We start from the raw sequence: 54,191 nt of genomic DNA, 5'->3' as shown, positions 1-54,191 counted from the left end.
CGGCATCCCCGGCGACAAGAAGCTCAAGGACGGCGATATTCTGAACATCGACGTGACCGTCATCGTGGATGGCTGGTTTGGCGACACCTCGCGCATGTATGTGGCCGGCAAACTGCCCCGCAAGGCGGAACGTTTGATCCAGGTGACCCATGATGCGCTGTTCAAAGGTATCGAGATGGTCCGACCGGGCAACACCTTTGGCGATATCGGCCACGCCATCCAGTCCTTTGTCGAGGCACACCGGATGAGCGTGGTTCGGGATTTCTGCGGTCACGGTCTGGGCCAGGTGTTTCACGCGCCGCCGAACGTGCTGCATTATGGCCGCCCGGGCACCGGCGCCAAACTTGAAGAGGGCATGTTCTTCACCATCGAACCGATGGTCAATCTGGGTCGCCCCGAGACCAAGACACTGGCCGATGACTGGACAGCCGTCACCCGCGACAAGTCACTGTCGGCACAATTCGAACATTCGGTGGGCGTGACCGCCACCGGGGTCGAGATTTTCACCCTGTCACCGGGCGGCAAGTTCCACCCGACCTATTCGTCCAATTCGACGGCTTGATCGCGCAACAGTTTCAGCAGCATCGTTTCACGCCCCCACGGGGTGACGGCATCGTGGATGAACACGGATGAGCGCAGCGGTTTGCGCTCGGGTCCTTGGGTGGTCTCTGCATCCTGATTGAGTGCCCAGAACGGGGCGGTCAAGGCGTGGTCCATGAGGGCAATCTAGCACAATCGGTTCAAAAACCCAAAAGTGCAGGCACGTCGGCCATGTCATGGAAAACTTCGGCCCCCAATGCCGCAAGCGCTTTGCCGTCGTCATGAGGCGCGAAGCCAAGGCAGCGCATGCCGGCGCGCGCGGCTGCGGTTACGCCGCTGCCGCTGTCCTCAATCACCACGCACTCATCTGCCTGCATCTGGAAACGGCTGGCTGCGGCCAGAAACAACCCAGGCTCCGGCTTCGAGACACCTAGTGTATGAGCCGAAAATATCGCGTCGGGATGAAATCGATCCCACAACCCGTTTTGGCCAAGGGTGATGCGCATCTTGTCCTCGCTGCCGTTGGAGGCAACGCAGCAAGAAATGTTGGCGGTATCCAAATATGCCAGCAGATCCGGGATGCCTGTGACCAGCGGCACTCCTTGGCGCAGGAGGGTATATTCTTCGGCATAGACTTGTTCGATCCAGTCCTCAGGCAGAATTGCGCCTAGGCTGAGGGCCTTTTCCTTCACACCGGCCATTGATAAGCCGACAAACATATCCATCGACTGTTCAGCCGTCATGGGTAATCCATGCCGTGTCAGATTGTCCGCCATAATCTGGTTCGAGGCAGGTTCGCTATCCACCAAAACACCATCGCAATCGAAAATCACAAGTTTATGCATTGCTTGTTCCCTTTTATCCCGTCTCGGGCGTAACAGCTGGGAGATCAGGTGCAATCGAACCGCGGGCGAAAAACCGCCCTGACTGTTTCAGGTTGAAATAACCTTCCACATCAACGTGATATGGGTATCTCCGTATTTCCGCGCGTCATGCAGTGTGAAGCCCTCGGGGGCCGTCATGGGCGCATTTTCTTCCCAGACGACCAGTGCGCCATCGGCGATCCACCCCCCGACGACCGCGGCGGCAAGCGCCTTTTGGCCCAGCGCCTTGCCATAGGGCGGGTCGAGAAAGATCAGGTCATAAGGATCGCCCGGATTTTCCTGTAACCGGGTCGCATCGCGGCGGATCAGGTCGGTGCGGTCAGCGCTGCGGGTCAGGTCAATGTTCTTCCGGATCAGACCCTGTGCCACACGTCCATCATCTACGAAAGTCACATGCGCCGCGCCGCGCGACAGCGCCTCAAGCCCCAGTGCGCCGGTGCCTGCAAACAGGTCCAACACGCGCAGGCCGTCGAAATCAATCTGATGGGACAGCACGTTGAACAGGCTTTCGCGCACCCGGTCGGTGGTGGGGCGCAGATGCGCGCCCGCGTCGCCCTTGCCGACCGAGGCCAGTGCGCGGCCCCGGAATTCTCCGGCGATGATCCTCACGCTTTCAGAAGCGCTTTGAGGTCGGTTTCAGGGTCGGATGCGGCAGCCGGATCGGCATTCTTGCCCATGTCGATCAGCCGCTTGCCGACCATATAGGCGCGCGGATCGTTCATCGCGTCCACGGCCACCAGTTGCCCGCCCTTGTAGTACCAGAACGAAGTGGTCAGCCCCTCGCCCTTGCGGGTCACCACCTGATCATAGCCGGTATTCAGCCCGGCAATCTGCAGTTTGACGTCGTATTGGTCCGACCAGAACCATGGCTGCGCGACATAGCCCTTGCCCGCGCCCAGCATGTTCTGGGCCACGACCTCGGCCTGATCGATGGCGTTGGGCACGCTTTCCAACCGGATGCGCTGCCCCTTGTAGGGAAACGAGGCGCAATCGCCCGCCGCCCAGATCGACGGATCGGAGGTGCGGCCCTGCGCGTCGGTCCTGATGCCGTTCTCGATCTCCAGCCCTGCCATTTCGGCCAGTTGCGTCGAGGGCGTGATGCCGACGCCAACAACCACGAAATCCACCACCAGCTCGGTCCCGTCACTGAGCACCGCGCCGGTCACGTTGCCGCCTTCGCCGGTGATCCGCTCAAGCCCGACGCCTTCGCGGATATCAACGCCGTGACCACCATGCAGGGCGCGGAAATAATCGCTGGTTTCCGGGGCCGCCACACGCTGCAGGATGCGGTCGGCCATTTCGACCAGTGTCACGCTGACCCCGCGCTTGGCGCAGACGGCCGCCGCCTCAAGCCCGATATAACCGCCGCCGACGATCAGCGCCCGTTTGCCCTGGATCACGGACGGGGCCATGGCATCGACATCGCCCAGATCGCGCACGACATGCACCCCCTGCAGATCGCCGCCGATGGCGGCGGGCAGGCGGCGCGGGTCAGAGCCGGTCGTCAGCGCCAACTGGTCGTACGAGATCACCTCGTCCCCAAGCGTCACGGTCTTGGCATTCGGGTCGATTCCGGTGACACGCTCGCCAAGGCGCAGGGTGATGTTTTGTTCGGCATAAAAACTTTCGGGCCGCAGGAACAACCGTTCCAGCTCCATCTCGCCCAGAAGATAGGCCTTGCTGAGCGGCGGGCGTTGATAGGGCAGGACCGGTTCGGCGCCGATCAGGGTGATTTCGCCGTCAAAACCCTGTTTGCGCAGCATTGCCACAAGGGACGATCCGGCCTGCCCCGCTCCGATCACTACAAAATGGCTCATGATCCTCCCGCCTTGTCGAATTTCCGTGGTCACATCTGGTTGCCCAGCTATATGCCTTTAGGGAACAATCCGTAAATCCATCAGATAGGAAACCGCAAGATGATTTCAGTTGGGGATACGCTTCCGGGCGCAAAACTCATCCATATGACCGACAAGGGGCCGCAGGAAGTCCAGCTTGCCGAAAAGCTGTCGGGGCGCAAGGTGGTGATCGTTGCGGTGCCTGCCGCGTTTTCGGGGCTGTGCGATCAGGTTCATCTGCCTAGCTTCATCCGGACCAAGGCGCAATTCGACGACAGGGGTGTGGATGAAATCATCTGCCTGGCGGTCAACGATCCGTTCGTGATGAAGGCGTGGGGAGAGTCCACCGGCGCGAGTGAAGCCGGGATCACCATGCTGGCCGATGCCGATGGCGGTTTTACCAAGGCGATCGGGATGGATTTCGACGCTCCGGTGGTGGGTCTGTATGGCCGGTCGACCCGCTATGCCATGCTGGTCGAAGATGGAACTGTTCGGGTGCTCAACACCGAATCCGAACACGGTGTCTGCGACCGTACGGCGGGCGAAGGGTTGCTCGAAGCGATCTGAGCGTTGCGGCCCCTGCCAATCGCCGGGGCCAATCTTTGCCTGTTATCTGCAAACCCCTCAAATTGCTTGAGACCGTCCCGAAATGCTCCGATACTCGGGTTAGCGACATCGGGAGCTGAACTCATGAAAACAAAGTTATTTGTCACGGCCATTTTAACCGGCGGGCTTGTAGCCGCCTGCGCGCCCGCGCCCACGCCTCAGGCTCAGGCCGCCCGGCAGCACGAGATCGCCTGCCTGAGCGGAACGCTGGGCGGCGCGCTGATCGGTGGCGCCATCGGCAATCAGTTCGGAGGTGGCTCGGGCAAGACCATCCTGACCGCAGCGGGCGCTGCAGCCGGCGGCGCATCCGGGCAAAGATACTCGTGCTGAGGAGAGATTTGAGATGAAACAGGGATTTGCAGCCTTGGTGGCCCTGATGCTGGCGTCAACCGCGATGGCGGATCAGGTGGCCGAACTCAACGAGGCCGAACTGAACGCGATAGACGCAAACAACGACGGGTTTCTGTCAAAGGATGAGTTCAACGCTTTTGCGGACTATGCCTTTCAGGCGATGGACGAAAACCGCGATGGCACGCTGACGGCAGCGGAAACGCGGCCGCATTTCGAGATCGGGCATTTTTCGGCCATGGACAAGAACGGCGACAACCTGGTGTCCTCGGGCGAGTTTTCGGATCAGATGTCACAGGATTTCCTGTCCGCGGATCAGGATCAGAACGGCAGCCTTGACTGACGGCGACGAGCGGCGGCACGAAAGGTCTCGCCGCCATGTGATTTCGATGTGATCGGGTTCGCCCTATCTGATGGTTTAGAGAAACCAATCAGGGTGCATCATGACATATCGTATTTCAAAAATCGCCGCCGCCGCGCTTGTGGCAATGACGCCGTTGATGGCCAACATGGCTCATGCGGATGCCAAAGGCATCTTGCCGGTCGATGGCAACAAAATCTGTCAGGGCAACCAGTGCCTGCGCGTCGATGCCAACACCGGGCGCATGCAACTGGCCGGGCGCAAGTCGGTCGCCATTCCGGCGGGCATCGACGTCAGCAGCGGCAATGTCACGCAAGCGGAGTTCCGGCAGATGCTGCAGGTCGCAGGCCTTGCATCCGGTTACGGCGCTGGCCGCCGCTGATACTTACAGCAGGGCGTCCATTTTCCGGGCAAGCTTGGCGTCGAGGGAGCTAAGCCCCTCGACATCATGTGTCGACAGAACCACCTCGACCGTTTTGTAGACGTTGCGCCATTCGGGGTGGTGATTCCATTTCTCGGCCCAGATCGCGGCGCGCGTCATCCAGCCGAATGCCTCGACAAAATTGTCGAAGATGAACGTCTTGGTGATCGCGTCGCGATCTTCGGTCATGGTCCAGCCGTTCTTGAACAGCGGATCCAACAGCGGGCCTCGGGCTTCTTTGGACAAAAGTTCGGTCATTGCTGTTCCTCCGGGTTCGACTTCCTGAACGGGCCATAGTCGGTCAGGATCTCGATCTCTTCGCCGACCGCCTCGCTTTCCGCCTCAAGATACCGGTCCACGGCTTTTGCGAAACCGGGATCTGCAATCCAGTGCAGACTGTGCGTCCGGGTCGGCAGATATCCGCGCGCAAGCTTGTGTTCGCCCTGCGCGCCGGCCTCGACCCGTTTCAGCCGATTGGCGATGGCGAAATCGATGGCCCTATAATAGCACAGTTCGAAATGCAGAAAGGGATGATGTTCGGTACAGCCCCAGTAGCGGCCGAACAGGGTGTCGCGGCCAACGAAATTCAGCGCTGCCGCCACGGGGTACCCGTTGCGCTCGGCCAGAACCAAGGCGACATCATCTGTCATCGTGTCTTGCACGTGATCGAAAAAGGTGCGCGTCAGATAGGGCGAACCCCACTTGCGTGACCCGGTATCCTGATAGAAGGTCCAGAAGGCATCCCAGTGCTCTGGGCGCAAATCCGGGCCGGTCAGAGTTCGGATCGTGCCGCCGAATTCGCAGGCCTGTGCGCGCTCCTTGCGGATATTTTTGCGTTTGCGTGACGATAGCGCGGCAAGAAACTCGTCAAAGTCCCCGTAATCGTCATTCAGCCAGTGAAACTGTTGCGACATCCGATGCATGAGCCCCATTTCGGTGCCGGCCTCGGCCTCGGTTTTGGTGCAAAAGGTGACATGCAGGGACGAGACCCGATTTTCGGCGGCCAACTGAACCGCGCCCTGCACCAGCGCCGACATTCCGATCGTGTCGTATCCCGGACGGACAAGGAACCTGCGACCCGTGGCCGGGGTAAACGGCACTGCGATCTGAAGCTTGGGGTAATAGTGACCCCCCGCCCGCTCGTAAGCATGCGCCCAGCTGTGGTCGAAGATGTATTCTCCCTGGCTGTGCGACTTGGCATACATCGGCGCGGCACCGATCATCATGCCGTCGAGATGGGCGGTCAGGTATTGCGGCTGCCAGCCGGTGCCACGCCCGACAGAGCCGCTTTGTTCCAGCGCCAGAAGGAAACGATGCGTAGTGAACGGATCGACCGGGCGGCCGCCATCGGTGGTTTCAGGACAGGCGCAGCTATCCCATTCATGGGCCGCAATCTGGGTCAGTGACCCGAGAACCCGAACTTCGATCTGTGCCTGATCCATAGAACCTCCGCCCCTTTGTTATCTGTGGTCGTGCGGCAGGGGATCAAGCAGGATGTTCGGCCAGGTACCCTTCGAAGGTGATATTGTCGACAACCTTGCGCGCCTCGGCCTCTTGCTCTGTCGAGCGCACCGTCCAGCACAGGATCGGCACGCCCTGAGCCTTCAACTCGGCCACGCGCGCGCGGCTCAGGTCTTCGACCTCGTGGCTGATGAATGATGCGCGTACTCGATCGAAATCCGGGATATCTCGCAAATGGTTGCAGATCTGTTCCGACAGCGGCCAGTCGGCCGGATCATAGGCGCTGGTGACGATGCCGCGGGGAATCCTGGGGGCAAGACGCGCCAGTTCCGCCACGCTGTTGGGGTTGAACGACATCAGCGCCACCGGGCCGTCATAAGTGGCCAGCGCCCGAACCGCCGCCTGTTCCAGCGGGCCGATGCCGGTGCCCATGGCCCCGTCCTGATCCTTGAACTCGATCAGCAGCGGCACCCGCCCCGCGACGATTTCCAGCACTTCGGCCAGTGAAGGGATGCCTTCGCCCTCGGAGTGCAGCAATCGCACGTCTGACGCCTGGGACGCCGTGAGTTGCCGGATCGGGCCGGGCTGACCGGTCAACCGGCGCAGGTCATAGTCGTGAAATACCATCGCCTGACCGTCAGATGTCATCTGCAGGTCGATTTCGATTCCGTATCCGGCCTTGATCGCTGCCCGGATGGCGGCGCGGCTGTTTTCGGGGCGAGCGTTGGTCGAATCATGAAGCGCCCGATGTGCGATCGGGCGCTTGAGAAAATCAGGCGGCAAGGATGGCGTCATCGAATTTCGAAGATTCCTTCGATTTCGACGGCAACACCCAGCGGCAGGGCGGCGGCGCCCACAGCAGAGCGGGAATGACGCCCTGCTTCGCCCAGCGCTTCGCCCAGGAAATCCGAGGCGCCGTTGATCACCTGCGGTTGCGCGGTGAAATCGCCGGTCGAATTCACGAATCCGGTCAGCTTGACCACTCGCACCAGACGCTCGATATCGCCGTCGCAGGCGGCCTTGACCTGCGCCAGCAGGTTGATGGCACAGACCTTGGCTGCTGCTGCCCCGGCCTCGATTTCCATGTCGGCACCCAGCTTTCCGGTGATCAGCCCGTTTTCGTCCTTGGAAATCTGCCCCGATACGTAAAGCAGATTGTCCACCCGCACGAACGGCACATAGTTGGCCGCCGGAGCGGGCGCGTCGGGCAGAGAAACGCCCAGGCTTTCGAGTTTTGCTGCGATGCTCATGAATCGCTTCCTCCAGTTTCCGAGTCCGGCGGACGCTAACCGGGAACATCCAGCACGAAAAGCCCGAAACTCGCCTTCTTGCGGTCCAATTGCGCCAATACCATGCATTGCGCAGCGGGCGATACGCCGAAAACCACCCAATTCCCAAGCAAACGTGACCGACACTTTACGTTCCGCTGTACCGGCGCTAGATGCTTTGATGTTTCAATTCCGTGCCGCGTCCACTATGTGTCACCCAAATTGCGTCGCTCAGGTTGACGACCGTTTGAAAAACCAGTTTTGCCAGGCCTCGCCGTCGTGGAGTACAGAATAACCGTGTTGACCCGCCTGATTTCCAAATTCCCGTTTATTCTCGTGGCGGCAGTCGGTCTGACGGCCTGTGCCAAGGCGCCGGACGAGGCTGCGACGCGCAATGGCATTCATGATCCGTACGAAAATACCAACAGGTCGATTCATGAATTCAACCGGGGTGTCGACAGGTTCTTTTTCCGCCCGGCATCCAAGGGCTATGTCACGATCATACCCGAGCCGATGGTGACCAGCTTCAACTCGTTTGCGGAAAACCTGTCGATGCCGAGCAACGCGGTGGATTTCCTGCTGCAGGGCAAACCCAAGGAATCCGGCATCGCGCTGTTGCGGTTTCTGATCAACTCGACCGTGGGTTTCGCGGGTCTGGCCGACCCTGCCAGCGATTTCAAGATCCCGCGTGTGGACACCGATTTTGGCGAAACCCTGCATGTCTGGGGCTTTGGCGAGGGTGCTTACGTTGAACTGCCGCTTTATGGCCCCTCGACAACGCGGGACGCGGTGGGCGTGGTGGTCAACCTGTTCACCAACCCGATTGATTTCGCGCCGACCCGGCCCGCCGACAATCTTGGGCTATATGCCGAGGTGGTCCGCCGCATGGGGGATCGCGGGCGGTATTCGGACACGGTCGACTCGATCCTGTATGAAAGCGCGGACAGCTATGCGCAGGCGCGCCTGATTTATCTGCAGAACCGCCGCTTCGAACTGGCAACCGACGACGAAGATGCCTATCTGGGCCTTTACACCGATCCCTATTCCGAAATCGGGCCGGACCCGTCGGACCCGACACTGGACCCTTATGAGGACCCCTATGCCGAATAACTGGATGAACCGCCGCGCTTTCCTCACGTCCGCCGTCGCAGGCCTTGGAATGGCCGCAATGCCGCTGCCCGCATTGGCCCTGACCGAAGCGGGGGCAATGCAGTTGGTCAACAGCGTCGTGACCGAAATCAACAGCGTGATCGACTCGGGCAAGTCCGAGCAGGCAATGCTGCGCGATTTCGAGAAGATCTTTGTGCAATATGGCGACGTGCCGATCATGGCGCGCTATGCGCTGGGGGCAGATGCGCGCAGCGCAAGCCCGGCGCAGCTGAAAAAGTTCACCCAGGCGTTTCAGGGCTATATCTCGCGCAAATACGGTCGCCGCTTCCGCGAGTTCATCGGAGGTGAAGTGACGGTCAAGAGCGCCCGCAAGATCAAGGCGGGATACGAGGTGCGCAGCACCGTCAAGCTGCGGGGCGAAGCGCCGTTCGAGGTGACGTTCCTTGTCTCGGACAAATCGGGGCGCGACAAGTTCTTCAACATGTTCATCGAGGGCGTCAACGTTCTGTTGACCGAACGCACCGAAATCGGTGCGATGCTGGATGCGCGCAAGGGCAATCTGGATCAACTGATCCGGGATCTGAATTCCGCCGGATAAGGGCAATCCAATCCGAAAAGCCCGAAACCCCGCGCGCCTGGTCAGGCCGTGATCCGGTTTTCAGACCCTGATCGAAACCATTGCACACAACCCCCAGCCGACCTCGCCCCGAGACGGCCTATCTCGTCGATGAAACCAGTGTGAACGCGTAGGTGCCAACGAGTTTAGTCTGCGAGTCACACAACCAACTCTGACAGTTTCCGGCGCAATCCAAACACCAAATCAGGATTTCGATTGACAGCCGCGCACAAGAAAAACCCGCGCCATTGGCGCGGGCTGCCGAAGTTTCCGGGAGGGAGACATTACCAGTCCATAGGACCTTTTTCGGCGAAGGCGTCGACGAGGAAGTCGATGAAGGCCCGCACTTTCGGCTGCGTGAACCGGCCGGGCGGGTAGACGGCGTAAATCCCCTGCACTTCATCGGGCAGCGAGGGCATGGCATCCTCGACCAGCCCCTGTTTCAGCGCGTCCGAATACAGGTAGCTGGGCAGATAGGCGATCCCCAGCCCCGAAATCGCGGCATTCAATAGCGACTGACCGTCGTTCACACTCAGCCACCCTGCGGTGCGAACCTGCCGTTTTTCTCCCGACGGCGCGGTCAGTTTCCAGACATTGCCTGACGACTGGCTGGAATAATGCAAAAGTTTGTGTTCGTTCAGATCGTCGATCTTGGCGGGGCGGCCATATTGTTCGATATACCTTGGCGACGCGACCATGCGCTTGGTGGTTTCGGTCAGCTTGCGCGCCCGCAGCGTGCTGTCTTCCAGCTCTCCGATCCGAACCGCAACGTCGAACCCTTCCGAGATCAGTTCGACATAGCGGTTGTTCAGCACCATGTTGACGGTGATGTCCGGATAGCTGGCCAGAAAACTCGACAATACCGGCGACAGGTGATTGACACCGAAATCCGTCGCCACGCTGATCCGCAGCAACCCCGAAGGCGCCGACTGCATCGACGTGACCAGCGCATCGGCCTCGCCCGCATCGTTCAGAACCCGGCGGGCGCGGTCATAATAGGCCAGCCCGATTTCCGTCGGCGACACCCGGCGCGTGGTTCTGTTCAACAGCCGCGCGCCCAGCCGCGCTTCCAGGCTTGAGACATGTTTGGAAACAGCCGATTTGGAGATGCCCATTTTCTTGGCGGCATCGGTAAATCCCCCCTGATCCACCACATTGGCAAAAGCTTCCATTTCGGTGAGTCGATCCATACCGCTACCCCAAGTCTTCGTTCTTTCGTTCCGTTCTGACGCCAAATCTGGGCGAGATCAGGGCGACGAAGGGATAATATCGCGAATTTCACACGGATCGTCGTGAATGCGGAAACCCTCGAATTTGACGGATCACATCCGGTTTCACGGAAAATTCAGAACGATTGTGGCTGTTTTGCGGCTGAAACGGTCTATCTGCTGGCTTGTTTTGATTTTGAGCCCAAGAGGTAAACCATGAAGCTCCTTGTTGCGTCCATTTCGGCCGGTCTGATGGCAACTGCGGTACTTGCCGGCGGCGACACGCCGTCAAACCCTGATGCGTCGGTCTATTTCGCGAACCTGTCCGACGGCGATGCTGTAACCTCTCCTGTCACGGTCGTTTTCGGCCTGAACGGCATGGGCGTCGCCCCGGCCGGAACCGAGGCCGACAATACCGGCCACCACCATCTGCTGATCGACCGCCCGCGCTTTGGCGAGGGCGAGGACGGGGCCGAGGAACTGACCTATGGCCTTCCGGTTGATGATCACCATCGCCATTTCGGCGGCGGCCAGACCCAGGTAACCATCGACCTGCCGCCGGGGGACCGCACCCTGCAACTGGTGCTTGGCGACCACTCTCACGTCCCCCACGCCACCCCGATCATGTCCGAGGTCATCACCATCACGGTCAAATAACCGGTAGAATCGCCAGCTTCCCCTGACGCAGGGAATGCCCGGTTCCAAACAACGTATCCGGGCTTTGCCCTGACCTCTCCGGCGCATGGATAAGTGAGGTTCCGCTGTGCCGGGCGGAGCAGTTGTTGAAATTGTCAATCTCGATGCTCGATGTCCGCTTTTTTCAAGTCGTCAACTCATAGGCCCATGACAGTACCAGCTATATGCACCAAAGAGACTAACCACCTTCAAGCATGTTGTGTCGTAGGTAATCGTCTCGATTCTGTCGGGTTTCGTCATGTAACTCCCCAGTCACCAGCCGATAGAACAGCCCTTTCAGTGTGGCATTCAGGGGCCAAATATCACCTATGCTGAAGAACGGTATTGGTTCCGCGCCGTACTTGCCATCAGTGTGAAAGTTGCGCACTCGGTCAGAGTAGTAATCCTCAAAGAATTTTCGCTGGGTGTACGGCACACCATAAATCTCATCCATGTACGCTTGGGCATCATACGAACTAGGGTTTTTGGCCCCCAAGGTTGTCAGTTGCCGCAATATCCTGCTGTAAGCCGCGTCCAATGCAATCGTGCGCGGCGGCAGAGCGTGGAAAAATCCGAAACGGGAACGTCGGTCTGCATGAGCCGCAGCAAACTGCGGACAAAGCCCTGCGTTTGGCGAAGGGGTAAGCCGAACACGACGCGCAGGGTCAGGCAGGTCTCAATTGCCAGATCAGAGTAGTGTCGCTGACCACCACGTTTCCCTGACCTTGGCGCGCACCACCCGGATACCGCATCCTCGCTGAACCAGACCGTATCATCACCACGCTGGCGAAGCGCCTCGTTGTACTCAGGCCAATTCGTGACCCGGTACTTGGCCTTCTCAAATTTATCCCGCCGCGACACATTGAATTTGAAAGGCATCCCGCCATCCCGTCGTTAAACCAAGAAACTGGCTACGCTGATGAAACGATCCGTGCAACACAGTCGTTCGCAAGGAAGTGCCCGGCCATGTTGCCGATCGCCCGCAGGCCGCGATCTGGCGCGAGGCGATTAACCTGGTCGTCTCGGGCGTTGCCTCGGTCGAGGATGTGGACAAGGCGGTCTGGGCCGGGCCGGGACTAAGATGGGCGGCGATGGGGCCGACCATGCTGTTCAACCTTGGCGCCGGCGAGGGCGGCCTCAGATCGTTCTGCGACCATTTCGCGGACACGTTCAGCGGTTGGTGGGATGATCTGGGCCAGATCTATCTGACGCAGGACGTAGCCCGGCAATTGACCGAAGGTGTCGAAGCCGAAGCCCGCGGCATGACGCCTGGCGAGCTGTCGCAACAGCGGGATGCGTTGATCGTCGCCATGCAAATGGCCATCGCGGGGTTGCGCTGAAAAACCGGCGACGCGTGCCTGATCGTCACGCAAAGCTCCCCTGACAGAACCAGCCCGGAGACATGGCTCCGCCGTGGCCATAGAACAGCCACAGCCGGTCGCCCTGTTCGGTCACCACCACCCAATAGTCGCGCACGCCGCTACGCCAATCGGGGTCGTCCAGCCACCATTCCGGCGCGATGCGCTCGGGGCCGGTGGCCTGAGCCAGTTGCCAGTCCCGCCCGCGCCAACGAAACCGGTCGGGTATGGTGGGACCGTCCGGGGCCGTCACCGGTTCGGGGCGCCACATCAGCAGGGGGCGCGGGCGCGGGGGGGAGGGCCAGTCGCGCGCGGGTTCGGACCAGGCCGCAGCAAGGATCTGGGCGGATTTCTCGGGGATGTGGGACGAGGCAGGGTGGCGGCGGGTGATCGTCTCCAGCCCCACCCGCGCGCCCAGCTTGGCCGTAAGGTCATCGACTGCGGTGTTGCCCGCCAGCCGGTCGCGCACGGCGCGGTTGGCCTCGGCATGGCCGGTGACGGTGCGGGCATGGACCGGTTCGGTCTGGACCGCCTCTAGCCGCAGCATGTCGATGCCATACCCCGCGTCGATCCGATCGACCTTCATCTCGAGCAGGGGGCGGATACGGTGCGGGTCGAAACCGGGCCGCGCCAGCCCGATCTCGACGATTTCGGCGGCCTGATCGGTGCGGTGCGCCTCGAGCCGCAGACCACGCAGGCCGCGCCCCTTTTCCTCGAGCCGGGTGCAGAGCACAGGCAGCATCCGGTCGATGGCGGCCATGACATCCTCGTGCAGCCCGATCGGATTGGGCAGGGTCATCCGCACCGCGAAATGATGCGCCGGACGGGCGGGCGAGACCGGTTCGGGCGCGCTGCCCATGGCCTGATCCAGCCGCAGCACCAGCCCCCGCCCGAACCGTCGCGCAAGGCTGGCGCGGGGCTGGCCCAGCAGATCGCCGATCCGGCGCAGGCCCAGACGGTTCAGTTGGGCGACGGTCTGATCCTCCAGCCTGAGCGCGGCCACCGGCAACGGGCTGAGCGCACCATAACTTTGCCCCGGCGGCGCGATCCGGGCACCGCCGCCCGACGCCGACACCTGCGGCGCGGCGCCACCGCGGGTCCAGTGCCGCCGTTTTCCGGCGCGGGCGCGGGTGGCGCGGGCCTCCTGGCTGATGGCGTCGCCGTTGCGGTTCGACGCGACCCGCTGCCCCGCATACCGCGCCAGGGCCCAGGCCGCGCCCAGCGTGTCGGCGATACCCGTTTGCACGCCCAGCCCCATATCGGCGCAGTCGGTTTCGATGACGTCCAGCAGCGCCTGTTCACCTCCGAACAGTTGCGCGCAGCCCGACAGGTCGATGACCAGCCCGTCGGGCGGTTCTTCGGCCACCCAGGGGCTGAACTTTCCCGCCCAGCGCCGGAGCGCGGCCAGAAACGCGGCCTCGGCGGGCGCATTGCGGGGGCGGGTGATCAGGACCGCGCACATGGCATGGGCGTCACGCACCGGCTGTCCCACATGCAGACCGGCGGCCTGCCCTTCGGCATTGAGCGAGGTGATGACCTGCATGTTCGCCTGTTCGGCCACCACGGCCAAGGGGCCGGATTGCAGACCGCGCGCGGCCCGCACCAGCCGTTCCGCCCCAAGGCGGGGGAACCAAAGCGAAAGTATTCGGCGTCTGGACATCCGGGCAACAACAAATGTTCTTTGTTTGTTCTTATTCGGGAATCATCCACCGAGTCGAGAGGGGCCTAGCCGCAGGTCAGCCGCTGAATGATACCGCTGTCATCCACAAAAACATTCAACCGGTCGATGCGGTAATCCTGCGTGGCGATGCTGTCGGGCTCCAGCACCCGCGCCTTGTCCGGCAGGCTGGCCTGAATGCCGGATACCGGTTGCCCTACGGCGCCGGCAAAAGCTTCCCCGTCGCAAAAGGCCAAATCGACCGGGGCCGGTTCTGGTGCAGGGTCGGGGTCACCCGTATCCACGGGCTCGGTTCCTCCGCACGCGGCCAGCAGAGGTAAAACCATGAGAAATCGGTACATTGGCGCTCCTTCACGCGGTGATGTCGGTTCTGTGTGATCTTATTGCAAACCGGCCTGCGATGAAACGAGTGTTGAAGAATCCCTGTAATTGACGCAGGGTCGTGCGAAATTAACAGGGAGAAATTGCATCATGCGTACCCGTGCCGCTGTTGCCCTTCAGGCGGGCAAACCCTTGGAAGTGATGGATGTGAACCTCGAAGGACCCAAAGCGGGCGAGGTACTGGTCGAGATCAAGGCCACCGGCATCTGCCACACCGACGAGTTCACCCTGTCGGGCGCTGACCCCGAAGGCTTGTTCCCGGCCATTCTGGGCCACGAAGGCGCGGGCGTGGTGGTCGAGGTCGGCCCAGGCGTGACCAGCCTGAAGCCGGGCGATCACGTGATCCCGCTTTACACGCCGGAATGTCGCGAGTGCGAATACTGCCTGCATCCCAAAACCAACCTGTGTCAGGCGATCCGGACGACCCAGGGTCAGGGCCTGATGCCCGACGGCACCTCGCGCTTTTCGACGCTGGATGGCGATCCGATCCTGCATTACATGGGCTGCTCGACCTTCTCGAACCACACGGTGCTGCCTGAAATCGCGCTGGCCAAGGTGCGCGAGGACGCGCCGTTCGACAAGATCTGCTATATCGGCTGCGGCGTGACCACCGGCATCGGCGCGGTAATCAACACGGCCAAGGTGGAAATCGGCAGCCGCGCCATCGTGTTCGGTCTGGGCGGGATCGGCCTGAATGTCATTCAGGGCCTGCGTCTGGCCGGAGCAGACCAGATCGTCGGCGTCGACCTGAACCCCGCCAAGGTGGAAATGGCCACCAAGTTCGGCATGACCGATTTCGTGAACCCGTCCGAGGTTGAAGGCGATCTGGTGCCCTATCTGGTCAACCTGACCAAGGGCGGTGCGGATTATACGTTTGATGCCACCGGCAATGTCGGCGTGATGCGCGCAGCACTGGAATCAGCGCATAAGGGCTGGGGTGAATCGATCATCATCGGCGTGGCGCCTGCGGGGGCCGAAATCTCGACCCGCCCGTTCCAGCTGGTCACCGGCCGTTCGTGGCGCGGCACCGCGTTCGGCGGCGCGCGAGGCCGTACCGACGTGCCCAAGATCGTCGACTGGTACATGGAAGGCAAGATCGAGATCGACCCGATGATCACCCACACCATGGGTCTGGACGACATCAACAAGGGCTTTGATCTGATGCATGCCGGCGAAAGCATCCGGAGTGTCGTGATTTATTGATCCCGCTTCGGGCGGGTGGTGAGGCGGGCGGAAACTTTCGCCCGCCTCTCTTAATGGGAAAAATCACTCTTAACTCTAAACCATTGGTTGATCTGGGGAATTGAAGTGATTGAAAAACGAAGTGACCGACTGGCTGTACTGATAGACGCCGACAACATCGCCGCTAAACACGCGCAAGCCATCTTTGACGAGGTCGCTTCCCTCGGCGAAGCCAGCATCCGACGGATTTATGGCGATTTCTCCAACGGATCGCCACAGGGTTGGGACAAGGAAACGCTGGCGCAGCATGCCATCGTTCCACACCAGCAGTTCGCCAATACGACTGGCAAGAATTCCAGCGACATCGCACTCGTCATTGATGCGATGGACATATTGCACTCTGCCCGATTTGACGGATTTGTGCTGATCTCTTCCGACAGCGATTTCACTCGCTTGGCGAGCCGCATCCGGGAACAAGGTCTGAGTGTCATCGGAATAGGAATGAGGAAGACGCCCGCAGCATTTGTCGCGGCATGCAAACGCTTCATCTATATCGAGAACCTGGAGCCAAATGTCGCGCCCGAGGCCGCAAACGATAAATCTCCGGCGCAGAAACCGGACTTGAACAAAGCTTATCAACTTATACGAAATGTCGTGCTCAACACGAAGGAGCCGGATGGTTGGGCAAGTCTGAGCTATGTCGGCAGCGAGCTGGGCAAGCGCTATCCCGATTTCGACGCGCGCACCTTTGGTTTCAAAAGATTAAGCGACCTAGTACGCGCAATCGGTCGTTTCCAGGAAACTGGGGACAACGGTGGTTTCAAAATCAAGACGCGCGATGACTGACGCTCTTTGTCCAAGCGCACGCCTCAAGACAGCGTAATCGACAAGATCCCCAGCGCGATTAAGCTGGCCCAGCCGATGCGGTGCAGAAAGCGGGGCTCTTTCAGGATTGCAGCGGCAAGGATCACCGAAACCGGAATCGACGCCTGCCGTACCGCGCTGACCGACGCGGCCTCAGCCCCAAGCTGAAAGGCGGTCAGGATGAACAGGTAAGACAGATAGGACGCGATCCCGGCAAAAATGATACGCCCCGGCGCCAGCGTCCAGCCACGCACGACCCCCAGAAACGGGGCCGACAGGTGGCGATCCTCCCACGCCCTGATGCCGGCAAGCAGTGGCGTCACCAGAACATAGGTATAAAACAGGAAAGGCGCCGGGTCGGCCTGTCGCATTGCATTGGCATCGCTCAGCGAATAGGCCGCAGAACCCAGCATCGCCATGACCGCCAGCGCGAACGCCTTGTGATCGTGCAGCAAACCGCCCGGCGATTTCTGGATCATCAGGCTGCCCAGCAGAACCAGCGCGATCCCCAGCAGGGTAAGCCACGAGTATTGCTGATCCAGCGCCAGCCAGCTGAAAGCGACAATGGCGATCGGCGAGGACCGGATGATCGGGTAATAGACCGACAGGTTTCCACGCCGCAGGGCCGACAGGGTGCCGTAATAATACAATGTCAACCCAAGGGCCGAAATCACCACAAAGGGCCAGGTTTCGCGCGGCAGACTCAGGTCTTGCCCGGTTGCAAGCGTATGTACCGCCGCCAGGATCACCCACGTCGACGACACCCCGACATAGCACGACACCGGATGCGCCGCCCCCTTCAGTGTCAGGTCCCGCAGCGGGTGAGTCACCGCCGAGATCAGGACAAGGGCAATCCAGTACAGCTCCATACCTCAGGTCTGGTGCAGGGGGTTGCGCTGCAGGAAAGTGTTGAAATGCACCGTCAACTGGTCATCCCCAATCTGCACCACACCATAGGCCGGAGGCTCGTCACAGAATGCACCGTCGACGCTGGCCGCGTTCAGCGGGATCTGGTGGTTGAGGCTGGGCAAGCTGGTGAATGGGATACCACGCCAGTTCACATAGGTCATGCGATGCACATGGCCAAAAAACACGTGCCGGATGTTGCGCCCGTGCTTAAGGGTTTCGGCAAACGCGTCGGCCTCGACCAGCCGGATTTCGTCCACAAAAGGGATGCCAATGTCGAAGGGCGGGTGATGCAGGAACAGATAGGTGGGTTTGTTCCCGGCTTGGGCAAGTTGCGCCTTCAGCCAGTCCAGACGGTCGGGGCAAAGCCGCCCTTCATGCACGCCCTGCCCGTCCTTGGTGGAGTCGAGGAACAGGAAAACACCCTGGTCTGTCTCGTGCCGGTGCTGGACAAAGCCGTTGGCGTCCTTGGGATGGTCGGGGAAAACCGATTGGAACACAGCCCGATCGTCATGATTGCCGATCAGCAGAAAGCAGGGCAGCGGGAAAGCAGCCAAACGCGCCTTGAGCGCCTCATAGGCCTCAGCCTCGGCAAATTCGGCCAGGTCGCCCGAAATCACGCAAAAGGCAGCATCGGCGTGCCACTGTTCGATGTCGTTTAGACAGGCGTCCAGCCGTTCGGAAGGCACACCGCCGTTCAACGGGCCGTCCCCGCGAACAAGATGGATGTCCGTGATATGAATGAACTTCATCCGCATATTTCCCTGTGATCTGCATACTGGACATTGACGATATCCAACTGTCGCACAAGGCTTGACAACCAGTTCGGTGACCTTCTCGCCTGAACGCGACATGTTTCACGGGTTCGGTTTGGCTTTGACGACCGGCGTCATGTCCGGCGCGACCGAGAGAACACCTGAGGTATCTGGTTCTCGATGATAGAATGGCCGCTCAGACCATTACCTTTTACAGTGAGAATGCTGGAAGCGGTGGTCGAAATCGTGACAACGATGCATACGATCTTTCCAAGCCTCCACGGATCAAAAGCTAAACAGGCGGGATTGACCAACTGGTAATGCAGATCAATTGAGGATGGCGACGTATTTCAAGACGCTTTTTTCGCCCCATACCGAGCCATGAAGGTATCGACAGCCTGCAGGGCTACCTCGTCGATCTCTTCCTGTGAAAAACGGCTCTGGATGCCAAAGGCCGCGCGCATCCACAAGCGGGTTTTGCACAATTCCGAAAACTGCTCGGCGGCGATCTGGACGTCGTCGATCACCAGTTCTCCCTTGGCGACGGCCTTTTCCAGATATTCGGTCATCTGGCGTTGGCCGTTCTCGGGACCGGCCGCATAGAAAGCCTGTCCAAGCTCGGGGAAACGATCCCGTTCGGCCATGCAGATGCGGAACACCTTCTGCGCGAAATCCGACACCAGAAACCCGGTCAACTGCGTGGCCGCGATAGTCAGGACCTCGCGTGCTGGCTTGGATTCGTCGATCATCGACAGAATGCGTTCGGACATCAGGCGGCACTCGGTCTGCGCCACCTCCATGAACAAAAGCCGCTTGTCGGGGAAATAGCTGTAGAGCGTCGCCTTGGAAACACCCGCCACGCGCGCAATGTCATCTACGCTGGCGCCTTCGAACCCGTCTGCCATGAAAACCTCGCGCGCGCCTTGCAGGACCTGATCGAATTTTCGACCGGTGCGAAGGATTGCGGCGCTCTGAGTCATGGTGTCCCCTGCGATATTCGGTCTATCAAATGTATAAACCGTTCAGTTCAGTTTCAACGATTCGCCGAAGCAGTTGCATGATCTAGCGCAATTACTATCTTAGAACCGTTCTAATAATGAGGCAGGCAATGCGATTTCTTACTCAGCGCAAACACTTCCGCGACCTGTCCGAGCAAGAGGTCATCGCGCTGGCCATTTCGTCGGAAGAGGACGATGCGCGCATCTATCGATCCTATGCCGAGATGCTGCGCGGCGACTATCCGGCGACCGCCAAGATATTCGACGGGATGGCGGCGGAGGAAGACCAGCACCGTGCCCGCCTGATCGCCTTGCATGAGTCGCGGTTCGGCCCGGTAATCCCGCTGATCCGGCGTGAACACGTGGCGGGATATTATGCGCGCCGCCCCGTCTGGCTGGTAGAGAATTTGGGTATCGACCGTATCCGGACCGAGGCCGAAGCGATGGAGCGTGACGCCGAGCGGTTCTATCTGGCTGCGGCAAAACGCACGTCGGATGCCGCAACCCGCAAGCTTCTGGGCGATCTGGCGGCGGCAGAGGCCGGGCACCAGGCCACCGCGTCGGAACTGGAGCAAACGCATCTGGATGACGAAATCCGCGCAACCGAGGATGCAACCGCGCACCGGCAATTCGTTCTGACCTGGGTGCAGCCGGGTTTGGCCGGGTTGATGGACGGGTCTGTGTCGACGCTGGCCCCCATCTTTGCCACCGCGTTTGCCACCCAGGATACGTGGACCACGTTTCTGGTCGGCGTCGCTGCCTCGGTCGGGGCGGGTATTTCGATGGGCTTTACCGAAGCAGCCTCGGACGATGGGGAATTGTCGGGGCGCGGGTCTCCGGTGAAACGCGGCCTTGCCTCGGGCGTCATGACCACGTTGGGCGGATTGGGTCACGCTCTGCCCTATCTGATTCCCGAATTCTGGACCGCGACAACCATCGCTGTGATTATCGTGTTCTTTGAGCTGTGGGCAATTGCGTGGATTCAGAACAGGTATATGGAAACGCCTTTCTTCCGTGCGGCGTTCCAGGTGGTTCTGGGTGGTGCACTGGTTCTGGCCGCCGGTATCCTGATCGGCAGCGGGTGACGCACGGACTTGTTAATCGGTAAAATCATGTTACCAATTTCACCATGGTCGAGATATTCCTGCGCACATTACCCTTCTTTGCGATCATCGGCCTGGGATACTGGGCCGGGCGCAGCCGATTCTTTACCGAAGACGCCACGGCCTATCTGACCAAATTCGTGTTCTATTTCGCCCTGTCGGCGATGCTGTTCCGGTTCTCGGCCACCCTGCCCTTTGCCGAGATTTTCGATGGCCGGCTGATAATTGGCTATCTGATCGGCACCGCCGGCGTTTATGCGCTGGCGACGCTGGTGGCCTATCTGCGCGGGCTTGATGTGCCGACAGCGGCGGTCGAGGCGCAATGCGCCGCCATCGGCAACGTGGGTTTTCTGGGGCTTCCCATGATGGCCCTGTTGTTCACCGAAGCCGCGATCGGGCCGATGATGCTGGTCCTGACAGTCGATCTGGTGGTGTTTTCGTCGCTCATCGTCATCCTGATCAACGGCGGGCGGGACGGGAAACTGACACTGGGTACCCTGCGGCTGATCGGGGTCGGCCTGCTTAAAAACCCGATGATCGTGTCGATCAGCATCGGCCTTCTTTGGTCTGCCATCCGGCTGCCGGTTCCGGCGCCGCTGGAAAACTTCCTGACCATTCTGGGTGGCGCGGCGACGCCCGGCGCGCTGTTCGCCATCGGCGCGTCACTTGCCAGCAAGTCGGCCGAGCGGGTTCAGATCGCGGGCTGGCTCAGTTTCTGTAAACTGGCCGTCCATCCCGCATTGGTCGCGGTTGCGCTGTTGTGGCTGATCCCGGTCGATCCATTCGCCGCCACCGTCGCCATCGCCGCCGCCGCGCTGCCGGTGGCGGGCAATGTCTATATGCTGGCGGCGCATTATGGTGTCGCGCCGCATCGGGCCTCAGCCGCCATCCTGATCTCGACGGTGCTGTCGATCCTGACGGTCCCGGCGGTAATCGCCTGGATCACCTGAGGTCAAAAACGGATCACATAATCCTTGCGTGTGGTTTCGATCACCTCCCAAGTGCCCCTGAAACCGGGGCGCAGGATGAAACTGTCGCCGGCTTGCAGCGGATATTCTGTCCCGTCATCGCCGGTGATGATCGAGCGGCCCTCCAGAATGCGGCAATACTCCCATTCGTCATAGGATATCCGCCATTTGCCGGGCGTTGACTGCCAGATGCCACAGTACAGGCCATCGATTTCTTCCGCGTTCCATGTGGTGAAAACGGGATCGCCAAAGATCACCTTTTCGGGAGCCGGACGTTCGGTTTCCGGTTCCACAGCATCGGTCGTCAGTTTCAGAAAAGTGCTCATGTTCGCGGCCCCTTGCGGTCAACTTGAATTGTTTCACCGTTTTTTTGGCGCATGTCCAGCGCGGCAGCGCTTGCCATGTGGGACAGTTTACCCGGGTTTCTGCCGCAAAAAACGGCAATCCTGCCGCGCACCCGCTGGACCCTGCGGCCATCAAAGGGTAGCGATAGGCCAACTGAATAAGGAGCCCGATTATGGAAACCGTTTCCGAGAACAAGGCCTTTGGCGGCGTGCAGGGTGTGTACCGGCATGCAAGCGCCGCGACCAGTTGCGACATGACCTTTGGCTTGTTTCTGCCCGCCGAAGCCAAGGATGGGCCAGTTCCGGTTCTGTGGTATCTGTCGGGCCTGACCTGCACTCACGAAAACGCCATGACAAAGGCGGGCGCGCAAAGCTGGGCCGCCGAACAGGGGATCGCGTTGGTGTTTCCCGACACCTCGCCACGCGGCGAAGGCGTGGCCGATCATGAAGACTACGATCTGGGCCAGGGGGCAGGTTTTTATGTCAACGCCACGCAAAAGCCCTGGGCGCCGCACTTCAATATGTGGACCTATGTGGCCGAGGAACTGCCCGCGCTGCTGACCGAGCATTTCGCCATCGACGGCGATCGGCAGGCAATCACCGGGCATTCGATGGGCGGGCATGGCGCTCTGACCCTGGCGATGAACCTGCCCGGGCGGTTTCGCTCGGTCTCGGCTTTTGCGCCAATCTCGAACCCGACGGGCAGCAACTGGGGCCGCAAGCAACTGAGCGCCTATCTGGGGGATGATGAGGCCGCGTGGGCGAAACACGACTCTAGCCTGTTGATGAAGGAAAAGGGCTTTGACGGGCCGATCCTGATCGACACCGGCACCAGCGACCAGTTCATTGACCTGCTGCGCCCAGAGGCGCTGGCCCATGCCATCGCCGAACGCCGCCAGCAGGCCACCAATCGCTTGCAGCCCGGATACGACCATTCCTATTTCTTCGTGTCGACCTTCATGGAAGATCACATCTCATTCCACGCCGAAGCGCTGTATGGGGAGTGAGCCATGAGCAAGTTCGACTATGATCTGATCATCATCGGCTCTGGCCCCTCGGGGAAATCCGCGGCGATCCAAGCGGGCAAGCTGAAGCGCAAGGTTCTGGTCATCGACCGCAAGGACCGGCTGGGCGGGGTATCAGTGCACACCGGAACCATTCCGTCCAAGACCCTGCGCGAAACGGTACTGAATCTGTCGGGCTGGCGCGAGCGCAGCTTTTACGGGCTGGCCTATCGCGTCAAGGATCAGATCAGCGCCGACGATCTGAAGGGACGTCTGCACAAGACGCTCGATTATCAGGTCGACGTGCTGGAACACCAGTTCAACCGGAACCACGTGGAAACGCTGAACGGACTGGCGAAATTCATCGGCCCGCACGAGATCGAGGTGACTGCGGACACTGGCGAGACGGCCCGGTTGACCGCCGCCAAGTTCCTGATCGCGACCGGAACCCAAACCTATCGGCCCGACTATGTTCCGTTCAACGGCAAGACCGTCGTGGACGGCGATGAATTTCTTGAAATGGATGAGATCCCCCGCTCGCTGGTTGTCATCGGCGCGGGTGTGATCGGGGTGGAATATGCCACCATGTTCTCGGCATTGGATGTCCGGGTGACGCTGATCGAACCGCGCGAGACCTTCCTGGATTTCATCGACCGAACCCTCATTCAGGAGTTCACCCACCAGATCCGCGAAAACGGTGTCGATCTACGGCTGGGTTCAGCGGTTGAAAAGATCGAGGATGCGGGCACCCATGTCGAAGTCAGTCTGGCCAACGGCCGCCACGTGCGCGCGGAAATGCTGCTGTTTGCCGCCGGGCGCATGGGTGCGACCTCGGCCCTGAACCTCAAGGCTGTGGGGCTGGAAACCGACCACCGCAACCGGTTGGATGTGGACCGCAAGACCTATCAGACCGCCGTGCCGCATATCTATGCCACTGGCGATGTGATCGGGCACCCCTCGCTGGCCTCGACCTCGCTGCAGCAGGGGCGCGTTGCCGCCTGCCACGCGCTGGAGACACCGACCCTGCCAGAAAGCCCCTGGTACCCTTACGGCATTTACTCGGTCCCCGAGATGTCGACCTGCGGCATGTCCGAAGAGGAATTGCAGGAACGCGGTATCCCCTATGAAGTGGGCGTTGCACGGTTCCGAGAAACCTCGCGCGGGCATATCATGGGATTGGAACACGGCATGCTGAAAATGCTGTTTTCGCTCAAGACCCGGCGGGTGCTGGGGGTGCAGATCGTGGGCGAAGGCGCAACCGAGTTGATCCACATCGCTCAAGCGGTGCTGAACCTGAAAGGGACGGTAGATTACTTCGTGCAGAACACCTTTAACTATCCGACCCTGGCCGAGGCTTATAAGATCGCCGGTCTCGACGCTTTCAACCGCATGCCGATCCCGGAGGAGTTCAAGGTGCGCAAGAAGCCGGTCGCAGTCAAAACCGAATCCGAGGTGGCGGAGAAAAAGGCCAAAAAGGCGTGACGCTTTACGTCGATGCCGACGCCTGCCCCGTCAAGGCCGAGGCCGAGCGGGTCGCGACGCGGCATCGGTTGCCTATGATGCTGGTATCGAATGGCGGGCTGCGCCCATCGCCAAACCCGCTGGTGCAGGTTGTGATCGTGGCCGAAGGCGCGGACGAGGCGGACAAGTGGATCGCCGAGCGCTGCGGCAAGGGGGATGTGGTGGTAACCTCTGACATTCCGTTGGCGGCAAAATGCGTCGAGACGGGGGCGCGGGTTCTGCGCCCCAATGGCGAGGCGTTCACAGCCGCCAATATCGGCCAGCAACTGGCGATGCGCGACCTGATGGCCGATCTGCGCGCCGCCAACCCACTTGGGGCTGGCGGCGGCGGCAAGGCGTTTTCCAAGGCCGACCGGTCTCGGTTTCTGGACGCGCTGGAACGGGAAATCAGGACAGCGCAGCGGAGCTAGGCAACCATTCCACAGACTTAATGTTCGGGGTCATTTGGTGGCACGTCCAACCCGGCCTTTTCCAACCCGTCCATCAGGCGCTCGATAAAGTCACCCGGCATTCCGCGCGCGCGGTAGGGTGCCCGGGGGTCATCCAGGAACTCGGTGTGTTGATCCGTCAGGACAGCCGCCGTCTCTCTGGCTTTTTCGTCTTCTCCGTTCATTGCATAAATGGCCGTCAACGTGGTCAGGCTCATCGGCCCACTTGGCGTTCCCATGCTCAAAAGATGATTGCGAGCCGCTTCGTAATCACCTTGGGCATAGGCATGCAGCACCCAAGCGTTGTCATATCCGGGATGGAGCTTGGGGTTGAGTTCGCGCGCGCGTGAAATCCAATCTTTGCCCGTCTCCCACTCTCCGGAATAGGCCAGAAAGATCCCGAGATCGGCCAAAATCCAGGAATCATTGGGGTTCAGTTCGATGGCCCTGTTTGCATGGTTCATGAAGACGGCTTTGTCATCACCGACCATCTGACTCAAAATCGCCAGCGCGTAATAGGCATCGGGGTTGTCGCGGTCTTCTTCCAGCGCCCGGTTGGCTGCATCGCGTGCCAGCTGCGCCCAATTCGGAGCGGTATCAAGGGACCGTTTCTTGGATTCCAGATGATTGAAAGCCAGTCGCGACCACCCCAAGGAGAACCCGGGCTCTTCTTCGACGGTTCGCAACAAACAGTCACGCGCCTTGCGGTGCGCCTCCAGGCTGAATGTCTGGTAGAACCAGAAAGCCAGCAGATAGCATTCATACGCTTCAAGGTTTTCCGGCGCCTTGTCGCGGATCGCCTGCTGGACGCTGGCCTGAAACAGCGGCGCGTCGCTTGAACCGACCTGCGCCGCAACCTTGCTGGCAATCTCGATCTGTATGTCCAGCAGGTCCTGCACACTCAAATCCCGGTCAAACGGACCGGGCGCAGGCAACTGACGGCATGTCTTTGCATCTGTAAAAGTTGTGGTGATCCTCAGGTGATCCTTCGACCGGCGAACCGTGCCTCCCAGGATATAGTCGGCGCTCAGCTCATCCCGGATCACGTCGCAGCTTGGGTCGTCGCGATATGCACTGCTCGCTTCTGGCGCAATCACGAACAGGTTCGATGATTTGGACAGCATCGCATTCAGGTCGCGCGTCAGCCCCTGGCCAAAGAAAGCTTCCTCAGGCGCGCCTCCGACATCTTCAAAGGGAAGGATCGCAATCCTGGCGCCGGTGGGCAAACCGGGATTGTCTTCGTCGTCGCCCCCGAACAAGAACACCAACCCAAGCGCTGCGGCGGCCGCTGCGCCCGCAGCGATCCCCAAGCCTTTCCGCGCCCTGCTGAATTTCGCTTTCCTAGCTGCCTCAGGTGGCCACGTCCAGACCTCAACAGGCTGGGAAATGTTCTTCAGCACATGACTGCCCGAATTGCCAAATGTGACATCAACCTTGCCGGCAATCTGCTCTGCGACCGGCTGCGAGATGCAGATGCCACCGGACGGGGCCATAGTTTCGAGCCGGGCGGCAATGTTTACCCCGTCGCCCAAAAGGTTGTCGCCATCCGCCATGACGTCACCAAGGTGAATGCCCATGCGAAGGCACATTCGCTTTTCTTCGATCAAAGTGTCGTTCCGGTTACCGATTGCGGCCTGTACCCCCACGGCGCAACGAACCGCTTCGACCGGGCTGGCGAATTCGGCAATGACACTGTCGCCAGCGCTTCCGAATATGCGGCCACCATGTCTGGTTACCTGTTCGCCAACAAGGCGCTGGACGGATTTCAAGGCGCTGACCGTACCTTCCTCGTCGCTTCCCAATAGGCGCGAGTATCCAACAACATCCGCGGCCAAGATGGCTGCCAGCCGGCGTTCCATTCAATCCCCCCTGAAATGAAGCTAATACTGAAACTACTCCCCGTCAAAACTTGACCGACGTAGACAGCAAAGCCGTTGGCAGTTGGCGCTTGCACATCCACTTGCGAATTGGTTCATTCGCCCTGCCCCGTTTCTGACAACCCGACAGGATGAACCCGATGCCCGTAAACGCCGTCATCTTCGACATTGGCAACGTCCTGATCGAGTGGCAGCCCGAACGATACTATGACCGTGTGATCGGCGAAGCCCGGCGCAAGGCGATGTTTGCCGAAGTCGATCTGCATGGCATGAACGATCTGGTCGATCAGGGGCATCATTTTACCGAAACGATCTATGGCTGGGCCGAGAAATACCCCGGCTGGCGCGACGAAATCCGCATGTGGCATGACAATTGGATTGAACTGGCCGCGCCGGAAATCCCGCATTCGGTCCGGCTGCAACGGGCGCTGCGGGCCAAGGGCGTACCGGTGTTCGCGTTAACCAATTTCGGAGTGCAGAATTTCGACTATTCCTGCACGGTTTATCCTTTTCTCAACGAGTTCGACCGGCACTATGTCTCGGGCCGGATGCAAAGAGTGAAACCGCATGCGCCGATCTATGAAATGGTCGAACGGGACTGCGGTTTGCCGCCCGAAACCCTGCTGTTCGCAGACGACCGCATCGACAATATCGAAACCGCCCGCGCCCGCGGCTGGCAGACGCACCATTTCACCGGCCCGCAGCGATGGGCCGAGCGTCTGGTGGCCGAGGGGCTATTGACCGAAAGCGAGGCCACATGACCATCACACAGATCCCTTTTGCCGAAGGCGAGGCCAATCTCGACTGGCTGGAACTGACCGAGGCGTTGGCCGCCGGCCACAGACTGCCAAAGGCAGAAATTGGCGATACGCTGCTTTATCGTGATCCCGACACCCTTTTGTCGCGGGCAGCCTGGATTGACGGGCTGGGCATGGCGGTAAAGACCGCGAACATCTTTCCCCGCAACCCCGACCGTGGAGAGCCGCTGATCAACGGTGCCGTCAATGTCTATAGCGACCATGACGGCTCCCTGTCGGCGCTGGTCGATTTTCATCTGGTCACCAAGTGGAAGACCGCTGGCGACAGCCTGTTGGGGGCTCTGCGTCTGGCCAATCCGGACAGCCGTGAAATCCTGATCGTCGGCGTCGGCGTCGTGGGGCAATCCCTGTGCGAAGCCTTTGGCGCCGCCTATCCAAGGGCCCGGCTGCGGCTGTGGAACCGGACCTTGTCTAAGGCCGAGGAACTGGCGGCATCGCTGGGCGGCGTCGATGTGGCCGCGGATCTGGCCGAAGCGGTGAACCGGGCCGATATCGTGATTTCGGCCACGATGTCCTCGGACCCGGTGATCCAGGGAGAATGGCTGCGCCCCGGGCAGCATCTGAACCTGATCGGCGCCTATCGACCCGACATGCGCGAGGCCGATGACGAGGCTTTGCGACGGTCGCGCATCTTCGTGGACAGCTTTGACACCACGATCGAACATATCGGTGAGATCAGGACACCGCTGGCCGAAGGGGTCATCACGCGTTCGGACCTGTTGGCCGATTTCTATGATCTGGGTGCCTTTTCCTATGAACCGGGCGCAATCTCACTTTTCAAGAACGGCGGCGGCGCGCATCTGGATCTGATGACCAGCAAATACATTCTGGACAAGTGGCCGGGGTGATCAGGCCAAATGCGCCTCGCCGGTCCGGTTTTCGCGGATCGGCAGGTGCACGATGGCGCTGAAGGCGCCGACCCCCACGCCGACCCACCAGACCATGGTGTAGTCGCCATAAAGGTCGTACATCCGCCCACCCAGCCAGACGCCCAGGAACCCGCCAAGCTGGTGGCTGAAGAAGACGATCCCGTAAAGCGTACCCATATAGCGCAGTCCGTAAAGATGCGCGACCAGCCCCGAGGTCAGCGGCACGGTAGCAAGCCAGAGCGATCCCATAACCACCGAAAAGACGATGACCGATGTCGGGGTGACCGGCAACAGGATGAAGGCTGTGGCCGCGATAGTGCGCCCGGTGTAGATGCCTGCCAACACATACTTTTTGGTGAAATGCTTGCCCGCCCACCCGGCCGCCAGGGTCCCGGCAATATTGGCGAGGCCAACCAGCGAAATGGCGACTGCGCCGAGCGCGGATGTCGTCGTGATCCCCATCGAATGCAGTACGCCGCCCGGCTGGATCGGGCCGCACATCTCGGTCACGAAAGCGGGGAAATGCGCAGTGATGAACGAAAGCTGATAGCCGCAACTGAAGAACCCCAGAAAGATCATCGCATAGGACGGGTCGCGCAGCGCCTTCATCAGGATGTGGCCCATGCTTTCTTCCAGTTCCTGCCTGCCGACCGGGGTCGGCGCACGCATGAAGGGCAGCGTCAGGACAAGCGCCAGAATAAGCGCGGCAAAGATCACAAAGACCTGCTGCCACTGAAAATGACCCAGCAGGAATTCGGCAAAGGGCGCGCCCACCACCTGCCCGGCGCTACCCGCCGCGGTGACGACGGCCAGGGACATCGACCGGTTTGCATCCGACGACGCCCGCCCGACCACGGCTAGAACCACGCCGAACCCGGTTCCTGCGATGCCGAAACCCACAAGCCAAGCGTAAAGCTGCATCTCGATCGGCGTCACGGACCAGGCCGTCAGGACCATCCCGGCAACATAGGTCAGCGCGCCCATCACGATGGCGCGGCGATCCCCGATCTTCTCGGCAATGGCGCCAAAGATCGGCTGCCCGATGCCCCAGGCGAGGTTCTGGATCGCGATTGCCATGGAAAAGTCGGCGCGCAGCCAGCCGAACTCTGCCGCGATGGGAATCTGGAACACACCGAAAGAGGCACGCACGGCAAAGCTCACCATGATGATGATGCAGCCGACGATCAGGACAGGTGTCAAAAAGCGGGTAGAACGATCCATCAAGAAGTCCCGGTTGGTTGTTCCGGCGACGTTAGCGGGAAAACATGCGGGGTCAATTCAGGATATTTGGCCATGGGGTTAAGGGAAATTGATATGACGCAAGGTTTTCCCCGCTTTCCAAGGCGGCAGACGGAAGGTATGCCTCAGGAATGTTTGACGTGATTTCGCTATATTCCGACCGCGTGACCGAAGGCATTTTGCACGCGGACGACGCGCAGGAGGCGGTGCTGCCTGAATTCGAACGCATCCGTTCGGAGCTGGCAAAACCGGTCAAGCGCGGACTGTTTCGCAAACCGCCCCCCCCGCCCAAGGGCTTGTACCTGTGGGGCGGCGTCGGGCGCGGCAAGTCGATGCTGATGGACATGTTTGTCGAAACGTTGGGCGACATCCCGTCGCGGCGGGTGCATTTCCACGCTTTCATGCAGGAAATTCACGCAAAGATGCATGAGGCGCGGCAACGCGGAGTCGAGGACACGCTGGCGCCGGTGGCGGCCGAGGTGGTGAAATCGGTCAAGGTTCTGGCCTTTGACGAAATGCAGATCACCGACATCACCGACGCGATGATCGTGGGACGCCTGTTCGAGTTCCTGTTCGACGCCGGCGTTGTGGTGGTCACCACCTCGAACCGGGTGCCGGACGATCTGTACAAGGACGGTTTGAACCGGCAATTGTTTCTGCCCTTCATCAAACTGATCAAGGAGCAGCTGGTGGTGTGGGAGATGGTCTCGCCCACCGATTACCGGCAAAATCGGCTGGAGGGCGCGCCTGTCTATTTCACGCCCATCGGCCCCGAGGCGCGGGAAAAAATCCGCGCGGTCTGGCGCGATTTGTCGGGAGGGCCCGCAGAACCACTAGTGCTGCACGTCAAGGGGCGCGAGGTTGTTCTGCCCGCCTTTCGCAACAGCGTGGCGCGGGCGTCGTTCTATGACCTGTGTGGACGGATGCTTGGGCCGGGCGATTACCTGGCGATTGCCGAGGCGGTAAAAGTTCTGGTGCTCGAAGATATCCCTCGCCTGTCGCGCAACAACTTCAACGAGGCGAAACGCTTCGTGACCCTGATCGACGCCTTGTACGAGGCCAAGGTGCGGCTGATCTGTTCGGCGGCGGCGCAACCCGAGATGCTGTATGTCGAGGGCGAAGGCACCTTTGAGTTCGAACGCACCGCCTCGCGTCTGCGCGAAATGCAGGCAGAGGGCTGGGGGGCCTAAGGGGGCGCTGCCCCCGCCGCCTTTGGCGGTTCAGCCGTTTTCACGCAGGATGTTGCCCGCCAGATAGAGAGAACCGCAAATCAGCACCCGGGCCCGGGAATCTTTGGCTATGATCGCGTTCAGGGCCTCACTCACGCTGACTGCGGTCGCGGCCGCCAGATTGACCGACCCAGCCGCCGCAGCAGTATCTTCAGCACTGAGCGTGTTGGCTTCGCCGGGGATTGAAACGGCTATGAGGCTTTGCGCCTGACCCGCGAGCGGGTGCAGATAGCCGGTAACATCCTTGGTGTTGAGCATGCCACAGATCAGGTGTGTCGGGCGCGCAGGCAGTTTTGACAGCAGGTCCGCCAGCGCAACACCGGCGGCGGCGTTGTGACCACCGTCGAGCCAAAGCTCGGCTTCGGGCGCGGCCTCGACCAAAGGGCCGGTTTTCAGGCGCTGCATGCGGGCGGGCCAGAAGGCATTTGTCACTGCGGCCTCATAGGCCGCATCGCCCATGTCCAGATGGCGCAGCACGGCAAGCGCCGCGCCGGCGTTCTGAACCTGATGTGCGCCCATCAGGTTCGGCAGCGGCAGGTCGCGCAGGCCGGTTTCATCCTGATAAACCATTCGCCCGTTTTCTTCGTGCACATGCCAGTGCTGGCCATAGGCGATCAGCGGCGCGCCGAGCCGGGCGGCGGTAGATTCGATCACCTCCATCGCCTCGTCTGGTTGTGGTCCCACGATGCAGGGCACGCCGCGCTTGATGATCCCGGCCTTTTCCGCTGCAATCTTGGCCAGCGTGTTGCCCAGATATTGTTCGTGATCGATCGAGATCGGGGTAATCACGGAAACTGCCGGTTGGTCGATGACATTGGTTGCATCAAGCCGCCCGCCAAGGCCGACCTCGAGCAGCGTGAAATCCGCCCGCGCGCGGGCAAAGGCCAGCAGGGCCGCACAGGTGGTGATTTCGAAATAGGTAATGTTCTCGCCGCCATTGGCGGTATAGCATTCATCCAGAACCGCCGTCAGGTCGGGTTCGGAAATCAGCTCACCAGCAACGCGGATGCGTTCGTGAAACCGCGCCAGATGCGGCGAGGTATAGGCATGCACGCTGCGCCCTACAGCTTCCAGCCCGGCGCGGATCATCGCCTGGGTCGATCCCTTGCCGTTGGTCCCGGCGATGTGGATCACCGGCGGCAGCTTGTCTTGCGGATTGTCCAGCGCCGACAACAGCCGCCAGACACGATCCAGCGTCAAATCGATGATCTTGGGATGCAGCGCCATCATCCGGTCCAGGATGAGGTCGGATGTGGGCGCGTTCATTTCTCGGCTTCAGCCTCGGCTGGGGCCGCCTCGGCCTTGGGTTCCTGGACATCCGGCGAGGGCAGATCACCGGCAATCGCGGGCGGCAGATTCAGCAGCATGCGGGTGATGGTAATCAGCTCGTCCCGCATCTCGGTGCGCTTGGTCACCCGGTCCAGCATGCCGTGATCCAGCAGGTATTCCGCGCGCTGGAACCCTTCGGGCAGTTTCTCGCGGATTGTCTGTTCGATGACGCGCGGCCCGGCAAAGCAGATCAGCGCGTTGGGTTCCGAAATATGCACGTCCCCCAGCATCGCGTAAGAGGCGGTGACGCCACCGGTAGTGGGGTGGGTCAGGACCACGATATAGGGCAGGCCCGCCTCTTTCAGCATCTGCACCGCGACGGTGGTGCGCGGCATCTGCATCAGGCTCAGGATACCTTCCTGCATCCGGGCGCCGCCAGCAGCCGAGAACAGGATCAGCGGGCGCTTGAGTTTCACCGCCTCTTGCGCGGCGGCGATGATGGCGTTGCCCACGAACATGCCCATCGAGCCGCCCATGAAGCTGAAATCCTGTGCGGCGGCGATGATCGGCGTGCGCCCGATCTCGCCGGCGGCGACAAGCATCGCCTCTTTCTCGCCGGTTTTCTTCTGCGCCGCCTTCATGCGGTCGGGGTATTTCTTCTGATCGCGGAAATGCAGCGGATCTGCGGTGGGCGCAGGCACGGCAACCTCGGTAAAGATGCCGCCATCGAACAACGCCCTGAACCGGTCGCGCGGGGTGATCGCCATGTGGTGATCGCAATGGGTACAGACGTTCTGATTATCCGCCAGCTCGCGGTGGAACAGCATCGTTCCGCACTCGTCGCATTTCTGCCAGAGATTCTCGGGCACTTCGCGACGCGAGAAAATCGAGTTGATCCGCGGACGGACGTAGTTTGTGATCCAGTTCATGACAGAACCCTGATTGTACTGCGTTCAGGTCACATAAGACCCTGCGTCAGGAAATGCAATCAACGCCTGATGGCAATTCGGGCCGCCAGCCAGGCCGTCAGCATCATTGCGAAATCGACATAAAGCCAGTCACGCAGAAACTCGGTATCCGACATCTCGTAGGGAATCAGGAACAGGGCCAGACCGTCCAGACTGCCCGGCAACGCGACGAAGAGAAGCGCAATCACGTTGTTGAACAGGTGCAGCGCGATTGCCGGTCCCAAGGTGCCGGCCCGCGCCGTCAGGTCGGCCATCAACAGCCCGAACACACCGGACCACAACGCGATCAGAACCGCGTTATCCCCCGCCTGCGCGGGCAGGTAGTGCCCCATCGCAAACAGAACCGACGGCACGACCATCCAGATCAGCGGCGACCGAAAGCGCGCTGCCAGGCTTTGCTGGATGTAGCCGCGGAACAGGATCTCTTCGGCCCCGGTCTGGATCAGGACGGCCAAAAGGGAAAGCGGCAACAAGATCAGCCATTGCGCGAATGGCAGGTTCGGCTCCAGCGGTGTGCCCATGTCATAGGGCGGCAGCACCAGAATGACACCGCCCAGAATCACAAGCACGCGCAGCGCTTGGCGGAATTGGTGGACGGTTTGCCGAAATGGGCCAATGACCGAACCAAGCGAACGGTGTTGCATTTGCCGCACGGCCAGCACGACCCCCAGTATGACGAACCCGAAACTCGCCAGAAGCGTGATCATCGGCCCCGGTGCGGTTCCGGCCAGAAAATCCAGCACCCATTTCTCGGACATTGAGATGCTGACAAGGGCGAACAACGCCGCGTTCAGGGAAAACACTACAACCGCCACCAGCGTCAGGCCCACCAGCACCCGCCAGATCTCGGACCGGGGACGAACCGGCAAGACAAGCTGGTCATGGGCCGAATAGGCCGGACAACCGCCTTCACCGCCCATTTATGGCGTCCATATCTGCGGCAGGAGCGTTGGTGGCGCCGGATTCGGATCCTCCGAACTTCTCGACACGCAACCGGTCGGCCACATTGACAAGGTGCCCGGCCACCGTTTCCAGCAATTGCACCGCCACCGACGAGTCATTTTCTACCACCGCGCGGAACTCCTCGGCTCCGATTCTCAGAAAGCTGCTTTTTTCCTGCGCGATCAGGTCGAATTGACGGGGCAATCCGGTGATGATCGACAGATCGCCGATCAGGCGGCCCGGTTCTACCGTCGAAATCGTGCGGGTCTGACCCTCGTCGTCCTTCCAGCTCAGCAGCGCGCGCCCCTCCAGGCACAGATAGGCGGCATCGGCGGATTGCCCGCTCGAAAAGATCACTTGCCCCGCAGCCGCGTCATACCATTGCGCGGAAAACGCCAGCAGCCGCTGGTTGCGTGCATCGATCTTGGCGAACAGCTCGGTCGAGGCGATGATGTTCAGCTTTCGGCTGAGATCGGCCGCCGCACCTTCGCCCAGTTCAAGCTGCGAGCGTGAAACCCCATCGATGCGACCATCCTGGATTTCGATGAACAGGTCATAAGCCTCGGGATGGGCAAAATGGTCTTCCATGAAGATCATGATCGAATCGGGCAGCAATTCACGCAATTTCTGCCGAGTGCGCAGTCGGCTTTCGGAATCGTGGCTGGCCAGAGCCTTGTCGAGGATCAGGATGTCGGGCCGCTTGATCCCCGCGCGCGAGAATGCCGCGCGTTCCTGAAACACGGTCGGCAAATTGGTGCCCCCCAGGCCAGAGGGCAGATCATAGATGATTGCGGCCACGCGGCGGCGCAGCCCGGCCTCGTTCAGGACCTCAGCCACCACATCCTCGATCTCGTCCAGACGAGCGCCGGCCATGATGGACACGCGGCCGTACAGCGCGTTTTCCATGACGGTGAGGCGCGGCACATACTGGTCTGGCGAGACCGGAACAAACAGCCCCTCCATCGCGTTTCGCAGTTTTTCCGCCTGTGTCCGGCGGATCGAGAGGATCTTTTCCTTGTACTCTTCCGGAAAGCTGGGGCCGATCTGTTCGGCCGTCAGCAAGAACGGGACGGTCAACAGCAGGGCGCGCTCGGACTCATCCAGTGCGCGATCCCCACGCGCTGCCCGCCGCCCGGCGATGTCGAGCAGACGGTGATACATTTCGGGTTCCATGCCCAATCGCCGGAACAGCGGGTGATCGGTGTCGTCACGTCCGAACGTCTGCTTGAGGGCCTCGATGACGCCCAGCGCGATATCCCGCGCCTCCTCGGCCAAACCCTGCCCGCTCAGCATTTCGATAAAGCGTTCGTCGCCCGCCAGAAGTTCGGGCGCGATGTTTCGGGTGGGGGCCGCAAAAAGCAGGTTGCCACCCAACGGAACGGCGGGGTTGAACCGCTCGGGATGGAAGCGATGCACCAGATCGGAAAGGCCGCTGGCGGCGATGCGCTCTGCGATCTTCGGGCGCAGATCGACCACCGCCTGCGCCAACTCCGGATGCAAGTCCGGATCCAGGCGCGATCGCAGGGTGCGGCGGAACATAAACTCGTCAATCCCCATCGCCTCGACCAACTGAAACCACCAGTCACGGATCTGCTCGCCATCCTCCAACCCGGCGAGGCCCGGATCGGTCCAGTCCATATCCAGCGGATCGGTGCTGTTTCCAGCGCGTTGCGCCTCGGTCTGGGCTCGGCTGAGTGCACTCGATCCGTCATCCCCCTGATGATGCGGAGATGTCCGCAGCGGCATCAGAAGGTTGTCGCCCAATGTTCCATCAAACAGGTAGGGGCGGGAATGGGCATAACCGACACGGGCCGCAATCACGGCCTGATGCAGATCGTTGAGCTTGTGGCGGGCGACAACAACCTCGCCATGCGAGGGCAGAACCTCGCGGGTCAGAAGATGCGCGATCGCCTGCCGTTCGGAGGCCCGTGACGACTGGATTGCCACACGTGCGCCGGGCGGAATGGTCAGGTTGATGTCTTCGAGGATGATGTTGCCATCCTGATCCTGGACCGTTACCTCCCGCAGTTCGACCGCGCCGCGCAAATGCGGGATTTCCTTTGGGCGACCTTCGAACAAGTGTTCGGGGATCATGTCGCGGGGGGCAAACCGTTCGGTCACAATCTGCCAGCGCAGTGACATGTCCTGCACCTGATTGTAATAGAACAAAAGGTCTTTCCACGGCCCCGACAGATCCTTGTAGGCCGCCAGCGCCGCCACCAGCGCCCCCACGGTGATCTGGCCCTTGATCGCAAGATATCCGCCGACCGAATAGAACAGAAACGGCGTCATCTGCGAGATCAGGTTGTTGAGGAACTTCATGAAGAACTTCTTCTGATAGATCCTGAACCTGATTTCGAACAACCGCCCCAGCCGGTCGGTAAACTGCGCCATCCGGTATCGCCAACCGCCATTGGCGCGCAGGTCGCTGATGCCGGCAGCGCTTTCACCAATTTCGGAACTCAGTCGCCGGACTTCCTGAATCCGGTCCTTGTTAAGCAGGTTGATCTGGCGCTGCAGCATCGGGATCAGCCAGGCCTGCAACGGGATCAACGCCACCGAGGCCAGACCGAACCACACGCTTTGCATGAACAGGAACGTGACGATGGTCAGCATCTGCCCGGCCTGGAACACCGGCTGGGCAACCGCATCGCCCATCAGCCCGCCCATCGGTTCGGCCTCGGATGTGATCATCGACACCAGTTCTCCCTGACTTGTCGTCGCGAAATAGGCCTTGGGAAACCGCATCATCCGCCCGATGAGCGTATATCGCAGACGCCGCAGCATACGTTCGGACAACACACCTTTCATGGTGTTGATGCGCATCTTCATCAGGCCGCTGACCAGAACGGTGGCCAGGAACGCAAAGCACAGAACCAAAAGATACTGCACCTGAGTCAGCGTCACGCCCCAAAGCTCGATCGTGGCGCGGGTCGACCCGATGGCGTCATTGATGATCCGCTTGGGCAATTCCAGCGAGGCATAGAGGAACGGAAAGGACATAACGGTCAGCGCCAGCAGAACAAGCTGCTGCCGTTTGGAATACTTCCAGATGAACGCGAACAAACTGGGTTCCATACCCCGGTCCCTCTGCTGGCTGGAGCAATCCGCGGCGCGCCGCGAAAAACCCACTGCTACCGGGACATTGACGGTAAGCACTGCCCCACTCGATTACAAGAACACGCACGCTTCCCGGAACGGTTCACGCAAGGTTTCAAATTGACGAAATAGCACCCGCCATGCCCGGATCAGAGTACAGAATTTCATTTACCGGTAAATTTTCCGCGCATTGTCTTTATCTTGCCAATGTTCTTTCGCTAAAGAGGAGCCAATCATCCACTCAACGGACAGGCGATGGACAGGTTGCTGGACCGAATTTTGCACAAACAGGCGATGAAACGCTGGCAGGCCGCTGCCAACGGGTCCAAGAGCGCCGATCTGACTGAATTGCGCAGCCAGCGCAACCGCGCCCGAGCCCTGCGCCGCAACCTTGACGAGCTTATCCAGGTCGCGGACGGACGCCTGGCGCGTCCGCGCCTGGGCAGCAATCACTTTCCCCGACCGCACGGCACAGAATGGGCCTGGCGACCCAATCTGTGGCGCGGCCCGATACGCAAACCGGGACTATCCTCGGCGGCAAAACGCGAACAGATCGGTGACGATGTCGCCCTGTTCCACGACTGCCCGCTTTCCGAAATCACCCTTCGCCAGTTGCGCAACACGAATGAAGAGGATTTCGCGCCGTTTGGTGTCTGTCTGGAAGTGTTTGAGTTTCAGGGGTCGTTTCTGGCATTGGCCATCGATCTGCCGCCCGAAGCCATGCAAGGGCTGACGCGCGCTCACATGATCCGCATGGATATGATTGTCGAAGCAGAACGTCCGGTCGGGATAATTGCTCGGCTCAACGTTCAACATGGGCCGAATACCGGGCAGGTGTCTCAAGAGCTGACCACCGAGACGCGCGCAGCAAGCGCCGAATTCGATCTGGCCTATTCCGATATGAACGAAAAACGGGTTGAAAAGATCTGGCTGGACCTGATCATTCAGAATCCGGAATGGAACCAGATCGTTCTGCGCGACCTGACACTGTGCCGCCATCACCGCGCCGATCTGTAGTCGAGGACTGACATGAGCCAGTTGACCCTGACGAAACTACGCCTGGAAAACGGGATCTGGGATGGCCTTGTGACCGGCGCTACCGAACCGCCGCGTCTGGATGTCCGGCATCTTGACCAGCCCGTCGATGGGGTGTCCGTGACACAGGACGGGTCCGGATGGGCGGTTCGAATACCGGTCCCGGCGGCGGCCGTGACCGAAGGCGTGAATTGCATCCTCATCTTTGACACCGAGACCGGCGCCAAACTGGGCGATATCACCCTGATTGCCGGAGAACCGGCAGCAGATGACCTGCGCGCCGAGATCGAGTTGCTAAGGGCGGAACTCGATACGCTCAAACGCGCATTTCGCCGCCATTGCACAGAGGCGTAATCCGTCTTTCGGCAAGTTTGAAACCGCAGGGGCTCGAGGACAATCGAGCCAAAATGCTGGAACACGTGTAAATTCGCAATTCGGAGCAGATTATACGTGCATCCAAATATTCCCCAGAAAATCAAATTTTATGATATAATGTCTGAGTTTTTCAGCTCAGGCTTAATTATGATCAGCTTAAAGAAGATATTTATTGTCTGGCTCTTCGGAATTCTGCTCTCGGTTTCCCTGCAACCGAGACATGCGTTTGCGCAGGTGCCGCCACACAATCCCGGTGAGATTTGTTTCACGGCCTATTTCTGGTGCTGGGCTGATTATCCCGGCCCGCCAGGAGCTTATTGCGAGTGTTGGTATAACGGCGCCTGGTATCCGGGTTATCTGGGGTGAAATGTCATGGCGAACCAGGATACCCAAAGACCATATGAATCCTCGGAACGTACTGCCGTCCGCGAATTTCTCAGGGATGCAAGGCGGGTTGAAAATTACGCCACCTGCTGCGGATACCTGAATGACGACAAGTTCCTGCTGGCGCTCGAAGCCGCGCACAGGGCCGAAAAAGAAGGTGGGCTGGAAATCGACTCCGAAGCCTACCGGACGCTGCGGTCGGAATTCAACAACGTGATCCGCAGCATCTATCCCGTCACCCTGCTGGACCTGCGGGAATGGAACCCGTTTCAAAGCCGCCAAAGCGCCCGGGATATCCCTTTGCCCTCGCGCATCCTGCATGGAACAAAGAAATGGTTCACCAATCTGACTATCGCGGTGGGCGCATTGGTGCTTTTTGTTCTTACCGGGTTTTACACGGTCTGGGCGCAACGCACCGAATTGCTGATCAGCGAGATTCAGGCCATTGAAAAACAGGATTTGGTGGAACTGGAACGCACCTATCTGGCCTGGCTGATCGGACGTTTGGAGAACAATGGCAGCCATGACAGCCAATGGAATTCAAGCTGGAGCGAGGGGTCGTCTTATTTCGACAAGATCCTCGCCTTCGAGGAAAAGGTCGAAAAGCTGCGGCTGGATGTTCAAAGGGCGGAACAGGAAACCTACCCTCTGCAAAAGACACTGGGCCGGGTCGCTGACTATACCTGTTTTGAACAGGGCGCGGTTTCACCCGGTCCAAGCAACGCGTCGCCGCGTCCGCAAAGAGCGTATCGCGCGCAGTGGCTCAAGATCTTTTGCCCTCAAACCAATACCGCGACGCCATATTTTCAAGGCGGCACGTCGGCACCCGTACAGGTCTCCGCCAACGGAGAAATCGCACCACAGGCCATTCTGGACTACTTCGCAGTCATGAGAGAGACTTTCAGAAGCGTCTCGAACACGGTCGACCTTGGTCAACGCGGCGCGTCCGTTTCCCGATCCGCAAAGGCGGTGCAGGCCGAACCTGCCTCGTTCTATGCCGGGTCCGGCATCGATTTCACCGCACCTCTCCGACCGGATCAGTGCGAGGACGAGGTGAAAAAGATACTGGCCAATATTTCGGGTATGCTGGCAACGCAGGGCGCCGAGTCAAGACGCGTTGCAAGTTCGCTGCAAAATCCCGAGATCCTGTTCGATATCACGTTGCGCACCAAGCTGATCCAGTTCATCCGCTGCGCCCGCAAGCAGGAACCCCTTTCACCGTTCCATTGGCTGGGCTCGGGCAAATCGTTCAAGATCGACAACACGTATCAATTGCAACGGGAATACCGCGTGGTGTCCAAATGGTGGCTGCCGTCGCTATACGGCGCGTTGGGGGCCATGGTTTACACGCTGGGGTTCATGCTCAGCCGCACCAATCCCGATCCCAAGTTCTTCCGCTCGGTCGTGCGCTTGATGATGGGATCGCTTGCCGGTGTTGCCGTGGTCAATTTCTTCACCCCCGAGGTGGCCAACATGATCTATGTGCCGTTCAAATCGATCGGGCTTTTGGCGCTGGCATTCCTTGCGGGGTTTTCGATCGAAGTGGTTCTGGCGCTATTGCGTAGCATCATCAACCGTTGGAGCGAGCGGGTGTCGACCGTTGGCAGCGGGGCGCATTGATTGCAGCAAAAAGGGCCGCTCGATGGCGGCCCTTGTCAAGAATTGCCTTTTTATCAGTTCTCGGCACCAAAGGCGGACAGCCCTTTCAGAATGTCGATTGCATAAGCCAATTGATAATCCTGCTCGCGCAGTTCGGCGGTTGCCTCCGCCTTTGCACGATCTTCCTCGATCTGGCGGACTTCGTCCTCGGAAAGGCTGTCATTGTTCAGACGTCCGCGCAGGTCAGCCTCGGAGCGGGTGCGCGGTTTCTTGTCTTCCTCTGCCTCTTCCGCAGGCTGGCGGCGTGGCTGTTCGACAACAATATCCGGGCTGACGCCCAGCGCCTGAATCGAGCGACCCGACGGCGTGTAATACCGCGCCGTGGTCAGGCGCATCGCGCCATCGCCACGCAACGGCATCACCGTCTGGACCGAACCCTTGCCAAAGCTCTTGGTGCCCACGACAATCGCCCGGCGGTGGTCCTGCAAGGCACCGGCCACGATTTCCGAGGCCGAGGCCGAACCGCCATTGATCAGCACCACGACCGGCTTGCCCAGCGCCAGATCGCCGGCGGTCGCGTTGAACCGCTCGCCATCTTCTGGGTTACGGCCACGGGTCGATACGATCTCGCCTTCTTCCAGGAACGCGTCCGACACCTTGATCGCCTGCGTCAGCAACCCGCCGGGGTTGTTGCGCAGATCCAGCACGACGCCGTTGATCTTGTCGATGCCGCCCGCTTCCTCGATCTGCTTGTCCAGCCCTTCCTTGAGATTCGGATAAGTCTGATCGTTGAAGGTCGTCACCCGCAGCACCACGCTGGTGCCTTCGGTGCGGGCGCGCACGGCGGTCAGCTTGATCGTGTCACGGATGATCGTGACATCGAACGGCTCAGCCTCGCCTTCGCGAACGATGGTGATCACGATTTCGGACCCGACCGGCCCGCGCATCAGGTCAACTGCCTTGTCCAGGGTCAGGCCCAGAACGCTTTCACCGTCGACATGGGTGATGAAATCGCCCGCCTCGACCCCAGCCTCGTCCGCCGGGGTTCCGTCGATCGGCGAGACAACTTTGACAAAGCCCTCTTCCTGGGTGACTTCGATACCCAGACCGCCGAATTCGCCGCGCGTCTGCACCCGCATCTGTTCCGCGTCATCGGGCGACAGATAGCTGGAATGCGGATCCAGCGATGTCAGCATGCCGTCAATGGCCGCTTCGATCAGTTCATTCGCCTCGACCTCCTCCACGTACTGGGCGCGGATACGTTCAAAAATGTCGCCGAACAGATCAAGTTGCTCGTAAACTGTTGCGTTGTTCTTTGCTTCCTGCGCCAGCAGAGGACCCGCGATCTGCGTTGTCGCGATCACGCCCGCTATAGTTCCGGCCAGACCGGCCATCACGAATTTTCTCATACTCGTCTATCCATCCTTGTCCGTTCGGAACCACGCCTCGGGGTTCACCGGGCTGTTGCCTTCTCTCACCTCTATATAGAGCGTTTCTGGGCGGTCAGTTCCAGTGCCATCACCGCTTGTTGACAAAATAGCGCCGATTTCCGGTGTAGTGCCCGCCATCAATCCGACCGGGCTGCCCGCCGGAACCACCTGACCGGGGGCGCCAAAGACCTCCTGCAACCCGGAGAAAACGAACAGTAAATCCGGCTGTGGCTCAAGAATGACCACGTTTCCCAAGTCCAGCAATGGACCGCGATACCGGATCGTCGCCGCAGTCGGAGAAACCACCAACGCACGTGGCCGTGTTGCAACGATCATACCGTTGCGGGTGATTCCGGCGGCGTCCGCCTCTCCGGCACGTCGCAACACGACGCCCTGCACCGGCAATTCCAATTCGCCCTTTTGCGTTGAAATATCGGCGTCGGTCGCCGCGATCTCGCCCGCTGCGATTTCGGACAGGCCGCTGGCAAACCCTTCCAGCGTTTCTGTCGAGGAAATCAGGATCGCAGCCCTGACAGGGTCTTCGGTAAACCGGCGCGGCAGATCGGTTCGGTCCGCCACCGCCTTGCTGAGTTCGGCGCGCGCCTTTTGGACACCGGCCAATCCATCCGCAAGAGTATCCGCTGCATTCTGCTGTAGCTGGCGCAGGGTCTGCACCTCGGTCAGATCCTGTCGCAAGTCTTCTGCTCGCGCATTCAGGGCAGGTGCCACCTCGGCCATCATCATGCCCGACCGGGCCGCACCCAAAGGCCCAACCGGATGCAGCATCAGAACCGGCGGCGGTGTGGTTTCAATGGTTTGCAGCACACCCAGAAGATCCGATATTTCGTCTTCTCGCGACCGCAATTCAGCAGCCAATTGCGCCTCGCGGGTCGCTGCCTTGCGCAAACCGTCGCGCATCGCCGCCAAACCTGCCTCAAACGCCTGAATGGTCGTTGTCAGTGCCCGCACGCGGTCGCGCGCGCTTTCGGCCTCATCAAGAGAGATTGTGGCCTGCTCCAGCATCGCAGCCGCCGTGCGCGCCGCGCTGGCGGCATCGCTTTGGGCATTGGCCGCACCGGACCATATCAAAGCAGCCAAAAGAGCCGCATGGAATTTCATTTCAGCAGGCTCTCGCCCGTCATTTCGGGCGGTTTGGGCAACCCCATCAGGTCAAGGATCGTCGGCGCCAGGTCAGACAAACGCCCTTCGCGCAGGGTTGCCCCGGCTGGCCCACCAACCAAGGCGACCGGGACCGGGTTCAGAGTATGCGCCGTGTGCGGCCCGCCGGTAACCGGATCGGTCATGGTTTCGCAATTGCCGTGATCGGCGGTCACGATCATCGCGCCGCCTGCCTTTTCCAGTGCGGCCACAACCCTGGCCAGACCCTGGTCCACCGCCTCGCAGGCCTTGATCGCGGCTTGCAGATCGCCGGTGTGCCCGACCATGTCCGGGTTGGCATAGTTGGTGACGATCAGGTCATACCCCGCTTCGATCGCCTCGACGAACTTCTCTGTCACCTCGGGCGCACTCATCTCTGGTTGCAGGTCATATGTCGCGACCTTGGGCGATTGGGGCATATGGCGATCTTCGCCCGCCTCAGGCTCCTCCTTGCCGCCGTTGAGGAAGAACGTCACATGCGGGTATTTCTCGGTTTCGGCAAGACGAAACTGACGCAAGCCCTGCTTGGCCACCCATTCCCCCAGCGTGTTGACGATATCGCGTTTTGGGAAAACCGTGGTCATATAGGCGTTGTGACGGTCGGAGTATTCGACCATGCCCAGCAGCGCCGCCAACTTGGGGCGCGGGCCGGTTTCAAACTCGGCAAAGCCCGGCTCGCCAATGGCGCGCAGGATTTCGCGCGCCCTGTCGGCCCTGAAATTAAGGCAGAAAACGGCGTCTCCGTCCTTGATTCCATGGTATCCGGACAGGACCGTGGGGGCGATGAATTCGTCTGTTTCCGATTGGTTATAGGCGTGATCGATTGCGGAATGGGCGGTGCTGACCGGGCGGCCCTTGCCGTTGACGATGGCCTCGTACGCCTCGGCCACGCGCTCCCAGCGGTTGTCGCGGTCCATGGCGAAATAGCGGCCACAGACGGTAACGATGCCAGCCCCCTCGGGCAGGCGCTCTTCCAGCTCGGCGATATAGCCGAAGGCGGATTTCGGGGCCACGTCGCGTCCGTCGGTGATCGCGTGAAGCGCCACCGGAACACCAGCCCGCGTGATCGCCTGCGCGGCAGCGACAATGTGGTTCACATGGCCATGCACCCCGCCGTCCGAGACCAGTCCCATCAAATGCGCAACGCCGCCAGAAGTCTTTGTTTTCGCAATGAAATCACGCAACGTTTCGGTCTCGAAAAACGACCCGTCCTCGATAGCCAGATCAATCTGGCCGAGATCCATCGCCACCACCCGCCCGGCGCCGATATTGGTGTGGCCGACCTCGGAATTGCCCATCTGTCCGGTGGGCAATCCCACATCCGGGCCGTGGGTGATCAGCCGCGCGTGCGGGCCTTGCGACATGATGGCGTCGAAGGTGGGGGTATGCGCCAGAACCGGAGCGTTCGAACGCGCGTCGTCAGACAGACCCCAGCCGTCGAGAATGCACAGGACAACAGGCTTGGGCACGGGCATGGCGGGTCTCCGGAAACTGCTCTTGGCGGTCTTCTATCGTGTGCCCGCCCAAGGGTGAACCTGCTTTTTTGTAGCAGTTTGTACCGTGATTTCAGGGGCCATTGTCCGAAATGTACAATCCACGCGCCTCAGGATTGTTCGTGTCTGGCAAAAGCCTCGGCAAATTCTGGATGCCAGCGCGACAGCGCGGGCCGGTTTTCCAGGATATCCCCCAAGGCCCAGGCGACCCGTTTCCTGTCGCGTTCCGGGGTGACGTCATTGTCGGGGCAGAGGATATAGAAATCCCCCGCCGACATGCGGGCGATCAGGTGATCCACGGTCTGTTCCGAGGTCCAGGCCGCGGCCGGTTTTTCCGGCATGTGGCGGGCGATCATGCCGGTATAGGTGAAACCGGGCACAAAGAGATGCGCCGAAATCGGAGCCTCGGCCTGTCGCAGGTCATGGGCCAGCATCTCGGTCAGAACCTTCACCCCCGCCTTGGAGACATTGTAGGCCGGGCTGCCGGGTGGCGTGGTGATCCCCTGTTTGGAGCCGGTGTTGATCACCACGGCGGGTCGCTCGGCGGCGACCATGCGGGGCAGGAAAGACTGCACGCCGTTGATCACACCGAACAGGTTGACCTCAAGCATCTGCCGCCACGCTTCGGGGTTGGTCCAGCTGGTGCTGGGGCGGGCAATGCCGGCGTTGTTCATCAGCACAGCAACCTCGCCCGCGGCAAAGGCGGCATCGGCCAGCGCCGCGACGGATGTTGCATCGCTGACATCGGTGGGTACGGCCATCACGGTGACGCCGTCGCGGGCCAGCTTGGTGATCCGGGCGGTGGCGGCGTCCAGCGCCTCGCCGGGCAGATCGGCCAGAACCACCCCCAGCCCTGCCTGGGCAAAGCGTTCCGCCGCCGCCAGACCGACACCACTGGCACCGCCGGTCACGACGGCCAGACCGCCCCGTTCGATCGCTTGAGTATACATGTCACGTCCTCCGATTGTCTGGGTCTATCCCCGCATGTTCTGTTTCATGGTGCCGATAAAGGTTTCGTCATCCTGCGCCTTGCGCGCATCCAGCAGCGCCTCGGCATCGGCACCGGCGCGATAGCGCAGGCGGTCGCTGCCGTCGGTCACCGCGTTCCAGATCACCCCGGCCACAACCTCGGGTTCGGAAGGCGACGCCGCATAAAATCCCATCGCGGCCTGCATGCCAGAGACGGTCGGCAAATATTCAGGCATGGTTTCATCCATCACGAATTCGAAAGACCGCCCCCCGAAATCGGTTTTGATCATACCGGGTTCAACGATCTTTACCTTAACGCCAAATGCTTCAAGCTCGTAATGAAGCGCCTCGGACAGGCCCTCTACCGCGAATTTGGTGCCGTGATACAAAGTGCCAAGCGGAAAGGTCATCTGCCCACCGATGGAAGAGATGTTGACGATGGTGCCGGATTTTTCGGTGCGGAAGTGGGGCAGCATTTCCTTGGTCACGGCAATCAGACCGATCACGTTGGTGTCGAACTGCCGCTGGACCTGCGCCATCGAAAACGCCTCGAGCGGGCCATAGGCGCCGTAACCCGCGTTGTTCAACAGCGCGTCGATCCTGCCGAATTTCGCAATCCCCTGTTCAACGGCAGATGCGATCGTGTCGGGTTTGGTGACGTCCAGCGCCGCAACCAGAGCATTCTCAGCCGCTTCGAATTCGCCACCGTCGCCGGGATTGCGCATGGTGGCGATCACGTTCCAACCCTGTGACAGGAAAAGCCGGGCCGTGGCCTTGCCGATGCCCGAAGATGCGCCGGTGATGAGTATGGTCTGTGGCATTGGGACCTCTTTCTGTTGGATGTGATCCATACCTATCAACCGGATCGGGATCGGCCTTGCCCGATCCTCCGAATGATCTGCCTGATCCTCCGAAGCTTTGGGATTTAGTGTTCATTGCCCACGCCATCCGGTCTATGTTTCAAAGGCAGGAGGGCTGTTCCGATGATACCCAAAGATCTGGTCAGCGAGGTTTTCAGCTATGTCAAGGCGCGGGATGCGTTGGGATCCGGGTGCGAGACGGGCGTCAAGGGGCTGTACGCCATTGGCAACCTGGAAAAGACCGCCTGCTCGGCGGCGTTTTATGATCCCATCATGTGTCTGGTACTGCAGGGTGCGAAAGAGGCGCATATGGGCGGGCGGGTCGTGCGCTATGGTGCGGGCGACACACTGATCGTCAGCCACGCGGTGCCGGTGGACGCGGCGGTCATTCAGGCCAGCCCCAATGCCCCCTATACCGCGCTTGCCCTGCGGCTGGATCTGGCGCTGGCGCGCAGCCTGTATGACGAGATCGGGGAAATGGCTGAACCCGAGGGCCATCTGCATTCTCTGGATGCGGCGGCCAGCGATGCGGCCCTGATCGACGCGGTGGCGCGGCTGTTCCGGCTGTCGTGCGACCCGGTGGAGGCCCGCGCGCTTGGCCCTTTGGTGCTGAAGGAGATCCATTTCCGGCTGCTGCGCGCGCGTCACGGCGGCATGTTGCGCCAGCTGCTAAGGCACGAAAGCCCGGCCAGCCGGATTTCCAGAGCCATCGCGCTGATCCGCAGTGATTTCCGCCAGCCGATCCCGGTTGCCGATCTGGCCGCTGAATCGGGGATGAGCGCCTCGGCCTTTCATGAACATTTCAAGGCGGTGACCTCGACAACACCGTTGCAGTACCAGAAAGAGCTGCGCCTGCTGGAGGCGCGACGGCTGTTGATGTCGGGGGGCCATTCGGTTGCATCGACCGCGTTCGAGGTAGGGTATGAAAGCCCCACCCAGTTCAGCCGGGAGTATTCCCGCAAATTCGGTCTGCCGCCGAGCGTCGAAAAATCTGCATCGGCCCTGTTGGCGGGATAGCTCAGATGCCGCGCTGCGGTGACATCCGGCGCATCATCCAAAAGACATAGGCCGACAGGATCGCCGCCATGAAACACCAGATCGAGGTGAAGGCGTAGGAGGCGAACAGAAAACCGATCGCGACAGAGGCCGCGATCAGCCAGCCGAAGATGCGAAGCTGCCGGTGGCCGGAGCCGATCAGGGGCACGACGATGATGATCGCATAGACGACCCGAACCGCAACCTTGAGCATCTCGGTGGGAAACATGTGAGGGTTTTCGTAGCGGATGGAATGATGCACCAGCACGATTTCAAGCCGTTCCGGATGATAAAGAACCGGCAGGAACAGCAACATCCCCAGAATGAACCCGGCCACGGCGATCCACGAGAACAGCTTTCTCCGCGCCGGGCCCGGTTCGATCAGCGCCGAGGAAAGCGGCACCCAGAACGGCCAGAACCAGTAGGCGAAGAACAGAAAGACCATCTCGGGCCGCAGGGGCAAGGCCGTGGCGCCGTCAAGCGAAAGCCACAGGAACCCTTCGGCCAGCTGCTGGATGCCGAAGAACAGCGGCAAGGTGGCCAGCGCGAGGTAACGCCGCCCGGCCCGGCGCGCGGCGGCGGTGGTGAAATAGCTGCACGATATCAGGGCGGCGCCAGCGACAAAGCTGGCCTGGGCGGAAAAACACATGGTGCGGGAAACTTACTATGTTCGCGCCGATGCGCCACCCGGTGGCATGTGTTTTTGCCGGGCCGTTACTTTTCCGCACGCGCGGCTATGGCCATGACGACATGGCGCAGGGCCTTGGCCGCGCCCTTGCGGTCGCCCGACCGCCATTTGCCATCAACGATATCCAGCGCCGCATCAAGCCGCGCCGCTGCCTGCGGGTCCTTTTCCGATCTGGCCGCGACCAACTGCCCGGCACGCGCCCTGAGCCGGGTCCAGCGCGTATCGGCCAGAGGTTCTGATGCGGCACTTGTCTGAGGCGCTGCAGGCCCGTCCTGCAGCACGACCTTGAGCTTCAGCCCCTGGTCGTGCAGGAACCGCTTGATCCGGCGGGCCAGCCGGGGCGGCGGGCGGTTGTCGCAGCTGAGCGTCATCACCCGACCCCGCGTCGACGCCGTGCCGAAAGCCACTTTCGGGGTCTCGCCCAGTTGCCGCGCCACCCGCCCCATGACATCCGGCGCGCGGTCGCGATGCATGACCAGAACGCTGGTTTCCACCGAGCTGCCCAGGCAAAAGCCATAGCTGACCGGCCTTTGCCGCGACAGCGACACCATGGCTTTGAGGTCTTCGGCATCGGGGGGCGTCGCGCTCATCCCCACCCCCGCGCCCTGATCAGCCGGTGCAGGCCGACCACGGCAACGATCCCCACCCCCGAGAACACCAGCAGCGTCGTCCAGTCGAGTTGTCGCATATGCGCGCCCAGCCAGGTCGACAACAGCGTGATCGGTATGATGCCAACGGCGGTTGTCCAGACGAATGTCCAGAGCGGCACGCGGGTCAGACCGGCGGCATAGTTGATCAGGTTGAACGCGACCACCGGCAGGAATCTCAGGACCAGCAGCGTGAAGGCGCCCTGCGTAAGGGTCCAGTCATCCAGCCGCCGCGCCTGCGACTGGCTGAGCCAGCCCCGCACGACATCACGGCCCAGCCAGCGGGCAAGGCCAAAGGCCACCAGCGCCCCCGGCATAGCACCGCACCAGATCAGCGCCGCTCCGGTCAGCGTACCGAATATCGCACCGGCGCAGATGGCCAGGATTTCAGCCGGGAACGGCACGAAACTGTGCAGGATCATCAGCCCGATCACCATCGCGGGCGCCCACATCCCGTAGCCGCGCAGATAGGCCGCCATCTGTCCGGGCGTGGCGAAATACTCGCCATAGGCATAGGCCGCCCATGTTCCGGCCACAAGAACGGCCAGCACCCCGGCACAGAGGATCAGGCGGGCGGTTGTGGTCATGGTTGGTCGGGTCCTCGGCCAGTTCGAGACCCAGTATAAGGGACCGCACCGGGAATATCCTATTGATTTCCCTTCGTCCTCGCGAAGGTATGAACGCGGTTTTTGGGCGGCAGGCGCCTTGTGGCGCAACCCGGCAAGGACGCAAGGCCGCGCATATGCTTCTTTCTGGCTGCAAATACCCCAGGGAGCTTGACGGACAGCGTCCCTCAACAAAAAACCAAAAGAGCGCGCCAAAGGCGCTCTATTCGATTGCCCGCACCCATGCCCCGCGCTGGCGGAGTTGCGTCGAGCTGACATGCAGCATCGGCACATCGGCAAAACACCACGCGGGCGCGTCGGAGCGCCCCAGCAGATGGCGGGCCTGCCCGTCGATCCGATATCGCCCGAACGCGCGTGCCGCCGGCGACATCCGCGCTGCAATGCGATCCCCCGGGCGCGCGACGACACCCACGGGCACGGTTTCCATGATCGACCGCCAGTTGCGCCATTTATGCAGTTGCGCCAGATTGTCGGCCCCCATCAGCCAGACAAACCGCACCGCCGGATAAAGCACCCTGAGCGCCGCCAACGTGTCCGCTGTTGCCCGCGTGCCGATTCTGGCCTCGATATCGGTGATTTCGACGCGCGGATGGCGCATCAGCGCACGCGCCGCCGCCATGCGCTGGTCTAGCGGCGCGGGACCACGTTCCTTGAGCAGGTTTCCCGGCGACACCAGCCACCACACGCGGTCCAGCCCGAACGCCTTCATCGCCTCGCGGGTGATGTGGACATGGCCCTGGTGCGGCGGGTCGAACGAACCGCCCAGCAGGCCGACCACCTGTCCGGGGCGCGCAAAGGGTATGGAGTGCCTCATCATTCTTCGCTGTTGTTCAGAACTGGCGACGCTTGTCAATCGACTGGACTGACGTCGTCGCCCAGCCGGATCAGCCCCGGCCGCAGCACTTCGGCACACCAGCCGCCATGCCCGCGCACCGCCGAATAGCCTCCCTTGCCCAGCGCCTCTTCCATCCGGCTGCACGGCGCGCAGATCACGCCGAGGCGCAGAACCGCCTCACCCACCCGCACGTCACGCCCCTTGAGGGCGGACAGGTTTATTCCGGAAACGACAAGGTTGCGCCGCAGGATATCCGGCGCCACTGACCCTTTTCCAAGATACGCCCCAATCGGCGCCAGATGCTCGGCCTGGATCAGCGTCACCGCCCGCTTGCCCGCCCGCGCGCGGTCACCCTGCAACCCTTCCGGGCCGACCTGAACCGCCTCCAGGGCGCGCATCGGGGCGCGCCGCTCGGGCCGCACGCCGATCCAGCGCACCTGTCCGGGCTGTGCCCAACCCGCGATCAGTTCGGCCAATTCAGGCATTACCGCTCTCCTCCCACCGGAATAAAGCTCAGGTCCGGCAGGCGGTCCAGCGGATAGCTGCTGTGCAACCGCCAGATCGTGTCCTGATCCTGCTCCAGCGGCCGCAGCGTGCCGCCGGGAAAGGCCCGGGTCCGCAGCGCCAGCGCGATATCCGACATCACACCCGGATTGTCGCGGAAATAGGAATGCCCATTGCCGCCCGCACCTTCGACCCGGATGAAGTGGATCAGCCCCACCTTTTGCAGCGCCGCAAGCTCGCCCGGCGCGAAATCCGACGCGTCCAGTCGACCGAACCGTGCCTCCTGCGTCAGCACCGAAGCATAGGCCAGCGCCTTGTCCCTGGGGTTGATATAGACGTTGACCTGCTCGAAGGCCTCGGAAAACCGCTCGCTGATCAGCCGCTGGCGCACCGTGCCCACATCCAGATCGGGCGCGGCCAAAATCAGGGTGCCGGTCTTCATGGTCAGCTTGGGCTTGTTGCCCCGTCCCCGCTCGCGGATGACCAGTTCGCGCAACGCCGACGTCACCACGTCCGTGCCCCGCGAATGCGCCACGATATCGATCTGGTCGACCTCGGGCGCCGAGGCCAGCAGATCCAGCAATTCCTTGAAATGATAGACTGAAAACTCGCTCGATTCGCGGTCCTTGAAATACTTGAACAGGCCCGGGTTTCCGGCAGGCCAGGAAAATGCCAGCGGGATCGACTGCCGCCCGGAATAGTGCCAGATATTGGTCAGCGTCGTCAGCGCGTCGTCGAATTCGTTGTTGAACCCGTGCACGTAGATCAGGATGTTGCCCGTCCCGCTTTGCCGTGTCTGTTCGGCGATGGCGGTGCGGAACTGATCGGCATAAAGCTCATAGGTCCGCCTGGCGCCCGCCTCGGTCTGCAACCGCCCGTCGCGGCGTTCCGATACCAGCGGCGTCTTGGAAAAGCGGATGTGGTCGGCAAATGACGCCACATTCAGCCGGGCCGGGCGCTGCGTGCTGCCCGCCTGGGTCTGCGCCAGCAGCGCGTTCCAGCTGTCGACGCCGCTGAAGGCGACCGTCGCCGTGCCGTATGACATCGAATCCGAACGCTCTGACAGATACACTACCTCGCCATTCTCTTTCAGATCCTGCGACCGGTCGGTGGCATACAGAACCTGCGGCGTCACGCTGCGATAGACGGGCGGAACCCTGTCGGCCTGATAATTGCGCCCCTCGGCATAGACATTGGGAACCTTCGCCAACCGATCCGTGCGCGAGGTGCATCCCGCGAGGACCAGACAGGCAAGGCCAAACAGCCCAAGCAATCCGGCAGTTGAACGATTCCGCATGATCCGATGCCTCCTTTGCCCCGAAAGCACTGCAGAAGGCCGAAAAAATCAAATCAAACCTGCGGCATGTCTTCTTCATTTCTAGACGATTGCCCCTCCTCACGCCTTCCGCTATCACACCGCCCAACCCGAATTCCCCTTTCCAGAGGACACGACATGGCCGCCTATCAATATGTCTACCACATGCAGGGTGTCTCCAAGACCTACCCCGGTGGCAAGAAGTGCTTCGAAAACATCCACCTGAGCTTTCTGCCCGGCGTGAAAATCGGCGTCGTCGGCGTCAACGGCGCGGGTAAATCGACGCTGATGAAGATCATGGCCGGCCTCGACACCGACTTCACCGGTGAGGCATGGGCCGCCGAAGGCGCCAAGGTTGGCTATCTTCCGCAGGAGCCGCAGCTGGATGAATCGCTGACCGTGCGCGAAAACGTCATGCTGGGCGTAGCTGAAAAGAAGGCGATCCTCGACCGCTACAACGAACTGGCCATGAACTACTCGGATGAAACCGCCGACGAGATGGCCAAGCTGCAGGACGAAATCGACAGCCAGAATCTGTGGGATCTCGACAGCCAGATCGACGTGTCGATGGAGGCGCTGCGCTGCCCGCCGGACGATGCCAACATCGCCAACCTTTCGGGCGGTGAAAAACGCCGCGTGGCGCTGTGCAAGCTGCTGCTGGAAGCGCCCGACATGCTGCTCTTGGACGAACCGACCAACCACCTGGACGCCGAGACCATCGCCTGGCTGCAACAGCACCTGATCGACTACAAGGGCACCATCCTGATCGTCACCCACGACCGGTATTTCCTGGATGACATCACCGGCTGGATCCTGGAACTCGACCGCGGCCGCGGCATTCCTTACGAGGGCAACTATTCGGCATGGCTGGAACAAAAGGCCAAGCGGCTGGAACAGGAAGCGCGCGAGGACAAGTCCAAGCAGAAGACCCTGCAGCGCGAACTGGAATGGATGCGTCAGGGGCAAAAGGCCCGTCAGGCCAAATCCAAGGCCCGGATCAACGCCTATAACGAGCTGGCCGAACAGTCCGAACGCGAAAAGCTGACCCGCGCCCAGATCGTCATCCCCAACGGCCCCCGACTTGGCGGCAAGGTGATCGAGGTCAACGGGCTTGCCAAGCACATGGGCGACAAGCAGCTGATCGAAAAGCTTGACTTTGCCCTGCCCCCCGGCGGCATCGTCGGTGTGATCGGCCCCAACGGCGCGGGTAAGTCGACGCTGTTCAAAATGCTCACCGGGCAGGAACAGCCCGACGCCGGCACCATCGAATACGGCGACACGGTGCAGCTGTCCTATGTCGACCAGTCCCGCGACGACCTGAAAGACAACGACACCGTGTGGGAGGCGATCACCGGCGGCGCCGAGATCATCCAGCTGGGCGACGCGCAGGTCAATTCCCGCGCCTATTGCTCGTCCTTCAACTTCAAGGGCGGCGACCAGCAAAAAAAGGTCTCGCTGCTGTCAGGGGGTGAGCGCAACCGCGTCCACATGGCCCGCCTGCTGAAAGAGGGCGGCAACGTCCTGCTGCTGGACGAACCCACCAACGACCTCGACGTCGAAACCCTGCGCGCACTGGAAGACGCGCTGGTCGATTTCGCCGGCTGCGCCGTCGTCATCTCGCACGACCGTTTCTTCCTCGACCGCATCTGCACGCATATTCTGGCGTTTGAAGGCGACGCGCATGTGGAATGGTTCGAGGGCAACTTCGAGGATTACGAAGAGGACAAAAAGCGCCGCCTGGGACCGGACGCGCTGGAGCCCAAGCGGTTGAAGCATAAGAAGTTTGCGCGGTGAGCTATGGGGTTAGGCATCAACCCATTTAAGGCAGGGTTCTTTCACATTGCCAAGAAACTCAAGCTTGACTTGGAAGCTGCCAGCTTCGTCGAACATTCAGGCTTAAAAGGGGCGCGAATTGAAAGCGTCCTCGCCGAATTCTTAAGAGACGTATTGCCTACCCGCTACCACGTCTCGATAAACCAGATCGTAATTGATTGTGAGGCTCCCCATTTGAATGGGTCCACCGTTAAGATTAGGAAACGGAGGATCAGAAATGGCAAACAAGCGACCGAAGCCTGAAGAAATTGTCTCGAAGTTGCGGCAGGTTG

58 protein-coding genes and 1 pseudogene (1 of these 59 running past the window's edge) are annotated in these 54,191 nt (G+C 60.8%); 25 read left to right on the top strand and 34 right to left on the bottom strand.

All coding sequences use genetic code 11. The features are described from left to right. Window positions 1-562 carry the 3' portion of a type I methionyl aminopeptidase gene (gene map / locus ACR0LZ_RS04020; RefSeq protein ID WP_480748493.1) on the top strand. It extends 263 nt beyond the left edge of the window, so 562 of the gene's 825 nt are visible here — the last part of the coding sequence; its start codon lies off the left edge, out of view; it ends in the stop codon at window positions 560-562. Here map and ACR0LZ_RS04015 read toward each other — a convergent pair. The 4 genes from ACR0LZ_RS04015 to ACR0LZ_RS04000 all read right to left on the bottom strand — a co-directional run bounded on the left by ACR0LZ_RS04015 (window position 538) and on the right by ACR0LZ_RS04000 (window position 3,241). After that, window positions 538-717 carry a hypothetical protein gene (locus ACR0LZ_RS04015; RefSeq protein ID WP_480748492.1) on the bottom strand — a complete coding sequence of 60 codons (180 nt, stop codon included), beginning with the start codon at window positions 715-717 and terminating at the stop codon, window positions 538-540. The two genes, map and ACR0LZ_RS04015, sit on opposite strands and share 25 nt — an antisense overlap. 23 nt (window positions 718-740) lie before the next feature. Continuing rightward, complete coding sequence (locus tag ACR0LZ_RS04010) at window positions 741-1,385, bottom strand: HAD family hydrolase (protein ID WP_480748491.1); 645 nt, start codon at window positions 1,383-1,385, stop codon at window positions 741-743. A gap of 87 nt (window positions 1,386-1,472) precedes the next feature. After that, window positions 1,473-2,033: a 16S rRNA (guanine(966)-N(2))-methyltransferase RsmD gene (rsmD, locus tag ACR0LZ_RS04005; RefSeq protein WP_480748490.1), complete on the bottom strand. Its 561-nt coding sequence runs from the start codon at window positions 2,031-2,033 to the stop codon at window positions 1,473-1,475. After that, the gene (locus ACR0LZ_RS04000) at window positions 2,030-3,241 is read right to left on the bottom strand and encodes an NAD(P)/FAD-dependent oxidoreductase (RefSeq protein WP_480748489.1); all 1,212 of its coding nucleotides are present in this window, start codon (window positions 3,239-3,241) and stop codon (window positions 2,030-2,032) included. Before ACR0LZ_RS04000 ends, rsmD begins: the two co-directional genes overlap by 4 nt. A gap of 99 nt (window positions 3,242-3,340) precedes the next feature. Here ACR0LZ_RS04000 and ACR0LZ_RS03995 point away from each other — a divergent pair, with 99 nt between their 5' ends. The 4 genes from ACR0LZ_RS03995 (at window position 3,341) to ACR0LZ_RS03980 (ending at window position 4,956) form a co-directional block, all read left to right on the top strand. Continuing rightward, window positions 3,341-3,826 carry a redoxin family protein gene (locus tag ACR0LZ_RS03995; RefSeq protein WP_480748488.1) on the top strand — a complete coding sequence of 162 codons (486 nt, stop codon included), beginning with the start codon at window positions 3,341-3,343 and terminating at the stop codon, window positions 3,824-3,826. A gap of 123 nt (window positions 3,827-3,949) precedes the next feature. Further along, on the top strand, window positions 3,950-4,195 hold the full coding sequence (locus ACR0LZ_RS03990) for a glycine zipper 2TM domain-containing protein (protein WP_480748487.1): 246 nt from the start codon (window positions 3,950-3,952) through the stop codon (window positions 4,193-4,195). A 13-nt stretch (window positions 4,196-4,208) separates the two neighbouring features. Continuing rightward, window positions 4,209-4,556, top strand: a complete 348-nt coding sequence (locus ACR0LZ_RS03985) for an EF-hand domain-containing protein (protein WP_480748486.1) — start codon at window positions 4,209-4,211, stop codon at window positions 4,554-4,556. Window positions 4,557-4,656: 100 nt separating this feature from the next. Continuing rightward, a complete protein-coding gene (locus ACR0LZ_RS03980) occupies window positions 4,657-4,956 on the top strand; it encodes a hypothetical protein (RefSeq protein WP_480748485.1) in 300 nt (99 codons plus the stop codon). 3 nt (window positions 4,957-4,959) lie between these two features. On the opposite strand, the gene ACR0LZ_RS03975 is transcribed toward ACR0LZ_RS03980, so the two are convergent. Genes ACR0LZ_RS03975 through ACR0LZ_RS03960 form a run of 4 tightly spaced genes read right to left on the bottom strand, consistent with a single transcriptional unit; the run spans window position 4,960 to window position 7,706 of the window. Beyond that, window positions 4,960-5,253 (bottom strand): 4a-hydroxytetrahydrobiopterin dehydratase, encoded by a 294-nt coding sequence (locus tag ACR0LZ_RS03975; RefSeq protein ID WP_480748484.1) that lies wholly within the window; start codon window positions 5,251-5,253, stop codon window positions 4,960-4,962. Further along, window positions 5,250-6,437, bottom strand: a complete 1,188-nt coding sequence (locus ACR0LZ_RS03970; protein WP_480748483.1) for a GNAT family N-acetyltransferase — start codon at window positions 6,435-6,437, stop codon at window positions 5,250-5,252. Before ACR0LZ_RS03970 ends, ACR0LZ_RS03975 begins: the two co-directional genes overlap by 4 nt. A gap of 43 nt (window positions 6,438-6,480) precedes the next feature. Next, window positions 6,481-7,251, bottom strand: coding sequence for a glycerophosphodiester phosphodiesterase family protein (locus tag ACR0LZ_RS03965; protein ID WP_480748482.1), 771 nt, complete (start codon window positions 7,249-7,251; stop codon window positions 6,481-6,483). After that, window positions 7,248-7,706, bottom strand: coding sequence for a RidA family protein (locus tag ACR0LZ_RS03960; RefSeq protein WP_480748481.1), 459 nt, complete (start codon window positions 7,704-7,706; stop codon window positions 7,248-7,250). Before ACR0LZ_RS03960 ends, ACR0LZ_RS03965 begins: the two co-directional genes overlap by 4 nt. A 318-nt stretch (window positions 7,707-8,024) precedes the next feature. Here ACR0LZ_RS03960 and ACR0LZ_RS03955 point away from each other — a divergent pair, with 318 nt between their 5' ends. After that, window positions 8,025-8,834, top strand: coding sequence for an MlaA family lipoprotein (locus tag ACR0LZ_RS03955; protein ID WP_480748480.1), 810 nt, complete (start codon window positions 8,025-8,027; stop codon window positions 8,832-8,834). After that, window positions 8,824-9,432 (top strand): MlaC/ttg2D family ABC transporter substrate-binding protein, encoded by a 609-nt coding sequence (locus ACR0LZ_RS03950; protein ID WP_480748479.1) that lies wholly within the window; start codon window positions 8,824-8,826, stop codon window positions 9,430-9,432. Before ACR0LZ_RS03955 ends, ACR0LZ_RS03950 begins: the two co-directional genes overlap by 11 nt. Window positions 9,433-9,734: 302 nt before the next feature. Here the strand turns inward: ACR0LZ_RS03950 and ACR0LZ_RS03945 are convergent, their stop codons facing one another. After that, the gene (locus tag ACR0LZ_RS03945) at window positions 9,735-10,640 is read right to left on the bottom strand and encodes a LysR family transcriptional regulator (protein WP_480748478.1); all 906 of its coding nucleotides are present in this window, start codon (window positions 10,638-10,640) and stop codon (window positions 9,735-9,737) included. A gap of 234 nt (window positions 10,641-10,874) precedes the next feature. Between ACR0LZ_RS03945 and ACR0LZ_RS03940 the strand changes: the two genes are divergently transcribed. Continuing rightward, complete coding sequence (locus tag ACR0LZ_RS03940; protein WP_480748477.1) at window positions 10,875-11,315, top strand: DUF4399 domain-containing protein; 441 nt, start codon at window positions 10,875-10,877, stop codon at window positions 11,313-11,315. A gap of 217 nt (window positions 11,316-11,532) precedes the next feature. Here the strand turns inward: ACR0LZ_RS03940 and ACR0LZ_RS03935 are convergent, their stop codons facing one another. Together ACR0LZ_RS03935 and ACR0LZ_RS03930 are read right to left on the bottom strand one after the other, a co-directional pair. Continuing rightward, on the bottom strand, window positions 11,533-11,787 hold the full coding sequence (locus ACR0LZ_RS03935) for a hypothetical protein (RefSeq protein WP_480748476.1): 255 nt from the start codon (window positions 11,785-11,787) through the stop codon (window positions 11,533-11,535). An 89-nt stretch (window positions 11,788-11,876) separates the two neighbouring features. Further along, a pseudogene (locus tag ACR0LZ_RS03930) lies at window positions 11,877-12,212 on the bottom strand (transposase); the annotation flags it as partial. 77 nt (window positions 12,213-12,289) lie between these two features. Between ACR0LZ_RS03930 and ACR0LZ_RS03925 the strand changes: the two are divergent. Beyond that, window positions 12,290-12,673, top strand: a complete 384-nt coding sequence (locus tag ACR0LZ_RS03925; protein ID WP_480748475.1) for a 3-hydroxyacyl-CoA dehydrogenase family protein — start codon at window positions 12,290-12,292, stop codon at window positions 12,671-12,673. Between the two features lie 25 nt (window positions 12,674-12,698). Here ACR0LZ_RS03925 and ACR0LZ_RS03920 read toward each other — a convergent pair whose 3' ends face one another. Both ACR0LZ_RS03920 and ACR0LZ_RS03915 read right to left on the bottom strand, forming a co-directional pair. Beyond that, window positions 12,699-14,351, bottom strand: a complete 1,653-nt coding sequence (locus ACR0LZ_RS03920) for a Y-family DNA polymerase (protein WP_480748474.1) — start codon at window positions 14,349-14,351, stop codon at window positions 12,699-12,701. Window positions 14,352-14,416: 65 nt separating this feature from the next. Further along, the gene (locus ACR0LZ_RS03915; RefSeq protein ID WP_480748473.1) at window positions 14,417-14,710 is read right to left on the bottom strand and encodes an I78 family peptidase inhibitor; all 294 of its coding nucleotides are present in this window, start codon (window positions 14,708-14,710) and stop codon (window positions 14,417-14,419) included. Between the two features lie 130 nt (window positions 14,711-14,840). On the opposite strand from ACR0LZ_RS03915, the gene ACR0LZ_RS03910 reads away from it, so the two are divergent. Continuing rightward, a complete protein-coding gene (locus tag ACR0LZ_RS03910; RefSeq protein WP_480748472.1) occupies window positions 14,841-15,953 on the top strand; it encodes an S-(hydroxymethyl)glutathione dehydrogenase/class III alcohol dehydrogenase in 1,113 nt (370 codons plus the stop codon). 108 nt (window positions 15,954-16,061) lie between these two features. Then, the gene (locus tag ACR0LZ_RS03905; RefSeq protein ID WP_480748778.1) at window positions 16,062-16,778 is read left to right on the top strand and encodes an NYN domain-containing protein; all 717 of its coding nucleotides are present in this window, start codon (window positions 16,062-16,064) and stop codon (window positions 16,776-16,778) included. Window positions 16,779-16,801: 23 nt separating this feature from the next. Here the strand turns inward: ACR0LZ_RS03905 and ACR0LZ_RS03900 are convergent, their stop codons facing one another. From ACR0LZ_RS03900 to ACR0LZ_RS03890, 3 genes are all read right to left on the bottom strand, one after another. Further along, a complete protein-coding gene (locus ACR0LZ_RS03900; RefSeq protein ID WP_480748471.1) occupies window positions 16,802-17,665 on the bottom strand; it encodes an EamA family transporter in 864 nt (287 codons plus the stop codon). A 3-nt stretch (window positions 17,666-17,668) separates the two neighbouring features. Then, window positions 17,669-18,454, bottom strand: a complete 786-nt coding sequence (locus ACR0LZ_RS03895) for a phosphodiesterase (protein ID WP_480748470.1) — start codon at window positions 18,452-18,454, stop codon at window positions 17,669-17,671. A gap of 353 nt (window positions 18,455-18,807) precedes the next feature. Beyond that, complete coding sequence (locus tag ACR0LZ_RS03890) at window positions 18,808-19,437, bottom strand: TetR/AcrR family transcriptional regulator (protein ID WP_480748469.1); 630 nt, start codon at window positions 19,435-19,437, stop codon at window positions 18,808-18,810. A 128-nt stretch (window positions 19,438-19,565) separates the two neighbouring features. On the opposite strand from ACR0LZ_RS03890, the gene mbfA reads away from it, so the two are divergent. After that, window positions 19,566-20,540, top strand: a complete 975-nt coding sequence (gene mbfA / locus ACR0LZ_RS03885) for an iron exporter MbfA (protein WP_480748468.1) — start codon at window positions 19,566-19,568, stop codon at window positions 20,538-20,540. A gap of 44 nt (window positions 20,541-20,584) precedes the next feature. Beyond that, complete coding sequence (locus ACR0LZ_RS03880) at window positions 20,585-21,508, top strand: AEC family transporter (protein ID WP_480748467.1); 924 nt, start codon at window positions 20,585-20,587, stop codon at window positions 21,506-21,508. A gap of 2 nt (window positions 21,509-21,510) precedes the next feature. Here ACR0LZ_RS03880 and ACR0LZ_RS03875 read toward each other — a convergent pair whose 3' ends face one another. Beyond that, window positions 21,511-21,852 (bottom strand): cupin domain-containing protein, encoded by a 342-nt coding sequence (locus tag ACR0LZ_RS03875; protein ID WP_480748466.1) that lies wholly within the window; start codon window positions 21,850-21,852, stop codon window positions 21,511-21,513. Between the two features lie 191 nt (window positions 21,853-22,043). Here ACR0LZ_RS03875 and fghA point away from each other — a divergent pair, with 191 nt between their 5' ends. From fghA to ACR0LZ_RS03860, 3 genes are read left to right on the top strand one after another with little or no spacing between them, the layout of a single operon-like run. Further along, the gene (gene fghA, locus ACR0LZ_RS03870) at window positions 22,044-22,877 is read left to right on the top strand and encodes an S-formylglutathione hydrolase (RefSeq protein WP_480748465.1); all 834 of its coding nucleotides are present in this window, start codon (window positions 22,044-22,046) and stop codon (window positions 22,875-22,877) included. Window positions 22,878-22,880: 3 nt separating this feature from the next. Continuing rightward, complete coding sequence (gene sthA / locus ACR0LZ_RS03865; RefSeq protein ID WP_480748464.1) at window positions 22,881-24,356, top strand: Si-specific NAD(P)(+) transhydrogenase; 1,476 nt, start codon at window positions 22,881-22,883, stop codon at window positions 24,354-24,356. Beyond that, window positions 24,353-24,805 (top strand): YaiI/YqxD family protein, encoded by a 453-nt coding sequence (locus ACR0LZ_RS03860; protein ID WP_480748463.1) that lies wholly within the window; start codon window positions 24,353-24,355, stop codon window positions 24,803-24,805. Before sthA ends, ACR0LZ_RS03860 begins: the two co-directional genes overlap by 4 nt. Window positions 24,806-24,822: 17 nt before the next feature. On the opposite strand, the gene ACR0LZ_RS03855 is transcribed toward ACR0LZ_RS03860, so the two are convergent. Continuing rightward, window positions 24,823-26,682, bottom strand: coding sequence for an adenylate/guanylate cyclase domain-containing protein (locus ACR0LZ_RS03855; protein ID WP_480748462.1), 1,860 nt, complete (start codon window positions 26,680-26,682; stop codon window positions 24,823-24,825). Window positions 26,683-26,840: 158 nt separating this feature from the next. Between ACR0LZ_RS03855 and ACR0LZ_RS03850 the strand changes: the two genes are divergently transcribed. Both ACR0LZ_RS03850 and ACR0LZ_RS03845 read left to right on the top strand, forming a co-directional pair. Next, on the top strand, window positions 26,841-27,461 hold the full coding sequence (locus ACR0LZ_RS03850; RefSeq protein ID WP_480748461.1) for an HAD family hydrolase: 621 nt from the start codon (window positions 26,841-26,843) through the stop codon (window positions 27,459-27,461). Continuing rightward, window positions 27,458-28,366, top strand: a complete 909-nt coding sequence (locus ACR0LZ_RS03845; RefSeq protein WP_480748460.1) for an ornithine cyclodeaminase family protein — start codon at window positions 27,458-27,460, stop codon at window positions 28,364-28,366. Before ACR0LZ_RS03850 ends, ACR0LZ_RS03845 begins: the two co-directional genes overlap by 4 nt. On the opposite strand, the gene ACR0LZ_RS03840 is transcribed toward ACR0LZ_RS03845, so the two are convergent. Further along, the gene (locus ACR0LZ_RS03840) at window positions 28,367-29,608 is read right to left on the bottom strand and encodes an MFS transporter (RefSeq protein WP_480748459.1); all 1,242 of its coding nucleotides are present in this window, start codon (window positions 29,606-29,608) and stop codon (window positions 28,367-28,369) included. Between the two features lie 149 nt (window positions 29,609-29,757). Here ACR0LZ_RS03840 and zapE point away from each other — a divergent pair, with 149 nt between their 5' ends. After that, the gene (gene zapE / locus ACR0LZ_RS03835) at window positions 29,758-30,816 is read left to right on the top strand and encodes a cell division protein ZapE (RefSeq protein ID WP_480748458.1); all 1,059 of its coding nucleotides are present in this window, start codon (window positions 29,758-29,760) and stop codon (window positions 30,814-30,816) included. Between the two features lie 30 nt (window positions 30,817-30,846). On the opposite strand, the gene ACR0LZ_RS03830 is transcribed toward zapE, so the two are convergent. Genes ACR0LZ_RS03830 through ACR0LZ_RS03815 form a run of 4 tightly spaced genes read right to left on the bottom strand, consistent with a single transcriptional unit; the run spans window position 30,847 to window position 37,112 of the window. Further along, the gene (locus tag ACR0LZ_RS03830; protein WP_480748457.1) at window positions 30,847-32,121 is read right to left on the bottom strand and encodes a bifunctional folylpolyglutamate synthase/dihydrofolate synthase; all 1,275 of its coding nucleotides are present in this window, start codon (window positions 32,119-32,121) and stop codon (window positions 30,847-30,849) included. Next, window positions 32,118-33,053, bottom strand: a complete 936-nt coding sequence (accD, locus tag ACR0LZ_RS03825) for an acetyl-CoA carboxylase, carboxyltransferase subunit beta (protein WP_480748456.1) — start codon at window positions 33,051-33,053, stop codon at window positions 32,118-32,120. Before accD ends, ACR0LZ_RS03830 begins: the two co-directional genes overlap by 4 nt. A gap of 59 nt (window positions 33,054-33,112) precedes the next feature. Continuing rightward, window positions 33,113-34,012 carry a CPBP family intramembrane glutamic endopeptidase gene (locus ACR0LZ_RS03820; RefSeq protein ID WP_480748455.1) on the bottom strand — a complete coding sequence of 300 codons (900 nt, stop codon included), beginning with the start codon at window positions 34,010-34,012 and terminating at the stop codon, window positions 33,113-33,115. Next, window positions 34,002-37,112 carry an ABC transporter transmembrane domain-containing protein gene (locus ACR0LZ_RS03815; protein WP_480748454.1) on the bottom strand — a complete coding sequence of 1,037 codons (3,111 nt, stop codon included), beginning with the start codon at window positions 37,110-37,112 and terminating at the stop codon, window positions 34,002-34,004. Before ACR0LZ_RS03815 ends, ACR0LZ_RS03820 begins: the two co-directional genes overlap by 11 nt. Window positions 37,113-37,388: 276 nt before the next feature. Between ACR0LZ_RS03815 and ACR0LZ_RS03810 the strand changes: the two genes are divergently transcribed. From ACR0LZ_RS03810 to ACR0LZ_RS03800, 3 genes are all read left to right on the top strand, one after another. Next, window positions 37,389-38,150, top strand: a complete 762-nt coding sequence (locus ACR0LZ_RS03810) for a DUF6478 family protein (protein ID WP_480748453.1) — start codon at window positions 37,389-37,391, stop codon at window positions 38,148-38,150. Between the two features lie 12 nt (window positions 38,151-38,162). Further along, window positions 38,163-38,522: a hypothetical protein gene (locus ACR0LZ_RS03805; protein WP_480748452.1), complete on the top strand. Its 360-nt coding sequence runs from the start codon at window positions 38,163-38,165 to the stop codon at window positions 38,520-38,522. Between the two features lie 393 nt (window positions 38,523-38,915). After that, window positions 38,916-40,547, top strand: a complete 1,632-nt coding sequence (locus ACR0LZ_RS03800) for a hypothetical protein (RefSeq protein ID WP_480748451.1) — start codon at window positions 38,916-38,918, stop codon at window positions 40,545-40,547. 53 nt (window positions 40,548-40,600) lie between these two features. Here ACR0LZ_RS03800 and ACR0LZ_RS03795 read toward each other — a convergent pair whose 3' ends face one another. The 5 genes from ACR0LZ_RS03795 to ACR0LZ_RS03775 all read right to left on the bottom strand — a co-directional run bounded on the left by ACR0LZ_RS03795 (window position 40,601) and on the right by ACR0LZ_RS03775 (window position 46,397). After that, window positions 40,601-41,935, bottom strand: a complete 1,335-nt coding sequence (locus ACR0LZ_RS03795; RefSeq protein ID WP_480748450.1) for a S41 family peptidase — start codon at window positions 41,933-41,935, stop codon at window positions 40,601-40,603. 6 nt (window positions 41,936-41,941) lie between these two features. Beyond that, entirely contained in the window at window positions 41,942-43,075 is a 1,134-nt protein-coding gene (locus ACR0LZ_RS03790; protein WP_480748449.1) for a murein hydrolase activator EnvC family protein, read from the bottom strand. Next, complete coding sequence (gene gpmI, locus ACR0LZ_RS03785) at window positions 43,072-44,589, bottom strand: 2,3-bisphosphoglycerate-independent phosphoglycerate mutase (protein ID WP_480748448.1); 1,518 nt, start codon at window positions 44,587-44,589, stop codon at window positions 43,072-43,074. Before gpmI ends, ACR0LZ_RS03790 begins: the two co-directional genes overlap by 4 nt. 128 nt (window positions 44,590-44,717) lie before the next feature. After that, window positions 44,718-45,557, bottom strand: a complete 840-nt coding sequence (locus ACR0LZ_RS03780) for an SDR family NAD(P)-dependent oxidoreductase (protein ID WP_480748447.1) — start codon at window positions 45,555-45,557, stop codon at window positions 44,718-44,720. Window positions 45,558-45,581: 24 nt separating this feature from the next. Continuing rightward, on the bottom strand, window positions 45,582-46,397 hold the full coding sequence (locus ACR0LZ_RS03775) for an SDR family oxidoreductase (protein WP_480748446.1): 816 nt from the start codon (window positions 46,395-46,397) through the stop codon (window positions 45,582-45,584). A 162-nt stretch (window positions 46,398-46,559) separates the two neighbouring features. On the opposite strand from ACR0LZ_RS03775, the gene ACR0LZ_RS03770 reads away from it, so the two are divergent. Then, window positions 46,560-47,453 (top strand): AraC family transcriptional regulator, encoded by an 894-nt coding sequence (locus ACR0LZ_RS03770; RefSeq protein ID WP_480748445.1) that lies wholly within the window; start codon window positions 46,560-46,562, stop codon window positions 47,451-47,453. Between the two features lies 1 nt (window position 47,454). Here the strand turns inward: ACR0LZ_RS03770 and ACR0LZ_RS03765 are convergent, their stop codons facing one another. From ACR0LZ_RS03765 to ACR0LZ_RS03740, 6 genes are all read right to left on the bottom strand, one after another. After that, entirely contained in the window at window positions 47,455-48,120 is a 666-nt protein-coding gene (locus ACR0LZ_RS03765) for a DUF6629 family protein (protein WP_480748444.1), read from the bottom strand. A gap of 65 nt (window positions 48,121-48,185) precedes the next feature. Further along, complete coding sequence (locus tag ACR0LZ_RS03760; RefSeq protein ID WP_480748443.1) at window positions 48,186-48,749, bottom strand: hypothetical protein; 564 nt, start codon at window positions 48,747-48,749, stop codon at window positions 48,186-48,188. Further along, a complete protein-coding gene (locus ACR0LZ_RS03755; protein WP_480748442.1) occupies window positions 48,746-49,393 on the bottom strand; it encodes a TVP38/TMEM64 family protein in 648 nt (215 codons plus the stop codon). Before ACR0LZ_RS03755 ends, ACR0LZ_RS03760 begins: the two co-directional genes overlap by 4 nt. 241 nt (window positions 49,394-49,634) lie before the next feature. After that, window positions 49,635-50,246: a nicotinate-nucleotide adenylyltransferase gene (locus ACR0LZ_RS03750; protein ID WP_480748777.1), complete on the bottom strand. Its 612-nt coding sequence runs from the start codon at window positions 50,244-50,246 to the stop codon at window positions 49,635-49,637. Window positions 50,247-50,281: 35 nt separating this feature from the next. Beyond that, on the bottom strand, window positions 50,282-50,752 hold the full coding sequence (locus tag ACR0LZ_RS03745; protein WP_480748441.1) for an MOSC domain-containing protein: 471 nt from the start codon (window positions 50,750-50,752) through the stop codon (window positions 50,282-50,284). Then, complete coding sequence (locus ACR0LZ_RS03740; RefSeq protein ID WP_480748440.1) at window positions 50,752-52,068, bottom strand: alpha/beta hydrolase; 1,317 nt, start codon at window positions 52,066-52,068, stop codon at window positions 50,752-50,754. The genes ACR0LZ_RS03745 and ACR0LZ_RS03740 overlap by 1 nt, the downstream gene beginning before the upstream one ends. Window positions 52,069-52,224: 156 nt before the next feature. Here ACR0LZ_RS03740 and ettA point away from each other — a divergent pair, with 156 nt between their 5' ends. Next, window positions 52,225-53,880: an energy-dependent translational throttle protein EttA gene (gene ettA / locus ACR0LZ_RS03735; protein ID WP_480748439.1), complete on the top strand. Its 1,656-nt coding sequence runs from the start codon at window positions 52,225-52,227 to the stop codon at window positions 53,878-53,880. A gap of 3 nt (window positions 53,881-53,883) precedes the next feature. After that, window positions 53,884-54,162 (top strand): DUF6602 domain-containing protein, encoded by a 279-nt coding sequence (locus tag ACR0LZ_RS03730; RefSeq protein ID WP_480748438.1) that lies wholly within the window; start codon window positions 53,884-53,886, stop codon window positions 54,160-54,162. Window positions 54,163-54,191: the final 29 nt, after the last annotated feature.

It is taken from the genome of Ruegeria sp. CI1 (genome assembly GCF_056536925.1).
The sequence above is the reverse complement of the archived record's forward strand: the minus strand, read 5'-3'. Positions and strand labels throughout refer to the sequence as shown.

Bases quoted from the DNA above. Each gene is read 5' to 3' on its own strand.
- ACR0LZ_RS03980 (WP_480748485.1), top strand. From the start codon at position 4,657: ATGACATATCGTATTTCAAAAATCGCCGCCGCCGCGCTTGTGGCAATG.
- ACR0LZ_RS04000 (WP_480748489.1), bottom strand. From the start codon at position 3,241: ATGAGCCATTTTGTAGTGATCGGAGCGGGGCAGGCCGGATCGTCCCTT.
- ACR0LZ_RS03985 (WP_480748486.1), top strand. From the start codon at position 4,209: ATGAAACAGGGATTTGCAGCCTTGGTGGCCCTGATGCTGGCGTCAACC.
- ACR0LZ_RS03775 (WP_480748446.1), bottom strand. From the start codon at position 46,397: ATGCCACAGACCATACTCATCACCGGCGCATCTTCGGGCATCGGCAAG.
- ACR0LZ_RS03845 (WP_480748460.1), top strand. From the start codon at position 27,458: ATGACCATCACACAGATCCCTTTTGCCGAAGGCGAGGCCAATCTCGAC.
- ACR0LZ_RS03890 (WP_480748469.1), bottom strand. From the start codon at position 19,437: ATGACTCAGAGCGCCGCAATCCTTCGCACCGGTCGAAAATTCGATCAG.
- ACR0LZ_RS04015 (WP_480748492.1), bottom strand. From the start codon at position 717: ATGGACCACGCCTTGACCGCCCCGTTCTGGGCACTCAATCAGGATGCA.
- ACR0LZ_RS03920 (WP_480748474.1), bottom strand. From the start codon at position 14,351: ATGTCCAGACGCCGAATACTTTCGCTTTGGTTCCCCCGCCTTGGGGCG.
- ACR0LZ_RS03770 (WP_480748445.1), top strand. From the start codon at position 46,560: ATGATACCCAAAGATCTGGTCAGCGAGGTTTTCAGCTATGTCAAGGCG.
- ACR0LZ_RS03795 (WP_480748450.1), bottom strand. From the start codon at position 41,935: ATGAGAAAATTCGTGATGGCCGGTCTGGCCGGAACTATAGCGGGCGTG.
- ACR0LZ_RS03730 (WP_480748438.1), top strand. From the start codon at position 53,884: ATGGGGTTAGGCATCAACCCATTTAAGGCAGGGTTCTTTCACATTGCC.
- zapE (WP_480748458.1), top strand. From the start codon at position 29,758: ATGTTTGACGTGATTTCGCTATATTCCGACCGCGTGACCGAAGGCATT.
- ACR0LZ_RS03940 (WP_480748477.1), top strand. From the start codon at position 10,875: ATGAAGCTCCTTGTTGCGTCCATTTCGGCCGGTCTGATGGCAACTGCG.
- accD (WP_480748456.1), bottom strand. From the start codon at position 33,053: ATGAACTGGATCACAAACTACGTCCGTCCGCGGATCAACTCGATTTTC.
- ACR0LZ_RS03990 (WP_480748487.1), top strand. From the start codon at position 3,950: ATGAAAACAAAGTTATTTGTCACGGCCATTTTAACCGGCGGGCTTGTA.
- ACR0LZ_RS04010 (WP_480748491.1), bottom strand. From the start codon at position 1,385: ATGCATAAACTTGTGATTTTCGATTGCGATGGTGTTTTGGTGGATAGC.
- ACR0LZ_RS03915 (WP_480748473.1), bottom strand. From the start codon at position 14,710: ATGTACCGATTTCTCATGGTTTTACCTCTGCTGGCCGCGTGCGGAGGA.
- ACR0LZ_RS03900 (WP_480748471.1), bottom strand. From the start codon at position 17,665: ATGGAGCTGTACTGGATTGCCCTTGTCCTGATCTCGGCGGTGACTCAC.
- fghA (WP_480748465.1), top strand. From the start codon at position 22,044: ATGGAAACCGTTTCCGAGAACAAGGCCTTTGGCGGCGTGCAGGGTGTG.
- ACR0LZ_RS03950 (WP_480748479.1), top strand. From the start codon at position 8,824: ATGCCGAATAACTGGATGAACCGCCGCGCTTTCCTCACGTCCGCCGTC.
- sthA (WP_480748464.1), top strand. From the start codon at position 22,881: ATGAGCAAGTTCGACTATGATCTGATCATCATCGGCTCTGGCCCCTCG.
- mbfA (WP_480748468.1), top strand. From the start codon at position 19,566: ATGCGATTTCTTACTCAGCGCAAACACTTCCGCGACCTGTCCGAGCAA.
- ACR0LZ_RS03740 (WP_480748440.1), bottom strand. From the start codon at position 52,068: ATGCGGAATCGTTCAACTGCCGGATTGCTTGGGCTGTTTGGCCTTGCC.
- ACR0LZ_RS03820 (WP_480748455.1), bottom strand. From the start codon at position 34,012: ATGGGCGGTGAAGGCGGTTGTCCGGCCTATTCGGCCCATGACCAGCTT.
- ACR0LZ_RS03800 (WP_480748451.1), top strand. From the start codon at position 38,916: ATGGCGAACCAGGATACCCAAAGACCATATGAATCCTCGGAACGTACT.
- ACR0LZ_RS03815 (WP_480748454.1), bottom strand. From the start codon at position 37,112: ATGGAACCCAGTTTGTTCGCGTTCATCTGGAAGTATTCCAAACGGCAG.
- ACR0LZ_RS03830 (WP_480748457.1), bottom strand. From the start codon at position 32,121: ATGAACGCGCCCACATCCGACCTCATCCTGGACCGGATGATGGCGCTG.
- ACR0LZ_RS03995 (WP_480748488.1), top strand. From the start codon at position 3,341: ATGATTTCAGTTGGGGATACGCTTCCGGGCGCAAAACTCATCCATATG.
- ACR0LZ_RS03970 (WP_480748483.1), bottom strand. From the start codon at position 6,437: ATGGATCAGGCACAGATCGAAGTTCGGGTTCTCGGGTCACTGACCCAG.
- ACR0LZ_RS03965 (WP_480748482.1), bottom strand. From the start codon at position 7,251: ATGACGCCATCCTTGCCGCCTGATTTTCTCAAGCGCCCGATCGCACAT.
- ACR0LZ_RS03855 (WP_480748462.1), bottom strand. From the start codon at position 26,682: ATGGAACGCCGGCTGGCAGCCATCTTGGCCGCGGATGTTGTTGGATAC.
- gpmI (WP_480748448.1), bottom strand. From the start codon at position 44,589: ATGCCCGTGCCCAAGCCTGTTGTCCTGTGCATTCTCGACGGCTGGGGT.
- ACR0LZ_RS03960 (WP_480748481.1), bottom strand. From the start codon at position 7,706: ATGAGCATCGCAGCAAAACTCGAAAGCCTGGGCGTTTCTCTGCCCGAC.
- ACR0LZ_RS03910 (WP_480748472.1), top strand. From the start codon at position 14,841: ATGCGTACCCGTGCCGCTGTTGCCCTTCAGGCGGGCAAACCCTTGGAA.
- ACR0LZ_RS03895 (WP_480748470.1), bottom strand. From the start codon at position 18,454: ATGAAGTTCATTCATATCACGGACATCCATCTTGTTCGCGGGGACGGC.
- ACR0LZ_RS03760 (WP_480748443.1), bottom strand. From the start codon at position 48,749: ATGAGCGCGACGCCCCCCGATGCCGAAGACCTCAAAGCCATGGTGTCG.
- ACR0LZ_RS03880 (WP_480748467.1), top strand. From the start codon at position 20,585: ATGGTCGAGATATTCCTGCGCACATTACCCTTCTTTGCGATCATCGGC.
- ACR0LZ_RS03750 (WP_480748777.1), bottom strand. From the start codon at position 50,246: ATGAGGCACTCCATACCCTTTGCGCGCCCCGGACAGGTGGTCGGCCTG.
- ACR0LZ_RS03945 (WP_480748478.1), bottom strand. From the start codon at position 10,640: ATGGATCGACTCACCGAAATGGAAGCTTTTGCCAATGTGGTGGATCAG.
- ACR0LZ_RS03810 (WP_480748453.1), top strand. From the start codon at position 37,389: ATGGACAGGTTGCTGGACCGAATTTTGCACAAACAGGCGATGAAACGC.
- ACR0LZ_RS03780 (WP_480748447.1), bottom strand. From the start codon at position 45,557: ATGTATACTCAAGCGATCGAACGGGGCGGTCTGGCCGTCGTGACCGGC.
- ACR0LZ_RS03745 (WP_480748441.1), bottom strand. From the start codon at position 50,752: ATGCCTGAATTGGCCGAACTGATCGCGGGTTGGGCACAGCCCGGACAG.
- ACR0LZ_RS03790 (WP_480748449.1), bottom strand. From the start codon at position 43,075: ATGAAATTCCATGCGGCTCTTTTGGCTGCTTTGATATGGTCCGGTGCG.
- ettA (WP_480748439.1), top strand. From the start codon at position 52,225: ATGGCCGCCTATCAATATGTCTACCACATGCAGGGTGTCTCCAAGACC.
- ACR0LZ_RS03755 (WP_480748442.1), bottom strand. From the start codon at position 49,393: ATGACCACAACCGCCCGCCTGATCCTCTGTGCCGGGGTGCTGGCCGTT.
- ACR0LZ_RS03805 (WP_480748452.1), top strand. From the start codon at position 38,163: ATGAGCCAGTTGACCCTGACGAAACTACGCCTGGAAAACGGGATCTGG.
- ACR0LZ_RS03935 (WP_480748476.1), bottom strand. From the start codon at position 11,787: ATGGATGAGATTTATGGTGTGCCGTACACCCAGCGAAAATTCTTTGAG.
- ACR0LZ_RS03840 (WP_480748459.1), bottom strand. From the start codon at position 29,608: ATGGATCGTTCTACCCGCTTTTTGACACCTGTCCTGATCGTCGGCTGC.
- ACR0LZ_RS03850 (WP_480748461.1), top strand. From the start codon at position 26,841: ATGCCCGTAAACGCCGTCATCTTCGACATTGGCAACGTCCTGATCGAG.
- ACR0LZ_RS03765 (WP_480748444.1), bottom strand. From the start codon at position 48,120: ATGTGTTTTTCCGCCCAGGCCAGCTTTGTCGCTGGCGCCGCCCTGATA.
- ACR0LZ_RS03975 (WP_480748484.1), bottom strand. From the start codon at position 5,253: ATGACCGAACTTTTGTCCAAAGAAGCCCGAGGCCCGCTGTTGGATCCG.
- ACR0LZ_RS03875 (WP_480748466.1), bottom strand. From the start codon at position 21,852: ATGAGCACTTTTCTGAAACTGACGACCGATGCTGTGGAACCGGAAACC.